The following is a 57,251-nucleotide window of genomic DNA, read 5'->3' as shown; positions in this document are numbered from 1 at the left end:
AACTATTCGGGATGATTCTTAGTAATCATCCCTTTTTTTATGACATCTATTAAATATTTAGTCGGACAATAGTGATATTTTTTATCTTCACACTACTGCCTGAGCCTTCAACTTCTTTTTCAAATAAATACGCTGTAGGTGTTTTAAATACGCTTGGACCTAAGCGCCATTCGTTTAAATATTTGCTATATTAATAACTTTATTTAACAATATCAATATCTACTTGATACCATAGCATGGCAGTAAATTAAAACAGATCTATAATTAAGGGGCAAAATCCAAATATCAACAAATTGAGTATGTTGTTTGTTACAATCATAGAAACAACGTAAAAGAAAGAATATGAAAAAAAGAAAATCATCAATCATTTTCATCCTTACAATCATGACTGGTATGATCTCTTGTTCCCCTAAAATTGTGGGTACATGGACGATCAATAAGTTTGAAAATGGAACGCCTTCAGAGCAAGGATATTCTTTGAGTAATATCGGCACGATCACTTTTCACAAAAACGGCTCCGGTGAAAAGAATATCAATTACAGTGTATTAGGAACTAGTCATGTAGATATGTTTCCTTTTAAGTGGACAGCTGCAGATGCTGCCATCACTATTGCGGGCGACAGTACTGAGTTTTCCAAAACATGGATCATCATTTCGAATAAAAGAAATTACCAGCAATGGAAATCTACGAGTGGCAATAAGGTACAGGCATTGGAGTTGAGAAAAAATTAGACCTAAAAAAAGCGATCAAAATTGATTGCTTTTTTTAGGTCTAATTTTATAATTATCTTAAATCACTTGTATTCACTCTGCTAGGTGTATCCTTCCCACTCACAATACCTTTTGAACTCAAAGCAATGGCACGAATAATGCGTGTCATATTATCAATATCAATCGTACTGAATTCATCACTGGCTTTATGGTAATAGGGATCTACATCAATTTTAGTAGTAGAAATGGTATGTGCCGGAACACCAAGTCTTGCCAATGTAGCATTATCTGAACGATAAAACAGTTGTTGTGTTGGATATGGATCAGGATAAAAAGTAAAGTCCGTTCCTTCCAAATTGCTTTGCAGAATTTTACCCATATCGGTTTTCTCATACCCTGTAATAAAAGCTGAATTCTTACCCCACTTACTTTCAGAACCGATCATTTCAATATTGAACATCGCCATCACTTGCTCCGGATTAAATTGACGTGAAAAATAAGTAGAGCCATACCCACCAACTTCTTCTGCAGTGAATGCAACAAAGATCAAAGTGCGTTCATTGTTATTGATGGCTTTGAAATATTGTGCCAGTACCATCATAGCGGTAGTACCCGCGGCATCGTCATTGGCACCATTAAAAATAGAATCAGTTTGCACATTTCCATTTCTATCCTTACCCATGATCCCTAAATGATCATAGTGCCCTGAGAAAATCACATATTCATTCTTCTTGCTCTTACCGGGTAATACCCCCACAACATTGGCTGCCGGAAGTTCGGTAATCTCATGTTTACTTTCAATGGCATAGGTTTTAGGATCACTGGTAGTAAACAAAAAAATCAGATTATAATCAGTCTTAAAGAGTGCACTCTTCATCCGAGTGAGACCCTGCATTGAACCTTTGTAACTTGTATCCAATAACACAAAATAATTCTTGTTAGCAGACATTAACTTTCTTATTTCCGTGCCCAGATTAGCTCCTTTACCGATGGTCACTTTCTCATATCCAGATTTTTCTGTCACTTTAATTTCCGGCTGACAAGTGAATACAATTACATCTTTGCTATCAACACTTACTCCATCTACACTTGCTGTTACACTTATAAACTTTGGGCGTATCATTAAGAACTGTTGCAAATAAGAACCACTATTATTCCAAGTTTGCAGTCCGGTTTTCTTAAACTCATCAGCAATAAATGCTGCAGCTTTATCAATTCCCTTGGTAAAAGTTCTGCGACCTTCCATTTCATCAGAAGACAGTATCTTTTCAATTCTGGCCATTTCTTTTTCGGTAATCAAATCTTCAATCTTCTGCGCAAAACTGTTCAGTGACAGTATAAGAAACGCAACGAGGAGTAGGTCGTTTTTTTTCATGGGGCTAATAGTAAATAGACCATAGTCCATGGTCCGTGGTTAGAAAGATATATCTAATAATTATTGTGAAAAGCTAAAACACTACCATCCATGGACTATGGGCCATGGACTATCAACCTCTTTACAGACTCATCATCTCCTTAAACTTCACTGTCTGTCTGCGGCTTACTTCGATTTTTTCGCCGCCCTTGAGGTCTACAAGGAGACCACCATTGAAGTAAGGCTCAATTTTTTCGATCCAACGTAGGTTGATGATATGTTTGCGATTGGCACGGAAAAACATCCTGTCATCCAAACGTTCTTCTAATGCATTGAGTGATTTTAAGATCAGCGGTTTATTGGTACCGAAGAATACTTTAGCATAATTGCCTACACTTTCAAATAAACGGATCTCTCCAAGCTTTACAAACCAGCAACGTTCTCCATCTTTTACAAAAACCTGGTCCTGTTCAGTGAGCGGACCTCTGTTGATACCATTTAATCCGGCAGATTCTTTAAAAATTTCTGCTTGTAATTTTTGAATGGCGTCGGCCAAACGTTTGGGTTCAATAGGTTTCAGCAGATAATCCAATGCATTCACTTCAAATGCTTTGATGGCATATTCGTCATAGGCAGTGGTAAAGATCACTTTGGGTGCTTTTTCTACTTCTGCCAACAGATCAAAACCTGTTTTACCGGGCATCTGAATATCTAGGAAAATCAGATCCGGATTGAGGGATTCGATTTTTTCAATTCCATCATCCACATTCGCAGCTTCTTCAATTACCTCTATATCGGAATGATCCTGCAATAACTTTTTTAACTCATTACGTGCAAGTCTTTCATCATCAATAATGATCGCTTTGATAGCCATAGATCGGTTATTATATAGAATTAAGAATAAACAGGTTGAACAGGCATTTTCACCACCGCTTCTACCATATTGTTTCCAATATCCCTGATCTCAAAGTTAGCTTTTCCGCCGAATAATAACTTCAGACGGTTTCGGGTACTGTTGATACCAAATCCATCTGAATTGGTGGTACTATTCAGCTGACCGGTATTTTGAATGATCAGTTCATGATGGTTGTCTCTGTAATCGGAAATCACTTTAATCAATCCACCATCTTTTTGCTTTCCGATACCATGTTTAATGGCATTCTCCACCAATGTCTGTAACATCATAGGAGGTACCGGCTGATCCAAGGTATCTTCATCAATTTCATACTCCACATGCAATCTGTCCTCAAAACGAATATGTTCCAAGGCCAGATAATCTTTTACAATATTCAATTCCTTTTCAAAGGGAACGGTTTCTAATTTTTCCGCCTGCATACTGCTACGCAGAATATTACTCAATTCAGTAATCGCTGTACGGGCACGATTCGGATTCTCATCCACCAAGGCACGAATACTGTTCAATGCATTGAAAATAAAATGGGGATTGATATGCGACTTGATGGTTTTGAGTTCCAGCTCTTTTACCAGACTCTCCAGTTTCACTTTTTGTATTTCACTCTTCGTACCCAATTCCACATAATGCCAAATGTAATAAATTGACACCCAAACCAATATCATGGGTGAATCAAAAATGAGGTTGGACAGGAATCTTTTCGCTACCGAAGCTTTGATAGCCGGATCATAATATCGCAGCCATTCTACCACCGCACTGTTCGATAAACTATATAATACAATAATGCATAAAATGGTAATGGTCAATAACCACCATTTATTGGAATCGATGGGTGGACGAAGCTCCATTCTGATTACCAACTCACGCAATAAATGGGTAAATACCATACCGGTAAGGATGGTCACTACCAAACGATAATAAAATATCTCATTAATAGAGCCCTGACGATCTCTGAAGACGAAGGCAAAGAAAACCATGGTCAATCCATAGAACAACCAACCCCCTAACTGGCACCACCAATACAAAGTAGATTTACTAGTCTTCATGTGAGAACAAATATAGCGGGAAAGCCTTGCCCACTGATCCCCAAATTTGATTAAAGGCAAAAAGCACAGTTGTTTGGCGTAAATTAATGTTCCCCGCCGACGAACCTTCTGTTTTGTCAACTGTTCCTTTATGTATTATTGGCATATTGCTTAACACGAAAAGCCTATTTTTACATTTCAAACCCTTCCGCATGGAGATTAAACCGGGACAGTTACTCAGTAGGATCAATAACCCCGATGACCTCAAAACCCTTACCAGAGAACAATTACATCAGATTTGTGATGAATTGAGACAATATATTATCGATGTGGTAAGCGTACATGGCGGACATTTCGCTGCCAGTTTAGGTGTGGTAGAATTGAGCGTTGCCCTTCATTATGTGTACAATACACCTTACGATCAATTGGTATGGGATGTAGGACATCAGGCTTATGGACATAAGATCCTGACCGGCAGACGTGATCAATTTGTCTCTAACCGTAAATACAAAGGCTTGAGCGGTTTCCCAAAACGCTCTGAAAGTCAATATGATACGTTTGGCGTAGGACACTCTTCCACCTCAATTTCTGCGGCTTTGGGTATGGCCATGGCAGCTAAATACAAAGGGGAGAACCGTAAATCCATCGCTGTTATTGGCGACGGATCCATGACAGCCGGTATGGCTTTCGAGGCTATGAACCATGCAGGGGTTGCTGACAGTGATGTTTTGATCATTTTGAACGATAACTGTATGAGCATCGACCCGAATGTGGGTGCGCTTAAAGAATATTTGACAGATATCAGTACCTCTCCTACCTATAATAAAGTAAGGGATGAGGTTTGGAACTTGCTTGGTAAACTACCCGTTGGTAAAAACCTGAGCCGTGATCTGGCATCGAAGATTGAAGCAGGAGTAAAAGGTGTGGTGAGTAAGAGCAGTAACCTGTTTGAAGCATTGAAGATTCGATATTTTGGTCCGATTGATGGACATAATATCACCAAACTGGTAGATACTTTAAAAGACCTGAGAGAAATCCCCGGTCCGAAATTATTGCACATCATTACCACCAAAGGAAAGGGATATGCGCTGGCTGAAAAAGACCAAACCAAATGGCATGCGCCGGGTTTGTTTGATAAAGTAACCGGTGAGATCTACAAGAAAAAAATCGACGTTCCGCAACCACCTAAATACCAGGATGTATTTGGACATACCATGATTGAACTGGCGGAGATGAATGAAAAAGTGATGGGTGTTACGCCGGCCATGCCGAGTGGATCTTCACTCAAATTCATGATGGAAAAAATGCCACACCGTGCATTCGATGTGGGCATTTGTGAGCAACATGCAGTAACTCTAAGCGCCGGCTTGGCTACACAGGGTATGCGTGTGTTCTGCAATATCTACTCCTCTTTCATGCAAAGAGCTTATGATCAGGTAGTGCATGATGTAGCCATACAAAAATTACCGGTAGTGATGTGTCTGGATAGAGCCGGATTGGTAGGTGAAGATGGTCCAACACACCACGGATGTTATGATATTCCTTACATGCGTTGTATTCCCAATCTGATTGTGAGTGCTCCGATGAATGAACAGGAATTACGCAACTTGATGTATACTGCGCAATTAGAGACGACTGTATATCCTTTTGTGATCCGTTATCCACGTGGAGAAGGTGTGATGCCGGAATGGAGAACTGCTTTTGAAGAAATACATATCGGAAAAGGAAGAAAAATAAAAGATGGAAAAGAAGTTGCCATTTTAAGCTTTGGACATCCGGGTAATTTCGCAACGGCTGCTATCAGAGAATTGAGAACAGAAGGAATAGATCCTGCGCATTATGACCTGCGTTTTGTAAAACCGATTGATGAAGATTTGTTACATGAAGCTTTCAGCAAGTATAGCAAAATTGTAACCGTAGAAGATGGAACTGTAGTAGGAGGTTTCGGTTCAGCAATATTGGAATTCATGAACCAGCATGGCTATAAAGCTGATGTAAAAATATTGGGTATTCCGGACAGACTGGTAGAGCATGGTACGCCAAAAGAACTCCATAGAGAATGTGCGTATGATGCACAAGGCATTGCAGATGCAGTTCGCGAATTGATGCGTGAGACTGTGACTGCTACAGTATTGTTAGGATAATTTAATTTCTTAGGATTGAATCTGTGAATCTGTGGCTAAATAAAAAGCCACAGATTCACAGATTTTTTTTGAGTGCTATGTTATTTAATGAGCATTCAAAACATATTATGCAATAGTAAATCATCCTAGTTTTAATATTCCCAAAACTCCTTTATAACAATACCTCTTTCCTGTGCTACTTTTTCTAATCCTTCACACAACAAATATTTATGGTAGAATCCGGTAAGTACCACTATTCTTTTGCCTTTAAATTCATTACAATAGTTGAGAATATTTTCTATCATTTGCTTGTTTCGAAATATCCAAAACTCACCATTTTGCTTCCAAAATTCCCTATATCTACTTAGTTGATCATTTCTATAACACATGATGAGTGTTTTGTTATAGTTCAGGTCCTGCCGAAGCTTAATGACGGACATAGAGGTTTTATTATTGAGATCATAAAGCGTTTCGTTTGCAAGTACATTCAAAATATTATTGACCTGTAAGAATTCTTGAAAGATAGCGTTCGATATACTGTCCAATAATCCATTACTAAATAAACTATCTCTTACACTAAAAAAAATTTGTTCTTTTTTGAAAGTCTGATTTTAGCTATAAAATTGATTTCTACCTTCAAAATCAAAGGGTCTGACTATTACTGAATACTCTTTTAAATATCGCTTAACTGCTACTTGCTCATTTTCATTGGACTGGATTAAAAAATTCCCTTTTTTGTCCATGTTAGCACTATCATACTCCATTAAAATGATATCAGGTCTAATTTTCTGAAGCTCTTTGTACAACGTATTGCTATTTACGTTGTCTGTTGGATAGTGCTGGGTTCCTATAATGGTTAAATAGGTCTGAGACTGTATCTGGTTGCGAAGGAATAGACCTGTAACCAACACCAGAATGTATAAGTATTTAGACATAAGAGTATCAATTGAAAGCTTCTCAGATATATTGATCTTTCAAATTCACTTTGTTGTAATCAAATGATCATTCACGTGTTATGAAATAATAAATTTAAATATTATTTATTAGACATGTGCAAGTATTTTATTAGATAAAAATAAATACGTCTCGGTTTCTGTAGAGAATAACAAACTGGTTGGAAATACAATCTGTGAATCTGTGGCTTTATTTTTTGCCACAGATTCACAGATTTTTTATTCTGCAGCGGGTGTAGGATCGTCAGTAAATGTGTTGGTGAAATCTTCGTCAGTAAGACCTTCTTCTTTTAATTCCTCTTCTCGCTTATCATTCCACTCAACAATGAAATTATTCTTTCCTTCTGCTACCAGCAGCTTCATGAATTTTTGTTGTGTCAATTCCAGGATAGACAAGAATAGGAAGATGGCATGTATACGATCACTACATACTTCAAACACTTTTTCAAAAGCCACCGTTTTTTCTTTTGCTACGAAGTCGAGCATATAATCACGGCTTCCTTCCATGGTATAGTTGTAGCGCACAACCGTATGTACCGGTTTATTCTGGCGATCATGTACCCGCTGCATCACTTTTTCAAAAGCTTTCATCAGCTTGAACATCGTGATGTTCTGTATCTCGGTTCCTTCAGAAGCATCTTCACCAATTTCAATCAGCTCTTTTTGCAGGTTACCACGCTTCACCATCAACATACGCATCGCTTCCATTTCTGCCATTTGAACAGCAGCTTCTTTGAAGCGTTTGTACTCCAGAATTTTATCGATCAATTCCTGACGCGGATCAATTTCATTTCCTTGCGCATCTATTTCCTTACGTGGTAATAACAATCGTGCTTTGATACGCATCAGCGTAGATACAAATAGAATAAACTCACTACTGAGTTCAATATTCAATTTCTCTCCCTGATGTATAAAATCCAGAAAATCTTGGATGATCTTAGTAATGGGAATATTATAGATATCCAGTTCATCCCGCTCAATAAAAAACAAAAGCAGGTCGAACGGACCTTCAAACTGGTCTAACTTGATTTGATAATTCACTGTATTCACAACTCAATACTTTAGCTGCAAAGAAAACCCCTTCAAGTCTTATTTCGACCGGAAGGGGGTAATATTTATCCACTTAGTTGAGGGCGAATAGGGTATAGCGTATAGGTTATGGCTTATAGTTATGGAAATATATCAACCTTTGTTATTTCCATTTGCTATGATCCATAAGCTATTACCCACTACACTTTCTTCAACGAATCCCTGATCTCTGCCAACAACTTCTCTGATTCTGTTGGACCAGCGGGGGCTGCGGCTTCGGCCGGACCTTTCATTCTATTGATGGCTTTTATGACCAAAAAGACGGCAAATGCTACAATAATGAAATCTAACAGATTGGTAATGAATGCTCCATATTTCACAGACACTTCTGCAGAAGCTTCTGTTACAATAGCACCCGTAGCATCTTTGACCTCGGCTACTGCCTCTTTCAAGACCCATACCTTGTCATTGAAATCTACCCCGCCGGTCAGCATACCAATCAAAGGCATCACGATGCCATCAACAAAAGAGGTAACAATCTTTCCGAATGAAGCGCCCATAACAAAGGCAACGGCAATATCTACCAGATTGCCCCGCATGGCAAAGTCTTTAAATTCTTTCAGCATTCCCATGGTTGTGTTGGTTTGGTGAATAGTGAAAATACCTAAAATGAATGAAAAACGGAAGGGCTATTTCTTCAATCCCGGATACTGCATCTTTAGACTGGTGAGTAAACGATGCAACGCCTCTGCCATGATATATTCTTTGTACCAGTTTTGATCGGCAGGCGTAATGATCCAAGGAATTTTATTACAGTGATTAAAACAGTCTTCATACATCCGCATATATTCTTTCCAGAGTTTGGCCTCTTCAAAATCTTTTTCGTTGTACTTCCATTGTTTTTGCGGATCATGGATTCTTTCAGTAAGTCTTTGCTTTTGCTCTTCAGGTGAAATATGCAGGTAGAATTTCAGGATATGTGTGTGATTATGTTTGTTCAACAACCATTCAAAATCATTGATCGCACGCATTCTCTCTTTGGCTTGCTGATCTGTACACCATTTATGTACGCGAGTAATCAGTATGTCTTCATAATGTGACCGATTGAATATTTGTATCATGCCCTTAGCCGGGGCATGTTGGTGAATACGCCACAAAAAATCATGTGACAACTCCAATGCAGTAGGTGCTTTGAAAGATGTTACCTGCACACCTTGTGGATTCATATTGCCAAATACATTTCTAATGGCCCCATCTTTCCCACTGGCATCCATCCCCTGAATAATGATCAGCACTGAATGTTTTCCTTCTGCAAACAAAAGGTTTTGTAACTCATCCAGTTCTTCCACCAGTTTAGCTGTTTTTGTTTTGACCTTTTCTTTATTCAGGTTCTTGGGGGCTCGGGTATTGATTTTACTTAGCTGGATCATAGAGAAGTTTTATCTCTTAAAGTTAAATTTTTTAACCCGTGAAAGGAAAGAAAAGAATATTCGGCCAGAACATGGTCAATTAATCGGTGCAATCCCTCACCTTTACAAAAACAATACCTTGAGAGAACGGATCATTAACTGGGGCATCTTTTTAGTGCTATCCATTATTTGGGGTAGTTCTTTTATCCTGATGAAAGAAGGGATGCATGTTTTAACACCTTATCAAGTAGCATCTATCCGCATACTCAGTGCAGGACTCATCCTTACACCTTTTGCAGTAAAAGCACTCAAACAAATACCGCAACGAAAATGGTTTCTCGTGATCTTATCCGGATTATTGGGTAATTTTTTTCCGGCATATTTATTCTGTATCGCCGAAACACAAATCGACAGTTCTTTAGCAGGCATTTTGAACGCACTCACCCCTTTGTTTACCATATTGGTAGGTATTTCATTCTTTCAATTAAAAGCAAATAGCACCAAAATTGCCGGTGTCATTATTGGGTTTATTGGATTATGCTTATTGATGTTTGCCGGTAAAGAAGTAAGCTTTCAAAACATCTCTTATGCCGGACTCGTATTATTAGCTACACTTTGTTATGGTATCAATGTAAACATGGTAGGCAGACATATGAAAGAAGTAGGCTCATTGAATATTGCTTCACTGGCCTTTGTTTTTCTGATCATTCCATCTGCCATTATTTTATACTATACCGGATATACAGCAATGCGTTTGTCTGAACCTGCTGTTATCAAAGCCACAGGTGCTTCTTTTATTTTGGGTGTACTGGGAACCGCTTTTGCTTCCATCATTTTCTATATGCTCGTAAAAAGAGCAGGTACATTGTTTGCGTCCATGGTCACCTATGGAATTCCCTTTGTTGCAGTATTCTGGGGATTGTTAGACGGAGAACAAATCACTTTACTTCAAGTTGGATGCTTGGGGATTATTCTTTGTGGGGTGTACCTGGTAAATAAAAAAGAAAAAGCTTGATTATGATCTGTGATTTTTTGATTTTAGAAAAATAAATCAAGAAATCACAGATCAAAAAATCAAAGATTAGACCGCCATCACTTCTTTTTCTTTCGCGGCTAAATGTTTATCTACGAGTGTGATGAATTTATCGGTGATATCCTGAATACTTTTTTCAGCATCTTTTGCAGCGTCTTCACTCAAACCGTCTTTTTGTAATTTCTTCACCTGCTCAATGGCATCGCGACGGATATTTCTGATCGCTACTTTTGAATGTTCACCCTCACCTGCAGCTTTTTTTACCAACTCTCTTCTTCTTTCCTCTGTTAGCGGCGGGAGGTATAAACGTAATTGAACACCATCATTTTGAGGAGTGATGCCAATATTCGCAGCCATGATGGCCCTTTCAATAGCAGCCAGCATGTTCTTTTCCCAAGGCTGAATACTAATGGTACGAACATCCAGCACGCTGATATTTGCTACCTGATTGATAGGCGTTGGTGAGCCATAATAATCTACCATAATACCGTCCAACATGGTTGGATTGGCTTTTCCAGCCCTGATCTTCGTAAGCTCTGTTTCCAGGTGGCCAATCGCCTTGGTCATACTTTCTTCCGCATCGGCCAATATTAAATCCAAATCTTCTGACATATGATGATTTTGTGGGAGCAAATATAGTGAATAGTCCATAGTCCATGGTCCATGGTAAATTGTTTGATTCATACCCTACTTAGTTGACATTTTCTTCCCATGGACTATGGACCATCGACTATTGACTATCTCTATTCCCTATCTTCGCACCCACAAAACAAGCATATGGCAAGTATTCAGGAATTGAAAGCTGCGGCCTCACAGATCAGGCGCGATATCGTTAGAATGGTTCATGGGGTTCAAAGCGGACATCCGGGTGGTTCTCTAGGTTGTACCGACTTCCTAACCGCCCTGTTTTTTCATACCATGAAACATGACCGTCAGTTTAAGATGGATGGTGTGGGTGAAGATCTGTTCTTCCTTTCTAACGGACATATTTCTCCTGTTTACTACTCTGTTCTTTCTCGTTCAGGTTATTTCGACAAAAAAGAACTGGCCAGCTTCCGTAAACTGAATACACGTTTACAAGGTCACCCTACTACACATGAAGATTTACCCGGTGTAAGAATAGCCAGCGGATCATTGGGTCAGGGTATGAGTGTGGCCATTGGTGCAGCACTGACTAAGAAATTCAACAACGACCCCCACCTTATTTTCTCTTTACATGGTGATGGTGAATTACAGGAAGGACAAATATGGGAAGCAGTGATGTTTGCTGCACATAATAAGGTAGATAACCTGATTGCGACTGTAGACTGGAACGGACAACAGATTGATGGTCCAACCAGCAAAGTTTTATCACTCGATAATCTGCACGATAAATTCAAAGCCTTTAACTGGACAGTTCTGGATATGAACGGAAATGATATGGAAGATGTGGTAGCTGTGCTGGATAAAGCAAAGTCTATGACCGGACAAGGTAAACCCATCTCTATTCTAATGAAGACAGAAATGGGCAAAGGTGTTGACTTCATGGAAGGCAGCCATGAATGGCATGGTATTGCTCCTAGTGATGAGCAATTAGCCAAAGCATTGGGACAATTAGAGGAAACTTTGGGGGATTATTAGGAGAAGTCAGAAGTAAAAATTCAAAATACTTTTATTGCAGCCGCTTAGAAAAACTAAGCGGCTCTTTTGTGTCATCCCTCGGTGCAACTCAGTGGTTTTTACCACAGAGGTAAAGGAGTATGGCACAGAGTTATACAGAGGGTTTATTTGAGTGCGAGTTCTTGACGGCTGGCTTTTCGAGAAGGGATCCATGCGGCAAGGAAACCGATGGTGGTTACAGTTAGGAGTACCAAAAGATAATCAGCAGGTATCAGTTTAACAGGATATGCTTTTACAATAAAAGTATCACCTGCCAATTTAATGAGTTCAAATTTAATTTGTATCCAACAGATAATTGTGGCAAGCAACATACCCAACGCAGCTCCAAATCCGGCAAGTAATAATCCTTCTGATAAAAAGATAGCTTGAATGCGTTTTTGTGAGGCACCCATGGCTTGCAATACTGCAATATCTTTTTGTTTTTCCAATACTAACATCGTTAATGCTCCAATCATATTAAATGCAGCCACTACCAGTATCAAAGAAAGAATAGCATAGATCACCCATTTCTCCAATTGCATCACTGCATATAAACTCTTGTTTTGCTCATACCTTGTTTGCACCAAATACCGCTCTCCTAAAATCGATTGTAATTGTTCTTTGATCTTATCTGCATCACCGGCTACTTTTAACTCGGCAGCACTGTATTCATCTGCTTCCATATTGAGCATATAACGGAAGAAAGCGAGATTGGTAAAAGCATATTTGTTATCGAATTCTTGCTGTACTTGAAATGTGCCACTGGCTGTAATATTGTTGACACTGAGTCCATCCAAGGAATTAAAACTGGCTTTCCTGTTAGGTGTATACAACGTGAGTGGATAAATACCTCGCTCCACATCTGCCCCAATCGCATTTTCTATTCCATAGCCTAATACAATAGACGGTGTTTCCAATGTTCCCAATGCAAACTTTCCTCGCTTGATATGATCAGTAATTTTATTGGTAGCTACATATTGTTCATCCACCCCTTTTACCAATACAATAGACTGATAAGGACCATTCACCAACAATGCTTTTTCTTCTGCTACCAAACTAAATACAGCGACTCCGGGTGTTGACTTAATTTTTTGTTGTTGCTGCGTGTTGAGTGTAATGATTTTCCCTTTTGTCGGAGCAATCCGAATATCCGTATAAAAATCTGTGTACAGTCCCTTAACCAATTCTTCAAACCCATTGAATACACTGAGTATGATAATAAGTGCTGCACAACCCACCGTAATAGCCGTTACGCTGATCCATGCAATGACATTGATGGCATTGGTAGATTTTTTCGATCTAAAATAGCGCCAGGCAAAGAGAAGGTTCACGGGATGGGTGTGAATGGTGAATTGTCAATTATGAATTTATATTTGTGAATTGTCAATTGTGAATTGTGAATGATAAATCATCTCTGGTATTCACCATTCACAATTGACGATTCACATTACTCATTTCCCTCCCCCTTCTTCTCCTCATTAATATTCTTAAATATCTCTTCCATTTTGAACACATAATCCAACGTGTCATCGAGATAAAAATGAAGAACGGGTATTCGGCGGAGTTGGTGTTTCATTTTATCAGCCAATTCTTTCTTGATCTCCCATGCACGACCTTCTATCGTCTTCATGGTGGCTTTTGCATCTTTTACCTGGAACAGACTGAGATAAATTCTGGCTTCCAACAGATCGGGAGTAACTTTAACAGAGGAAATAGATACCATTCCTCCATCGAGCATGGAAAGATTCAGTCTCCTGAAAATATCATTCATTTCCTCTTGAATGGCTCCTGCTACCTGACGCTGACGTTTTCCTTCTTCCATGTTGAACTGTTTGATTGGCTGTAAAATTACTTACTTTGCTGTGTTTTACCGATTTTATCCTGATATGAAGCGTTTTTCAAGAATACTTTTTTACCTGAGGAGTCAGAAGCAGAACATCGTACTGTATTTGATTTTTACCCTATTCTCCATCCTTTTTTCATTGGTTTCATTGGCTATGTTGGCCCCTTTTCTACAATTGCTTTTCAATAAATCAGCATTGATCAATGTTGAGCCAGCATTTGCTTTGACTGCCAACGGCGTGTTAAATTATCTAAAATACTTCATCAGCAAGCTCATTACCGAAAACGGGGAAGTGTATGCTTTAGGAGCTATTTGCGGACTTATCATCGTTTCCGTATTCTTTAAGAATGTTTTTACCTATCTCGCATTTAGAGTTTTAGCTCCCATGCGTAACCATGTAATGACCAAGTTGCGCGCCGACCTTTACAGCAAGATATTAGATCTTCCGATCGGATACTTTACAGAACAAAAAAAAGGCGATATCATCAGTCGCATGAGTAATGACGCCAATGAAGTAGAATGGAGTGTAATGGGTACACTCGAAGCATTGATTCGCGACCCACTCAACATCATCATCATTCTTGTTTTTCTAGTGATGTTGAGTCCGGCATTGTCTTTATTCTTATTAGTATTATTACCTCTCACAGGTTTTATCATCGGAAGATTGAGTCGATCATTGAAAAAACAGTCTACCTCCTCTCAGGAAAAATTAGGCACGTTGATGTCAATACTTGATGAAACACTTGGCGGATTACGTGTGATCAAAGCATTCAATGCCGAGAAAATATTACACAACAAATTCATCACCAATAACAATACACTGAATCAGATCCGTAATAAGATGAATTTCCGGAAAGACCTGGCTTCACCTTTGTCTGAGTTTTTGGGTGTGCTGGTATTGTCTTGTATTCTTTGGTTTGGTGGTAAATTGGTATTGGATGGACAATTCGGATTAGAACCGGAAAGTTTCATCACTTATATTGTTTTCTTCACCCAAATCATCAATCCGGCGAAATCATTGTCCGGCTCATTTTACAGTGCCCAGCGTGGTAGTGCTGCCATACAGCGAATTGAGGAAATTTTGAAAGCACCTGTCACCGTTACCGATCAACCCAATGCCAAAACCCTCACTGAATTCAATACCAGTATTGAATTTAAAAATGTTTCTTTCTCTTATGAAGATGTGACCATCTTAAAAAATATCAACCTAAAGATTGAAAAAGGGAAAACCATTGCCTTGGTTGGATCATCCGGTGCGGGTAAAAGTACCCTCGCAGATCTCATTCCTCGTTTTCATGATGTATCAAGTGGTGAGATTTTAATTGATGGCGTAAACATCAAAGCATACACACTACATTCCATTAGAAGTCAGATGGGTATTGTAACACAAGAGCCCATACTATTCAATGATACCATTGCCAATAATATTGCATTGGGTATCGATCATGCTGATCAAAGACAGATTGAGCAGGCTGCAAAAGTTGCCAATGCCTATGATTTTATTCAGCGAAAAGAAGAAGGCTTTGATACCAATATTGGTGATCGTGGTACCAAACTCAGTGGTGGTGAGCGTCAGCGTGTAACCATTGCACGTGCCGTATTAAAAAATCCACCGATTTTGATTTTAGATGAAGCCACTTCATCATTAGATACAGAAAGTGAAAGACTGGTACAAGACGCCATCAATAATATGATGCAACAAAGAACCTCTATAGTCATTGCCCACCGTCTCTCCACCATCCGTAATGCCGATGAGATCATCGTTCTCCAAAAAGGAGAAATAGCAGAAAGAGGTACACATGATGAATTACTGTTGATGGGAGGAATTTATAAGAAATTAGTAGAGATGCAGGAAGTTAGATAACCCCCCGGCCCCCTGAAGAGTGAGTTTTGAAACCTCATAAAAATTAGAGCCGCTTAGAAAACTAAGCGGCTCTAATTTTTTGTACCCATCATAACTCCCCCTTCAGGGGGTCGGGGGGTTGGTTATTCAGCACTAGGCTTCACCAAACCCAGCTTTGCTTCCAGACTTAAGGTTGCATGCGGCACCGCACGTAAGCGGGCTTTATCGATCAACTTACCGGTTACACGGCAGATACCGTAGGTTTTGTTTTCGATACGCATCAATGCTTTCTCTAAATGATCAATATAAGTAATCTGACGGCTAGCCATTTGGCTGAGCTGCTCTCTTTCCATACTCATACTGCCATCTTCCATGGTCATATAACGAGCATCGTCATTATCACCACCCATTTCATCTTTACGGGTAATCAGACCTTGGAGATAAGTCAGCTCTTTTTTAGCTGCCTCCAGTTTTTTATTGATTAAATCTCGGAATTCATTCAGATCCGCATCACTGTATTTAACTAATGTTTCGTTGCTTCTCACAGTTTCTACTCTTTTTTCTAATGGTGTATATCCGGGCTGATAAGGGACGCTGCTTTTGGTACTAGTCTTAGGAACTTTTACCTCTTTCAGCGGCTCTGGTGCTCTACGCACTGGTTTCACAGGCGGAGCTGGTGGCCCTTTTGGTTCTGGTTTCTTCATCGGTGGTAATGGCGTAGATACAGGCTTAGCAGCCGGTGCAGGAGCCGGAGCTTTTGCAACAGGCTTAGCCGGTACAGCAGCTTTCTTAACAGGAACTGGTGCCGGTTTAGGAGCTGGTTTAGCTGCAGGTTTAGCTACTTTCACAGGTGCTTTAGCAGCCGGCTTAGGAGCAGCCTTTTTTGCAGGTGCTGGTTTTACTGCTGCTTTCTTAGCAGGAGCCGCTTTTTTAGCTGCCGGTTTAGGTGCTGGCTTAGCTGCTTTTTTAGGAGCAGGTTTAGCAGCAGCCTTTTTAGGAGCTGGTTTTGAAGCTGTTTTCTTGGCTGGTGCCGCCTTTGCAGCCGGTTTTTTCGCTGCCTTAGGGGCTGGTTTTTTAGTAGCCATACGCTTTTATCCTTTTTTGTTTACTACCACTTTCAACAGGGTATCATTGACTTCGATCTCAGTACCATCCGATAATTCAGGTACCCATTCAATGATATCTGCTAAAATTTCGCGGCAAATATAATCGTTATACTTAACAATAGACTCCTTAAGGCCTTCAGCCTCAAGAACGGTCACGAATATACGGTCTGTGAGTTCAAAACCGCTTTCTTTCCGAATATTTTGTATCCGATTGACGAATTCACGGGCATCTCCCTCCTGTTTTAGCTCCTCAGTGAGGGTAATATCCAGGGCTACGGTCAAACTACCCTTGCCTGCCACACTCCATCCCGGAATATCTTCTGCGGCGATCTCCACCTCAGATAATAAAATGGTAATCGTCTCGCCATCCAAATTCAAGTCTATTTGACCCGCTTTCTCAATCGTAGCGATCTCATGCTGACCGAATCCGGTGATCAATGCACCTGCTGCTTTCATTTTTGCACCTAGTTTAGTACCCAGTGCTTTGAAATTAGGCTTGATCTTTTTCTTGATAATCCCTTCTGTATCGGTGATGTATTCCATCTCCTTAACATTTACCTCGGCCTTGATCAGGTCTTCGATCAATTCCAACTGATGTTTCATATTGGGATCGAGTACCGGTATCAACACTTTCTGTAAAGGCTGTCTAACCTTGATGTTTACTTTTTTACGTAGTGATAATACCAACGAACATACATCCTGCGCCAATTGCATTCGCTCTTCCAATACTTCATCAATCGCTGATTCATTAGCCACAGGGAAATCTGCATGGTGAACAGATCTAACATCAAATCTATTCGTTACAGCATTCAGATTTCTGAACACCGCATCACTAAAGAACGGAGAAATAGGCGCCATCAATCTTACAATCGTCTCCAAACACGCATATAAAGTTTGGTAAGCACTGATTTTATCGGTTTCATAATCACCTTTCCAAAAACGACGACGACACAAACGCACATACCAGTTACTCAAATGCTCATCCACAAATTCTTCAATAGCTCTTCCCGCGATCGTTGGCTCATAATCATCCATTGCTGCGGTTACTTTTTTCACCAAACTATTGAGTGAAGAAAGAATCCAACGATCAATCTCAGGTCTATCTGCCAATGCAATTGGCGTTTCTTTGAATGCAAATCCATCTACATTTGCATATAGCACAAAGAACTGATAGGTATTGTATAAAGTACCAAAGAATTTACGCTGCACTTCCTGAATACCTGCTAAATCGAATTTCAAATTATCCCAAGGTGATGCATTCGTGATCAAATACCACCGTGTTGCATCAGCACCATATTTTTCAATGGTTTCAAACGGATTCACCACATTACCCAAACGCTTACTCATTTTGTTTCCGTTCTTATCCAATACCAATCCATTACTCACAACGGTTTTGTAAGCCACACTATCAAATAGCATCACACCAATGGCATGTAACGTATAGAACCATCCACGCGTTTGGTCAACACCTTCTGCAATAAAGTCTGCAGGGAATGATTGTCCTTTATCTACTAATTCCTTGTTTTCAAAAGGATAATGCCATTGTGCATAGGGCATGGCACCACTATCAAACCACACGTCGATCAGATCGGGTACCCTATGCATAGGTTTTCCTGAAGGACTCACCAATACGATCTCATCCACATAAGGTTTATGCAGATCGAGAATGCCTTCATGCAAATAGTTCTTGTTGACATCACCACCCAATACTTCATTAGCTTTGCGAATACCTTCATTCAGTTCTTCGATGGAACCGATACAAACTTCTTCACTACCATCTTCTGTACGCCAAACAGGCAAAGGCGTTCCCCAATAGCGACTGCGACTCAAGTTCCAGTCTACCATGTTTTCCAGCCAATTACCAAAACGTCCTTCACCGGTACTTTTCGGTTTCCAGTTGATGGTTTTATTCAATTCCACCATTCTGTCTTTCACCGCAGTAGTCTTGATGAACCAAGCATCTAAAGGATAATAAAGAATCGGTTTATCTGTTCTCCAACAATGCGGATAACTGTGTTCGTATTTTTCAACTTTGAAAGCACGATTCTCTTTTTTCAGTTTTACGCAGATGTCTACGTTTACATCTACATAGTCTTTCTCATCTTTATAATTCTTCACATAGCGACCACTAAACTCTCCCAATCCGTCCACAAATTTTCCTTCTCTATCCACCATGGTTAGGATACCGATATTGTATTTCTGTCCAACCTTATAATCATCTGCACCAAATGCAGGAGCCGTGTGCACGATACCGGTACCGTCTTCAGTCGTTACAAAATCACCACACAATACACGGAAAGGTTTTGCACCCGGTGTAATTTCTTCAACTACTGATGTTGAGTTGGCTTCGTAAGGAAGCAATTGTTCATAAGTGGCATCTTCAATAACAGATCCTTTGAACTCAGTGATGATTTTCCAAGGCAATAATTTTACTTCTGCATGGTATCCGGCAAAATCACCATTCTCACCTTCCGGCTTGAAATACTTACCCAGCAAGGCTTTTGCAAGCACCACGAATACAGGCAGGTGTGTATATGGATTGAAAGTTTGTACCAGTACATAATCAATATTCGGTCCAACTGTCAATCCTAAATTTGAAGGCAATGTCCATGGAGTGGTTGTCCATGCCATGAAAAATACTTCATCATTCGAAGTTGAAAATTCATTATTCGATATTGCTTCGAAAAGAAATTCAGTTTTCGAACTACGTATGGCTTTAAACATCGCCACTGCACTTGTATCCTTTACATCCTTATAAGTTCCGGGCTGATTCAACTCATGCGAACTCAATCCGGTTCCAGCCGCCGGTGAGTAAGGTTGAATGGATACACTTTCATACAAGTATCCTTTTTTGTACAACTCACTCAATATCCACCACAGCGATTCAATGTATTTGTTATCGAAAGTGATATAGGGATCATTCAGATCTACCCAGTATCCCATTTTGGTAGTTATATCATCCCAAATGTCTTTGTAACGCATCACTGCCTCACGACATTTCTGATTGTAATCCTCCACAGAAATTTTCTTACCGATATCTTCTTTGGTAATACCCAATTCTTTCTCAACACCCAATTCCACCGGCAATCCATGGGTATCCCATCCGCCTTTACGCTTCACCTGAAAACCTTGCATGGTTTTATAGCGACACACCATATCTTTTAACGTACGGGAAATGACATGGTGAATACCGGGCATACCGTTGGCACTGGGCGGACCCTCATAAAACACAAAAGGTGTTTTGCCTTCTCTCAGCGCAACACTTTGTTCAAAAGCCTGTCCATCCTTCCATTTGGCCAGTATCTCTTTTTCGATAGCAGGCAGGTTCAATCCTGAAAATTCAGCGTATTTAGCACTCATAGTCTTTCGGTCAGCTTGAAAATTACCTGTAATCCTTTAACAGGCAGGTTTTAAAGGCTGCGAAGGTATGAAATGTGGGGGAGGAAAAGGGAGGGGGAAAAGTCAAAAGTCAAAAGTCAAAAGATGATTACTGGCGTAAAAAATACCTAATAAAATGATTATCAATAAGTTAAAAGAATAGATATCGTACGAATTCTTTCCCCTTTCACTTTTGATTTTTCACTTTTGACTTTTGAATTCATTACTCCTCATTCTCTTATACACCCGAATCGCGCTCATGAGCAGCAGTACAAATAAGATCAGCCCAACCAGCCCCCATACAAAACTGAGGCTTTGTTTCACCACGACGAGCATGACTATGGAGATGAGGAAAATAGTGGCTACTTCATTCCAAATACGGAGTTGATTAGAAGAATATCGATAAATGCCTGCAATCTCCTGCTTAAAAATACGATGCAGAGAAAAATGATAGACATACAAAAACAAAACAAAAATGAGTTTCACCAATAGCCATCTTCCGGATACATCAAACACAACTTTATCCCAATTTCCATGAAATAAAACTGACAATCCAAAGATCAAAGTAAGAATAGCCGAAGGCCAAGTGATACCATACCATAAGCGTTTCATCATGATGGAAAACTGCTCACGCAACACTTTACATTCCATTTCATTTTTATTCCCCGCCTCTGTTGCATAAATAAACAGTCTAGGCATATAAAACAACCCCGCAAACCAGGTAACGATGAAGATGATGTGTAGTGATTTGAGGTATTCGTACATGGGGGGTGATGGGTTATAGGTTATGGCAAATAGTAGTAAACTTTATTAATAATCGAAAAGCTACGAAGTAAGGTCGATAGTCCATAGACCATGGTCCATCGACTATGGACTATTACGCCAAAATCATCTCCTCCTTTCCACTCCGAATCTCTTCCATCCATTTTTCAATGGTGCTGATCCAGGCGGGGTGGACGTTGAGACATGGAATTAGTGTAAAAGATTCTCCACCTGCATGCAAGAAGGTTTCTTTTCCTTCCTCTCCTATTTCTTCAATGGTTTCCAGACAGTCACTGATGAATGCCGGACAAGCTACCAATAATTTCTTGATCCCCTCTCCCGGCATGGCTTCCAAACGCTTATCTGTAAAGGGTTGTAGCCAACCACTGCCTAATCTTGATTGGAAGGAAAGACTATATTTCTCTTTAGGGATACCCAATTTCTCTGCTACTAATTTAGTGGTCACTACCAATTGATGGCGATAACATTCTTTATGTGCCGGAGAAGCTACTTCACAGCAGTTCTCTACTTTCAAACAATGACAACCTGTGGTATCACTCTTGCGAATATGTCTTTGTGGTACTCCATGATAGCTGAATAAAATATGGTCATACTCCTTTTCTATATAGGGTTTGATGGATTCAGCCAATGCACTGATATAGGCTTCATCATCATAAAACGGTTTGATGACGCTCAGTTTGAAACGATAACCAAATTCCTGGTGTTGTTCTTTTGCATATTCAACAGCAGTTTCATAACTGCTCATCGCATAATGTGGATACAAAGGCAACAAAACCACTTCTTCCAAAGAAGGATGTTCTTTCAATAAAGCATCATAGGCTTCTTTAGGAGATGGCGTTCCATATCGCATAGCCATCTCAATAGGCTCTTCAATATCCTGTTGTAACGCCTCTTTTAATTGTTTGGTGAGAACGATTAATGGGGAACCTTCATCGGTCCAAATACTTCTGTAAGCTTCTGCAGATTTGGGCGCACGAAACGGAACGATGATACCACGCACCAATAAAGCTCTAACAATGTAGGGGATATCGATTACACGACCATCCATTAAAAACTGATTCAGGTATCTTCTGACATCTTTTACTTCTGTTGAATCAGGTGAGCCCAAATTCATTAATAAGAGTGCACGTTTCGCATTCGTTGCCATAATCACATTTGAGTTTGCAAAGTTAGACTAACAAATCGCTTAGTTAAAAGTTCTAAGGAATTTGTTTGCAGAAAAGAACGAAACAAAAACAGAAAGGGTTTGCTCTCAGCAGCTAAAATGACCGCTTATCAGAAATCTGACAGAGAAATGACAATGTAATGACGTTTGTCATGTTTTAAAAGAAACCATGCGGGATACCTTTGCGTACTTATTTGAGCGAGACCTAAAGGATCGTGGCAGTTTATGGAGACAGGACAATTTTTCATAGCAGGAATCAACTACAAAAAGACCGATGCGGCCGTTCGTGGTAATTATGCCATTAATCCTGAACAATATGCTATCATTTTACAACATGCGAAAGCCAAGGGCGTAAAAGAATTATTTGTACTCAGCACATGTAATCGTACCGAGATTTATAGTATTGCTCCGGATGCTGAAACACTGGTTGATCTTTTATGCAGTGTTACTTTAGGCAGTAAAGCAGATTTTGTTCAACGTTGCTATATCAAACAAGACGAAGAAGCTTTACAACATATTTTTTCGGTAGGTGCCGGATTGGATTCCCAAATTCTGGGTGATTATGAGATCGTGGGTCAGATGAAACTGGCAGTAAAGTTTGCAAAAGAAAAGGGGGTGATCGGTTCTTTTATGGAACGCTTGTTCAATACCGTATTACAATCTTCCAAGCAAATCAAAAACGAAACTGCATTAAGTGGTGGTACCATCTCTGTTTCATTTGCTGCCATACAATTTATCCGCCAGCAGTTAGTAGATAGCAGCGATAAGAAGATAGTACTACTAGGTACCGGAAAAATTGGACGTAATACTTGCAAGAATCTGGTTGATTACTTAGATACTAAAAATATCACCCTCATCAACAGAACCGCGGAGAAAGCGAATGAGCTTGCAGCAAGTATGCAATTACAAAGCGCTGACTGGAATGAGTTGGAACAGGAGATCAATAGTGCTGATATCATTATCGTTGCCACCAATGCTGAACAGCCGGTAGTTACCACCCAAAATTTACAGGTGGGCAATAAAAAAATCCTGATCGATCTTTCTATTCCACATAATATTGATCCATCATTGGCACAACAGGAAAATGTAGTACTGGCCAATGTGGATGATCTGTCAAAGATCAATGACCAAACCTTACAGAAAAGAAAGGCTGAAGTACCCAAGGCCATGAATATCATTCGTCAACACATGAATGAGTTTATGATTTGGAACCACCAGCGCCGCCATGTTCCTATTTTGAAAGCGGTAAAGCAAAAATTACATGATATGCATTCCTGTGGATTGTTTTTAACTTCACGGAGAGCATCAGAAGATATCAATACAGAAGCCATTCAGAAAGTGGTGAACAATGTAGCCGTTAAGATGCGTAACAGACATCAGCCCGGTTGTTATTACATTGAAGCCATCAACGACTTCATGACGAGCAGTCATTAAACCAAGATATGACCAAGGTAGTACGAATAGGAACACGCGACAGTCAGCTCGCCGTGTGGCAAGCCACATGGGTGCAAGAGCTCCTGAAAGAAAAAGGAGTAGCTACTGAGCTCGTGTATATTAAAAGTGAAGGAGATATTGATCTCGTAACACCACTCTATGAAATCGGTGTACAGGGCATCTTCACTAAAACACTGGATGCAGCCTTGCTCAGTAACAAAATTGATATTGCCGTTCACTCCATGAAAGATGTGCCCACGCAACTGGCCAAAGGCATACAAGAAGCAGCAGTATTAAAACGTGCATCATACAAAGATATTCTTGTTTATAAAGAAGATCATATACCAGAAGCTTTGGGTTATGTGAATGGTGAATGGCGAACAGACCATGGACCATGGACCATGGACTATGGTCTATTTGCCACCAGCAGCGTTCGCCGCAAAGCACAATGGCTCAATCGTTATCCCGATCATCAGTTTGATAATCTACGGGGTAATGTGAATACCCGTTTGCGTAAACTGGAAGAAAGCCATTGGCAGGGCGCCATCTTTGCTGCCGCCGGATTGGAAAGGATCGATCTTCGTCCGGAAAAAGCAATTGATCTTGACTGGATGCTACCCGCCCCTGCACAAGGTGCTGTGATGGTAGTGTGCAGAGAAGGAGAGACAGAGATCTTCAATAGTTGTCAACAATTACATCATCATGAAACCGCCATCTGCGCACATGCGGAAAGAAATTTCTTACGTCAACTGATGGGTGGTTGTGCTACTCCTATTTCGGCACTGGCTCAGATAGAGGGAGATACTTTATTCTTTAAGGGCAACGTGGTATCACTGGATGGCAGTCAGAAAGTTGACATAAGTACAACTGTCTCTGTTTCAGTTGGGGCTGCAATTGGCACAGAAGCCGGACAAGAAATTCTGGCCATGGGTGCTGAAGAAATCATCCAAGAAATTAGAAATGCAGGAAAGTAAAAAGAAAATATTATCTACCAGACCTGTAAAAGAAACACTGATACAGGAAGCCGCTGAACAAAACATTCAGTTGGATATCATTCCCTTGATCGATACTGAACCGGTACTGGACATTGATACGCAACAGGAGATTGCACAGATTGCTTTACAATATGCTACGGTTGTTTTTACGAGCATGAACGCTGTGGAAAGTGTGATCACCATGCTCGATCAACAAGTGCCTGAATGGAATATTTACTGCATGGGCAATACCACACAAGAACTGATTCGTAACCATTTTGGAGAACAGGCTATTCGTGGTACCGGCAATAACGCATCAGAATTAGCTGAAAATATTTTAACGGACAATGATGAATTGGATGAAGTGTTTTTCTTCTGCGGAGACCAGCGAAGAGATGAATTACCGGCAAAACTTACAGAAGCCGGTGTTCAGGTAGAAGAAATAGTGGTGTATAAGACCATTCCATTGTATCAAAAAATAGACACTGTTTACGACGGTATTCTGTTCTTTAGTCCAAGTGCTGTCCAAAGTTTTTTTCATACAAACAAAGCCGCTACTGCAACTGTATTCTTTGCTATAGGAAGTACGACGGAAGCAGCGATCAAAAAATATACAAACAATTCAATCATCACAGCTCACTCACCGGGGAAAGAAGAACTGGTGAGGAAAGCAATTCATTACTTCGCGAATGGTGAATTGTCAATTGTGAATTCATAAAAATTGATCATTCCCCATTCACCATTCACAAAAAAATTATGCTAAAAAACGACCTACTCCTCCGAACCCTTCGCGGTGAGCCAACTGAAAGAACACCTGTATGGATGATGCGTCAGGCCGGACGATACCTTCCTGAGTATATGGTATTGCGTGAGAAATACGGCTTCTTTGAGCGTTGTCAAACCCCTGAACTGGCTTGTGAGATCACATTACAGCCAATAGATATTGTGGGTGTAGATGCTGCTATTTTATTTTCAGATATTCTGGTAGTACCACAAGCCATGGGACTGGAAGTGCAATTGATCGAAAGCAAAGGTCCTGTTCTGCCTGATCCTATCAAAACCCATAAAGACATGTCGCGCGTTCGTGTACCGGATGTTCATGAAACATTGGGATATGTGATGGATGCCATCAAACTCATCAAACAAGAACTGAATGGAAGAGTACCATTGATTGGTTTTGCAGGTGCTCCTTGGACTTTACTCTGCTATATGGTACAAGGTAAAGGATCTAAAACCTTTGATGAAGCAAAGGCTTTCTGTTATACACAACCTGAACTGGCACATCAGTTATTACAAATGATCACAGATACCACCATTGCCTACTTGAAAGCACAAGTAAAAGCAGGTGCCGACACCGTTCAAATCTTCGATAGCTGGGGTGGATTATTGAGTCCTCATGATTTTGAGAACCTGTCATTACAATACATGCGTCAGATCGTGGCTGCATTAAAAGATGAAGTACCCACCATTGTTTTTGCAAAAGGTGCGTGGCATAGTTTGGATAGTATGGCTGCCACAGGTGCACATGGTTTGGGAATCGATTGGTGCATCAAGCCGGAACTGGCTCGTCAGTTTGCAGGTAACAATGTAACACTCCAGGGAAACTTTGATCCCGCTAAATTGTTATCACCTATTCCTGTGATCCAAAAAGAAGTGAAAGAAATGTTGCGTGCATTTGGTCCGGGCAGACATATCGCCAATCTCGGACATGGTATCTTACCTAATGTTCCGGTTGATCATGCAAGAGCATTTGTGGATGCTGTGAAAGAATTTCGTCACTCGTGAATTGTGAATAGTGAATTGTCAATTGGAGAAACGTATTCACAATTGACAATTCACCATTCACGTAATATAAAACAACCTCATGATAAAAGACCAATGGATCTCCTTTATTCATCAGTTGCAAGATGATATTTGTGCTGCACTGGAGAAGGCAGATGGAAAAGCTACCTTTCAGGAAGACAAATGGGATCGCGCTGAGGGTGGTGGTGGTCGTACGCGTGTAATTAGTAATGGTGCTGTATTAGAGAAGGGTGGCGTGAATACTTCTGTGGTATTTGGTCCGGTTACGGATATGATGCGCTCACAATTAAAGATCAATGGACATAGTTGGTTTGCATGTGGATTGAGTTTGGTGATCCATCCTGATAATCCATTTGTACCTACTGTACATTGCAACTATCGCATGTTTGAATTATATGACGAGCAAGGAGAAGTGATGGACAGGTGGTTTGGTGGAGGCACCGATCTTACACCTTATTATTTGTTTGAAGAAGATGCCATTCACTTTCATCAGACGTATAAAAATGCCTGCGATCAATTTGACTCTTCATTTTATCCTAGATTCAAAACAGAATGTGACGAGTATTTTGTGAACTGGCATCGTAATAAAGAAAGAAGAGGCATTGGTGGCATTTTTTATGATTACCAGCGCCCGGATGAAACTAAAGATGTACAATTCTGGATGGCATTTGCAAAATCTTGTGGTTATGCATTCATAGATAGTTATATTCCTATTGTAGAGAAAAGAAAAGAAAATGAGTTTACACCGGAAAACAAATATTGGCAGGAAATACGCAGAGGAAGATATACTGAATTTAATCTGGTACACGATCGTGGAACTATCTTTGGACTCAAAACAAATGGCAGAATTGAAAGCATTTTGATGAGTCTACCGCCAACGGTAAGATTTGATTATAATCATCAACCGGCTGAAGGCTCAAAGGAATGGGAATTGTGGCAGGCTTGCTTGCATCCGAAGGAATGGATATAAGTGTGATTCTTTGATCTTTGATTTTTTGATTTGTTTCATAACAAACGCTCCGTATCGTTCGTGGTGACCTTGCATAACTTTGCAAGATGAACCGGAAAACTTTACAAGACAGAACAAAACAGTTCAATATTAATATTGTATTATTTTGTAAATGTCTGCCAAAAACACCTGCTGGTTTTGAGATTGCGAAACAATTGATCCGTTCTTCAGGATCGGTAGGAGCAAATTATCGTGCAACCAGTAGATCAAAATCACAAGCTGATTTTGCACATAAACTAAAAATTGTTCTGGAAGAAATCGACGAGTCACATTATTGGTTAGAAATTATTAAAGCAACAAAACTTAGTACCAATAGTATCATAGATCAATTAATAGCAGTCATTTTCACTGCCGCGAATAAACCGTTTGATTTAAAAATCAAGCAGACCAAACAATAAATCAAGAAATCAAAGATCCAAAAATCAAAGATTCATGTACCTCCAAAGACGCAACCGCATTCTCCGCCAATCACCTGCTATTCGTGCAATGGTGGCTGAGACCATATTAAAACCTGCTGATTTTATTGCTCCTTTATTTATTGATGAGGGAGAAAATGTGAAGACTGAAATTGCTTCTATGCCTGGGTATTACAGGATGTCCTTAGATCTTACGGTGAAAGAGGTGAAAGTATTGTGGGAGATGGATATTCGCTGTGTACTACTTTTTATTAAGTGTAAAGACGAATTAAAAGACAATACCGGTAAAGAAGCATGGAATAAAAATGGATTGATGCAGCGAAGCATTAAAGCCATCAAAGATGCAGTACCAGAAATGGTGGTAATGACAGATGTTGCCTTAGATCCCTTTTCATCTTACGGACATGATGGTATCGTGAAAGATGATGAGATTATAAATGATGAGACAGTTGAAGCATTGGTAAAAATGAGTGTTAGTCACGCAGAAGCAGGTTGCGATTTTGTGGCACCCAGTGATATGATGGATGGAAGAATTGGCGCCATCAGAAATGGTTTGGAAGAAAGTGGATTCACGAAAGTGGGTATTATGAGTTACAGTGCGAAATATGCATCCTGTTTTTATGGTCCATTCAGAGACGCCCTAGATAGTGCTCCTGGATTTGGTGATAAAAAAACCTATCAGATGGATTTCGCTAACCGAACCGAAGCCATTAGAGAAACGTTGATGGATGTGGAAGAGGGTGCAGATATTGTGATGGTAAAACCTGCTATGGCATATTTAGATATCATTCGCGAAGTGAAGAATGCAGTGGAGATTCCGGTGAGTGCTTATCAGGTAAGCGGCGAATATGCAATGATCAAAGCGGCTTCTAAAATGGGTTGGTTGAATGAAGAAAAAGCGATCATTGAGAGCCTGACTTCAATCAAACGTGCAGGTGCTGATATGATAGCCACCTATTTTGCGAAAGATGCAATCAGACTGATTAATCAATGATTAGTTGCCACTGAACACACAGAGAAGCACTGAAAGATTCTGTGCATTTCTGTGCATTCAGTGGCAATATATTAACAATAAATATAACTATGTACAATAAAAGTATCTCCCTCTTCCAACGCGCACAACAATCGATCCCAGGTGGTGTAAACTCTCCGGTAAGAGCATTTAAAAGTGTTGGCGGAACACCCATCTTTATTGAAAAAGCAAAAGGAGCATATCTCTATGATGCCGATGGTAATCGTTACATCGATTATATCGCTTCATGGGGTCCTATGATTTTAGGACATGCTTACGAGCCTGTAGTGAAAGCCATTCAGGAAAAAGCTGTCTTATCAACTTCTTATGGCGCACCTACAGAACTGGAAATTGAAATGGCTGAGCTCATTAAAAGTATGGCCCCCAATGTCGACCTGATCAGAATGGTGAGCAGTGGAACAGAAGCTTGTATGAGTGCTTTACGATTGGCAAGAGGATATACCGGTAGAAATAAATTCATCAAATTTGAAGGATGCTATCATGGACATGCTGATGCTTTTCTTGTAAAAGCAGGTAGCGGATTGGCCACTTTTGATATTCAGACTGTCCCGGGAATCACCGGTGGAGTATCTACTGATACGCTCACTTGTGCTTATAATGATCTTACTGCGGTCAAAAGTTTAGTCTCTATTCATAAAAATGAAATAGCCGCTATCATTGTTGAACCTGTTGCCGGAAACATGGGTTGTATCTTACCTGCACCGGGATTTCTTGAAGGTATCAGAACCATTTGTGATGAAGAAGGCATTGTATTCATTTTTGATGAAGTCATGACAGGATTTCGTTTAGGACAAGGGGGGGCACAGCAAGTATTGAATGTAGACGCAGACCTCATCACTTATGGAAAAGTGATCGGCGCCGGAATGCCGGTAGGTGCTTTTGGTGGTAAACGTGTCATCATGGAAAAAATCGCACCACTAGGAAATGTGTACCAAGCAGGCACGCTAAGTGGTAATCCAATTGCGATGATCGCGGGTTATACTTTATTGAGTGAGCTAAAAAATAATCCTTCTCTCTATCAAGAACTGAATGACAAGACAGCTTATCTACATGAGGGTCTGAACAAAGTGCTTACTGAAAGCGGAACACCTTTTGTCATCAACAGATTTGGATCAATGATCAGTGTGCATTTTAGCGAAAAGCCCGTTACTGATTTTGCCACTGCATCCGCTGCCAATAATGCATTATTCAATAAATACTTTCATGCCATGCTGAAAAAAGGCATCTACTTACCTCCTTCTGCATTTGAAAGTTGGTTCCTCAATAACGCACTTACTTACGCAGACCTAGACGCCACTATTCAAGCAACTAAAGAAAGTCTCTCCGAAATATTATAAAATAAAAAGGGTTCCGATTTCGTCGGAACCCTTTTCAGTGTATCTCTGTGCCTTCAGTGGCAATCTATCTATCTAAACAACTCCGACTGATTACCCATCGAAGGCCGATCTTTTCCCAGATGTTGGTATGCTTTTAATGTTACTTCTCTTCCGCGTGGCGTACGCTGTAAAAAACCCTCCTGTATCAAAAAGGGTTCATACACTTCTTCCAGTGTACCTGCTTCTTCGCCCACAGCAGTTGCAATGGTAGTAAGTCCAACAGGCCCACCTTTAAACTTATCAATGATGGCTGACAGGATACGATTATCCATTTCATCCAATCCATGTTCATCCACATTCAATGCCTTTAATGCATGTTGTGTGATGCCCAAATCAATTTTACTATCATTTAATACTTGTGCAAAATCTCGTACGCGACGTAATAACCCATTAGCGATACGAGGTGTACCCCTACTTCTCCGTGCAATTTCAAAAGCAGCCTCCGGAAGAATGCCTGTATTCAAAATCGCAGCACTTCTTTCAATGATCTTCTTTAGAGTGTCAGCATGGTAATACTCTAATCTTGATTTGATCCCGAAACGTGACAACAATGGTGCGGTCAATAAACCACTTCGGGTAGTAGCCCCCACCAATGTAAACGGATTCAAATTTATTTGCACACTCCTAGCATTAGGACCGGAATCAATCATAATATCAATTCTGAAATCCTCCATTGCTGCATACAAATATTCTTCCACCACTGTACTCAAACGATGGATCTCATCAATAAATAATACATCATTGGGTTGCAGGTTGGTGAGCAATCCTGCCAGATCACCCGGTTTCTCGATCACCGGTCCCGAAGTTTCTTTGATATTTACCCCTAATTCATTCGCAACAATTCTGCTGAGTGTGGTTTTGCCCAATCCCGGCGGACCATGAAACAAAATATGATCTAATGCTTCGCCCCTCAGCTTAGCGGCTTTAATAAAAATGACGAGATTTTCAATCAATTGTGGCTGTCCGGAAAAATCATTGATCTCAGCCGGACGAATGGCATTCTCAAACTCCTTCTCAGCAGCACTCAGGTTCATCGGGTCTCTGTTCAAGTTTGGGTTGGACATGGGGTAAAGGTAGTAAATTGTGAGATAGTCAAAGGTGAATGGTCAATTGTCAATATAGTTCGTAACTTTTTTACATTACGCTTAACGTATTATTCACCATTCACAATTGACAATTGACCACTCACCGCTTTTCTTAGCTTAAATAAACACCTATGCAACCAAAAACAGCACTCATCCTCGGCGCTAGTGGATTAACCGGACAACACTTATTGGATTTGTTATTGAATGATCCATTGTATGTTCAAATAACCATCTACGTTCGCAAGCCTGTGCATATCAGTCATCCTAGATTGGTACAGCAAATTGTTGATTTTGAGCAACTGGATAGTTCGGTAGATGCTACTGATGTTTTTTGTTGTTTAGGTACTACCATTAAAAAAGCCGGATCACAAGATGCATTCAAACGCGTGGATCTGATCTATCCACAAAAAATTGCTGCACTACAATTGGCTGCAGGCTCGCAAAAGTTTTTAGTGATCAGCGCTGTGGGTGCTGATGCAAATTCTTCTATTTTTTATAGCAGAACCAAAGGACAGCTAGAAAAAGCTTTGACATTATTAAGATATCCATGCCTTTGCATTTTCAGACCTTCTTTTATCATGGGTGATAGAGCGGAAAGAAGGGTAGGAGAAAAGATTGGTATTTTCATAGCACAATTGATAAGTCCTCTTTTGATTGGACCGCTCAAAAAATACAAACCCGTTTCCGCATTGGCATTAGCAAAGTCTATGCAAGATTCAGCCCATCATTCTCTTAATGGAACTCATATTATCTCCTCAGATAAAATAAAATCATTTGAGTAATATTTCTGTGTTCGTCTGTGTTCTCTGTGGCATTTTATTGCCACTGTCCACAGGACTCCTTTGGAGAAGGCACTGAAATACACAGAAAATATTATTTGTAGAAAGTACTCTTTAAAATGATGTCCGGATCAGGACAGTTGGATAAATATTGTTGACGTTCACTGTACTTACAAACACCAGGATAATCTCCGATTTTCCCTTCCATATCTTTGATCAGTTGAAAATGCAGATGTGGTGGCCAATGGCCGTTTTCATGAGGTTCCCCGAAATGAGCAAACGCTTCTCCTTTATGGATTGCTTTTCCTTCATACAATTCATCCAAATCATGAAAAGATAGATGTCCATATAAAGTATGTAACACCTCTCCTTCCCATTCATGTTGTAAAATGATCACTGCACCGTAATCACCATAAGTTTCATGAAAACCAAAACTGTGTACTACACCATTTAACGGTGCAAATACCGGTGTTCCTGCATGTCCCCAGATATCTGTTCCCAAATGCAAACGACGTGGTTCTTCTGCATCATCAAATACTCGGCTCCTGCTGTACACTGTTCTATGTTCATCATATCCTCCAATTGCATAACGTGCACCGGAATCCATTAAACACTGGTCAATATAAGCAGAGAACAGATCAATATCATTAACCAAAGCTTCTGTAACGGCTTCATTATTGGCAGTCAAATCCAATGGCAGTAATTGATCTACTCCTATTTCAAATGGAACTATGGGATGAAACATGAATGAATGTGTTTTTACAAAGTTTCATGGAATTACTTGTAAAAAAAAATCTGTGAATCTGTGGCAAAAAATTAAGCCGCAGATTCACAGATTAGAGAAAATTAATGATTTAATTCTTCAACTTCTTCAAAATCTCCTCAATAGCACGATCCAATTGTGGGTCACGACCATTGATGCGATCTTCGAAATTCATAGGGATCTTGATATCAGGCTCCACACCTGTGATCTCTAAATCTTTTCCGTCTAAACTATAACATCCCCAGCTTGGTAAACGAACAAAAGAGCCATCGACCAATCCTGTTCCACTGGTGAAGATGATCCAACGATAGGTCGGCATCCCAATAATGGTTCCCAACTTCAATGCTTTAAAACCTTGTGCGGTCATTTCCGCATCACTCAGCGATTGCTCATTGATCAATAATACTATGGGTTTATCAGCCGGAGCAAAATTCGATTGTGGAGTGAGTTTTCCTTCGCGGTATTTCCACTGTAAATAAGCACGCTGACTTAAAAATTTCAACACTTCATCGTGTACATTGCCTCCGGTATTATAACGTAGATCCAATATCAAGGCATCTTTCTGATAAAAATCCTGAGTCATATCGATCAGGAATTTTTCCAGTTCTCCACCTCCCATATCTTTCATATTGTGATAAGCAATACGTTTCTTACTCTTTTCATCTACCCTTTTCTGATTGTTATCACTCCACTCTTCCGATAAATTTGAAAATAAGGATGCTTGTGGATGTATTTTCGTTGTTACCATCTGACCATTCCTATTGAATGTCAAACTGATCTCACCATCTAAAGACGGCTTACTAAAATAGTAGCTCCTATCCATCGAAGGATCAATCGTTTCATCATTTACTTTTACCAATTCATCACCGGGTAATACATCTATCGTTGCTTTATCAGCATTACTTCTTGAAGCGACGTATTTTACTTTATAAGGGTTATTGTTTTCAAAGATGATCCCCGTTTCCATTGTTCGGTTGGATAGTTGAACATTTTCTTCATCACCAAAAGAGTTAAATCCTAAGTGAGATGAATTCAGTTCTCCCAACATATCTGCCAATAAAGTGCGCAGATCACCCCTTGTATTCACATGTGAAATAAAAGTTTCATAGCGTTTACGTGTAGCCAGCCAGTCTATTCCATGAAATTTTTCGTCATAAAAATTCTCCTGTAAATGAGCCCAAGCTTCTTTGAACATTTGCGTAAACTCACCTGAGAGGTTTCGTCTAAACGTGTAGACAATATTAACAGGATCCACTTTATTGCCATCCAGGTTCAACTTATAAATCGTTCCATTGATCAACACCATAGCTTTATCACCTCCCTCAGCATAATCAACACTAAATGCATCCGCACCATTGATCTTTTCAGTCTTAGGAGCTTCAAAAGGCTCTAACACTGTTTTCCATAGAGCCGCTCTTCCTTCATCGTGATTGCTCACATAAAGAATAGTGGTCTTGTCACCTTTTTGTAGCACATTTAACAGAAACTGCGATCCGAAATTAGGTGCAACCTGTTCCAATCTTTCCATTATATCGATCATATCGATCTTAATAGGCGCCGGTTCTTTTTTGGAAGTATCTTTCTTTTCTGTTTTGAACAATGCTTCATATTTATCACTGCGATAGGGTGCATCGATCTTTTCCAATGGCATTCGATAGATGCGCGGATTTTGCATTCCGAATGGATAAGATGGTTTTGTTCTGGCAGAAATAAAATAAATATGCTTCCCATCAGGGCCCCATACCGGACCTGCTTCCGTTACGCCGGTATTGGTAAGATTCATTGTTTTATTTTCTTTGATATTGTGAACAAACACATCCTGTTCAAAATTCCTTACCGCTGTAAATAAAACATATTCATCATTGGGTGAAAATCCGGGATCTGAATTTTGGAAAGCCCAGATTTCATCCTTCACGATGGTTTTATTTCCCCATGACTTCAAATCCAATAATCTCACTTCATCACGACCACTGAGATATACCATTTTCGTTCTGGCTTTATTTAAAACACCTGAACGATTGTTTCTCGTTTCATTAGTAATAGGCTTTACCGAAGCACTACCATCAGCAGCAACCGTAAACCAATTCAACCATCCGTCTACTGTTTGATTGAAGAGCAATGTTTTATTATCACTCATCCATTTTACTTCTTTTGCTCTTTCTGTATTTCCTTTACTGATTTGCTGAACAAATTTTCCATCTACATCGCTCACAAAAATTTCTCCTCGAGAAGTGAATGCAATTTTTTTACCATCCGGAGATACATCCAAATTGGTAATACTTCCACGAACATTGTAATCTTTATCAGCGGGTAATACATAATTACGAACCAGGTTGATGTTCAACTTCTCAGTTTTTTTAGCACTAACATCATACATCCATAACTGATAGTCTTTTTCAAATACAATCTTGTTACCGTTGGCATTTACAATAGGTGTTTTAATGGAGGTATTGAATCTTGTCAACGCTGTCTTCTTTCCGCTCTCTATACTGTATAAATTGTATTCGCCATTTGCCTCATCAGAAACAAAATATATTTTTCCTGTACGATCAATGGTGGTACCAAAATCCTTCCCTTCCCAATCGGTATGTTTCTTATACTGCTTCGTAGCTGGGTTATATGACTGAATATCAGGATTGAATGGACCTTTATAACGCTTCCGTGTTAATTGATTAGAACTTTCCCAGGTATCATTAAAATAAATATCACCCGATGGATGTTCTGCAATACCATGATCCAACAAATAAAAATGATCCCCAAACAAACGTTCCGCTGTTCCTCCGGTTAGAGCAACTGTAAAAGCAGATTGTTGCCCCATACGATTGGAAGTGAAATAGATCTTTTTACTATCCCAACTCCAATTGTTTACTTCATCGGTGGCACTGTGATAAGTTAGTCTTTTAATTTCACCACCTGATAATGGCATCACATACACATCTGCATTACCCAATTGTCGGCTGCTGAATGCCACCCATTTACCATCCGGAGAAATGCGTGGACTGGTTTCATACCCTTGCATGGCCGTTAAACGTGTGGCTTGCCCGTCTTTAACAGAGGCTTTCCATAGATCGCCCTCAAAAGCAAATACCACGGTCTCGCCATCCGGACTTAAGGCCGGATTCGATAAAAAATATGCTTGTCCGCCCTGAGCTATTACTGTAAGCGACAAACATGTCATGAAAAATGAAAGAATGAATTTCATTGGAAAATAATTTTGGATAGGTAAGATAAACATAAGAACACCTATTTTGGTAAGAGTTGGGAAGAATGGTTGTATTTAATGAGGACCTATTTTAATACATGAAATCATTAGCTTATTTTCATATATAATCAAATAAATACAATATGCGGCATTTCTATGCATTGATAATCCTATTAATCACACACCTAAGTGTAAATGCACAATGTGATAGTTCACTGAATGGTTCTTGGAAAATAGTAGCATTCTCGACTGGTGATGTCAATTTTAATTATATATCCGGCTTGACATTTATTTCCCGGGATTTTGGTGCATCCTACCCTGACAGCGCTTTCAAAAACAAACTGATAGCATCATTGAAAGATGCTTTCAAAGAACATAGCTACAAATTTGATAGTAATGGACAATTTCAGTCACAGCTAGCAAAAGATCAAATCGAAACGGGTATATATTGTTATATAAAAGAAACGGGAGAATTAAAGCTAACTTATAAAAATGCTCTTGGAAATAGCATTACTACAGATGCAAAAGCAGTTTTTAATAAAGGATTACTTGTCATCCGTGTACCCAAGGCGAATAAGCAGGGAGTATATGAGTATTCTTATGAAAGAAAAGTAGAGTAAAAGTGTAACCCAATGATCCAATCTAATACTTCTCATACCAATCAAACTGCTCATGCACAATCTTCGACTTCTCTTTTTTAATATATTTTAATAATTCCGCAGCTACGGGTGCATGTTTTTTCCCTTTTAACCAGATCAAACTCCAAGTGGTCTTAATGGGCAAACCGGGTATTGGTATGATCTGTAGTTCCTGATTACGTAATTCATTTCGAATACCAATCAAAGGCATGATCGAGAACCCTAAACCTGCCAACACCGCCTGCTTTACTGCTTCATTGGAAGTCAATTCCATTTTTTTGGCAACTTTGATTCTTTTCCGTTGAATAAAACCTTCCATGGTTTGTCGCGTACCCGATCCTTGTTCCCTGAAGATTAAGGGCAATTGGTTGAAGATATCTTTTGCTTGTACATTTTTAATTTTTTGTCCGGTCTTTCCAATGAGGAAAAGTTTGTTTTGTAACAGATCTATTTTTTCTACCGATAGTTTTTCGGGAAGAATAGAGACCAGTGCAAAGTCTACTTCATTGTTCTGTAAACTTTGTACAACAGTGCTTTTATTGGTTACATCCATTTCTAGTGTTACTCCTTGATTTTCGCGCATAAAGGAAGAAAGGAAATAAGGCATTACATATTTACCTGTGGATACTACGGATATTTTAAGTCGACCTGTGAGTTGGCCTTGATAAGCGTGCATTTTACTTTGAATAGCCATCACCTGATCCATGATCTCCTGCGCAGAAACAGCAATTTCTTTACCAAAATCTGTGATATACAGGGTTCGACCGATCATTTCTGTCAATGGTAAATCAAATTGTCGTTGAAAATTTTTTAATTGAATAGATACTGCAGGTTGTGTAAGAAATAATTCTTCCGCAGCTTTTGAAACACTTTTGTTTTTAACGACTGATAGAAATATTTCCAGTTGATTCAAAGTATAGTTCATAAATTTTATTTATGATTTACATAATAAAGATATATAAATACTTATGATTTCTTTCATTCAACTTTGCGGTCAAATTAAATGTATGGAAACGAACACTCTAACAACAGCACAAACTTCCAGATCACAACATCCTATTCGTAGTATTAATCTGATTGATGGCATATTCACACCAGAAGAAGCCAAAGAGGTACTAACCAACTTGTACAATAGCAAGATCAACTTCCATAATATGAAGAATTTCAGCCATCAGGAGCGTTATGGTAGCCCGCACAATGCTTCTATGGCTCGTATTCAATCGCTTCGCATCAGCCTACAAAAAGTATTGGACGCAATCAGAGAAGCCGAAAAGAGTAATCAGATGATCAAGATCAATTCTGCCGTTGAGTTGGGTTTTATAGGTGAGTTACAATAAGTGATCGCGGTTACCTGTATCTCTTTTTATTCATCTATCCCTGAAACTATTCATGAACTTTAATCTTTTACTGGAAAACCTCACAAACCCTGCTCTTTTATTTTTTGTGCTTGGCATTGTAGCAGTACTGCTGAAAAGCGATCTGGAAATTCCACCAAATTCTTCCAAATTCATTTCACTGTACTTGCTCTTTGCCATTGGGTTCAGAGGTGGACAAGAACTCTCACATGAAGTGCTCACCCAAGAGATACTTTGGTTGATGTTATCGGGGATAGTTATTTCACTCATCATTCCATTGTATACCTTCTTTATCCTAAAAAAGAAGTTCAACGTATTAGACGCCGGTGCTATTGCGGCAGCTTATGGTTCAGTAAGTGCGGTCACTTTTGTAACAGCTACTTCTTATTTGGAACAACAACAGCTGCATTTACACGGATACATGGTTGCCGTTATGGCTTTAATGGAATCACCGGCTATTATCGTCGGACTTTTACTGATTTCGTTTTTCTCTGCCACCGAATCAAGTGAGTTCTCTAAAAGATCTGTTGCTAAACATGCTATCACCAATGGCAGTGTATTACTGATTTTAGGAAGTCTGGTCATCGGTTATCTCGCCAACAATAAACAGGCAGAAGATATCAAACCCTTTACCAATGATTTGTTCAAAGGTTTTCTTGCCATCTTTTTATTGGACATGGGTATTACGAGCGGAAGAAAACTAAAATCACTATTCGGATTTGGCTGGTTTCCTTTTGCTTTTGCGATCTGTGTCCCCTTATTCAATGGAATTGCAGTGGCATGGTTGAGTCAGTTTGTGACGGCTGATGTATCGAACCGATTTGTATTGGCCATTCTTGCAGCCAGTGCTTCCTATATTGCAGTACCTGCTGCCATGAAGATAGCAGTACCACAAGCCAATCCCGGACTCTTCCTACCCATGACGCTAGCCGTTACCTTCCCGATCAATATTACAGTGGGAATGCCTTTGTATTACTGTGTGATCGTATAAAAAATTCTGTGTCTTTCTGTGCCCTCAGTGGCAATAAATAATGCCACTGAGGACACAGAAAAGCACAGAAATTATATAACTACATTGATCATTTTACCTTTTACGAAGATGAGTTTCTTCAAAGGTTTTCCTTCCATCCATTTTTGTACCAGCTCATTTGCGAGTACGATTTCTTTTACCTGCTCTTCAGTAGCATCTAATGCAATGGAAATATTGGTACGTGTTTTACCATTGATACTGATGGGATATTCTTTGCTTGTCTCTGTAACATATGATGCATTAAATACCGGGAAAGATGCATCTAACACTGAACCTTCATTACCCAATTGCTTCCAAAGCTCCGCAGCAATATGTGGTGCATAGGGAGTTAACAGAATCAATACATCCTGAAGGATTTGTTTTTTATGACAGTTCAGATCACTCAATTCATTCACACAGATCATAAAGCTACTCACAGCGGTATTAAAACTATAACGCTCCGTATCATCATCGATTTTTTTGATGGTGCGATGTAATACTTTTAACTCTCCAGCAGTCGGTTGTTCATCTGTCCATATCTTCCCTTTATTCTCATCAAAAAATAAACGCCACAATTTTTTCAGGAACCGATGCACACCTTCAATCCCTTTGGTATCCCAGGGTTTACTTTGATCTACCGGACCTAAGAACATTTCATACATGCGGAAAGTATCTGCTCCAAATTTCTCCACCAAGGTATCAGGGTTCACGGTGTTGAATTTGGATTTGGACATTTTTTCTACTTCAACTCCGCAGATGTATTTACCCTCTTCCAAAATAAATTCGGCATTGGCATATTCGCCATTGCGCCATTTCTTGAAAGCTTCAATATCCAATTCTACTCCATCCACAATGTTCACATCTACATGTAACTCATCTACCTCTACTCCTTGCTTTAGACTTGAGGAAATAAATGTCTGTGTCCCCTTTTTTCTATACACAAATCGACTACTCCCCTGTATCATACCCTGATTCAACAATTTCCTAAACGGTTCATCAAAACCAATATAACCTAAGTCATATAAGGCTTTGGTCCACATACGACTGTATAATAAATGTCCTACTGCATGTTCTGTACCGCCGATATATAGATCTACCTGATTCCAATAATCACTTACTTTCTTCTCACAAAATGTTTGTTCATTATTGGGATCCATATAACGCAAGAAATACCAACTACTGCCAGCATAACCGGGCATGGTATTGGTTTCGCGTACCGCAGGCTTTCCTTTATACGTTGTGTTTTTCCAATCATTCAAATTGGCCAGTGGGCCTTCTCCATCCGGACCGGGACCATAACTTTCTACATCAGGCAATAAGAGTGGCAATTCTTTTTCATCCAAAGGATAGGCAATACCATCCTGCCATACAATTGGGAATGGCTCACCCCAATAACGCTGGCGACTAAAGGCAGCATCACGCATTTTATAATTCACTTTGCGTTTGCCGATACCCATTTCTTCCAGTTTGGTAATCACTACTTCAATGGCATCACGCATTTTCGTACCATTCAAGAATCCGCTATTACTCAGTACGGCATCTTTGGTAGCGTTAGCATCTGTTCCATCAAATGCATCCCCAATAATATTGGTAATAGGAATATTGAAATGCTTGGCGAATTTGAAATCTCTTTCATCACCACAAGGAACGGCCATGATGGCTCCGGTTCCATAACCTGCAAGCACATATTCTGAGATCCATACCGGAATTTCTCTTCCATCAAATGGGTTGATGGCATAAGCTCCCGTAAAACATCCCGTAATTTTTTTCTCCGCCTGACGCTCTCGATCACTCCTACTTTTTACATACGTGATATAAGCATCCACTGCTTCTTTCTGCTCAGCCGTCGTAATTTTTTCAATCAACTCATGCTCCGGTGCAACTACCATAAAATCTACGCCGAAAATGGTATCAGGGCGGGTAGTGTAAACAAGAAGCTCCAAGCTGCTAGCTTCAGGCTGCAAGCTTGATTGTTCTTGCTTGTAGCCTGCAGCCTGCAGCTTGAAGCTGATCTCAGCTCCCGAAGATTTACCGATCCAATTCGTTTGCATTTCTTTCATGGCTTCGCTGAACTCGATGGTATCGAGTCCGCTGAGCAAACGATCTGCATATTCTGTGATACGCAAATACCATTGACGTAGTTTCTTTTTGACAACAGGATGTCCACCACGCTCACTCACGCCATTCACTACTTCATCATTAGCCAATACGGTTCCCAAAGCTTCACACCAGTTCACTTCACCATAACCACAGAAAGCAAGACGATAATCCATCAAAATATCTTGCTGTTCTTTTTCAGAAAAAGCTTTCCATGCTGCTGCAGTGAATTGAAGAGTGGGATTACCCGGACAAACATGTTTGATATTTCCTTCCTGTTCAAAAGATTTAATGAGTTCCTGAATCGATACTGCTTTTTGCTGATTACGATCGTAGAAGCTATTAAACAATTGAAGGAAAATCCATTGGGTCCATTGATAGTAATCAGCATCACAAGTACGCACTTCACGATCCCAGTCATAGCTGAATCCGATATTGTCGAGTTGTTTTCTGAAATTATCAATATTCTGAGCAGTACTTTTTGCCGGATGTACACCATGCTCCAAAGCGTATTGCTCAGCCGGTAATCCAAACGCATCATAACCCATGGGATGCAATACATTAAATCCCTTTAATCTTTTGAAACGACTCACAATATCAGAAGCGATATAACCCAATGGGTGGCCAACGTGTAAGCCTGCTCCACTTGGATACGGGAACATATCCAGCACATAATATTTAGGCTTGGTGCTGTTATTGCTTACCTGATAGGCTTTGGTATCCGTCCATTCTTTCTGCCATTTCTTTTCAATATCCCTGAAATTGTATTCCATAAGTTATGCGTGTACTTATAATTTTTATGCTGTTTGATCGTTATTGAAGTGTCAGCAAAGCATGTGTAGGACCGGAGATTCGGGCACATGCAACGGCTGCCGGCAATCCTAACATATATTTAACCCAAATACGTTGAGATTGCTCTATTTTCAATGGCAAATTGATCGTTAGAGTGGTTGCAAATGTAAGTCTTTAGGCGTCAAAACCCTACATTTGTGACCTCTTCCCTGCCCGTCTCCTGTGAGGAGAAGGGGGTAAAAAATGTAAAGTATGGTAGATAGTGCAAAATCTTCTTTAAAGCGTAGTAAACCGAATTATATCTACACCATTGTGGGTGTGGCTTTGGTATTGTTAATCATGGGTATTATGGGCTGGTTTTTCCTAAATATCAATTCGGTAGGTAGTGCTTTTAAGGAAGATATTCGTATCAGTGCCTATTTACGGACATTGAATAAGGATACCATTGGGCAGATTCAGCAGCATATTGCTTCGCGCCCTTATACCAAAACGGTGACTTATGTAGATAAGAAAATGGCACAAGAGATCTGGAATCGTGAGAACAATGAAGATTGGGCGAAGATCTTGGATGTAAATCCATTACCCGAGAGCATCGATTTTTATGCAAAAGCAGACTATGTCAATAAAGATAGCCTGAATAAAATATCGACAGAACTATTGGGCAAGTACGGAGATCAGATCACGGATATTCAGTACCCCCAAACATTGGTAGGTAATTTGAATGAGCGTGCAGCGAAGATTGGTTTGATATTTTTAGTGATAGCGATCATTCTCTGTATCATCGTAATCATCAGTATTGATAATACCATCCGTTTGGCGATGTTCAGTAACCGATTCCTGATCAAGACCATGCAGATGGTAGGTGCTACCAGAGGATTCATTGCTCGTCCTTTGAATATCAGGGCGGTAGTGAACGGACTGATCAGTTCCGGTATTGCCATTATTTTATTATTTAGCATCATCAGTTGGGCAGAGAGTCAGTTCCCACAGTTGAAAGCCATCCGTGATTGGAAATTGACTTTTATACTCTTTGGAGGCTTGATTATATTGGGTGTCGGCATTTCAGTTTATTCAACCCATCGAAGTGTATTGAAATATTTAAAAATGAAATTGGATGATCTTTATTAGTGAATTGTGAATGGTGAATTGTCAATTATAACTATATTGACAATTCACCATTCACAATTGAGAACCTACTATCACAACTCACAAAAACCTCTCCCATGACCGAAACAAAAAATACTATGAGTCCGCTTTTTACGAAAGAGAATTATAAGTGGATGATTATTGGCGCTATTATTATTGCGTTGGGCTTCTTTTTAATGAGTGGCGGCAAAAGCAGTGATCCGAATGTATTTGATTATAAAGAAGTATACGGCACCACCCGCATCACCATTGCACCCATCCTGATCGTGATCGGTTTGGCGATTGAGATCTTTGCGATTTTTAAGAAGAAGTGATTACAGTCCATGGTCCATAGTCCATGGTCAATAGAATCTATAACCCATGGACTATGGACCATGGACTACCAACTCTAGCCCCATGAGTATTTTCGACGCTATCATCATTGCCATTGTGGAAGGACTGACTGAATTTTTACCGGTATCTTCTACCGGACATATGATCATTGCCAGTTCTTTTTTGGGTATTGCCAAAGACGATTTTACTAAATTATTTGAAGTGGCTATTCAGTTAGGGGCTATACTTTCTGTGGTGGTATTGTATCGCAAAAAATTCTTCCCTCTGAACCGATTGAATTTTTATCTCAAGTTATTGGTAGCAGTAATCCCCGCACTCGGATTGGGTGCTATCTTTTCCGATAAAATTGATGCATTACTGGAAAGTCCACTTACAGTAGCCATCACCATGTTGGCAGGTGGAATTGTTCTTTTGTTTATCGACAAATTATTTCAGCAGCCTATAATTGAAAAAGAAGAAGAGGTAAGTTTTTTTCGCGCTCTACTGATTGGCTTCTGGCAATGTGTAGCGATGATTCCGGGTGTAAGCAGAAGTGCGGCTAGTATTATTGGCGGTATGCAACAAAAGCTGACCAGAAATCTGGCTGCAGAATTTTCTTTTTTCCTTGCCGTACCAACGATGGCTGCCGCAACCGGTTACAAACTACTCAAAGCATGGAAAGAAACCCCCGAAATGCTAACCAATACCGATAATGTAATTGCCCTAGCTGTAGGTAATGTGGTCGCGTTTATTGTTGCCATGTTAGCCATCAAATTTTTTATCGGCTTTCTGCAAAAACATGGCTTCCGTTTATTTGGCTGGTACCGTGTTATTGGAGGAACAATTTTGCTGGTACTGGTATTGACTGGATACTTGAAGTAATTTCGGATGTCGGATTTGATCTTAAATCTGTGATCAAAAGTCGAAAATCGAATATTCTACATCAGAAATCAGACATTCGACATCAGACATCTAAAATTTTCTCTTCACTCTCTCCGGATTTTTATTCAAGAAATCTTCCCAGCCTTTTAAGGGCTTTCCTGATTTGATAAGGGGTGATGCTGATTGATAGTGGTGACAAAGTGCTACGGCGAGGGCATCCGTTGCATCAAAGTATTGCGGTTTGTCTTCGATCTGTAAAATCCGTTGTAACATTTTCCATACCTGATCTTTATCAGCGTTACCATTACCGGTGATGGATTGTTTTACTTTTTTAGGTGAATATTCTGTTACAGTCAATCCCGCCTGCATAGCAGCAGCTATGGCTACACCCTGAGCCCTTCCTAGTTTGAGCATACTTTGTACATTCTTTCCGAAAAAAGGGGCTTCTATGGCAAAAGTGGAAGGTTTATATAGCTTCACCAGTTCACATACCCGAGTATGTATCATTTCAAGACGGGCATAGATATCTTTTTCCTTGGTGAGTTTGAGCACATCCATCAACAGTACCTGGGGTTGCCCTTTATGGATACGCAATAAAGCATATCCCATTAATTGCGTACCCGGATCAATACCGAGGATGATCTCGTCTTTGGCCATGGGATGAAAATAGTTAAAAGTGTCCATTGGACTCCTTTGGACAAAGGTAAAAGGTCAAAGTCAGGAACAAATATAGGGGTGAATCAGTTTCTACTGTTTTATGTACCGCTTTTCACCTTTCACTTTTCACCTTTCACTTCTTTCCCTTTCTTTGTAATGAGCAAACAATCAGCACTGAATAAGCAACTAAAGATATTTCTCAATTATTTCCTTGGACCGATATTGTTTATCTGGTTAAGCTTTTCTATTTATCAACAGGTTAGTGATCAAAAAAACCTAGAAGAATCATGGATGATGATTCAATCTTCTTTTTCAGGTCCACGCTCGCTAAAACTTTTGACCGTTTTTATCCTGGTATTCATCAACTATGCCCTTGAAGCAGCTAAGTGGAGAATGATACAAGCATCGATACAGAAAGTATCATTCTGGAAAGCTTTCAAAGCGGTATTATCAGGTCATGCCGTTGCCTTTAATTCTATTAATCGAATAGGTGATACAGCAGGACGAGTATTATTTCTTGATGAAGGGAATCGACTAAAAGGTATTGCACTTTCTTTTGTCGGAAGTATGAGCCTAATCATTGTTCATTTAGTCTTTGGGCTGTTAGGCATGATATACATGCGTTTTAATATTCTAGATGCAACACATCATGTAGAAGGATTGTCGAAATTCTGGATGAACGGATTGATGAGTTTGATGACCGTAGGATTATCCATATTTGTTTTGTTATTCTTCCGGTTATCATGGCTCATTCGATTACTCGAGAAAATGCCCTTTGTTGCGAAGTATCGTTTTGTAGTGGAGAATATGGAATCGTTACAATGGCAATTCTTAACAAAAGTTTTATTCTTTTCTGCGGTTAGATACGTTTTAATTGTGTTGCAATATGTATTATTATTTGAAGTGTTTGATGTGAAACTAGATTTTTTCGACTCGGCTGCCTTAGTAATGGTTATGTTTTTGGTATTAACAATTGTTCCAAGCATTACGCTGGCAGAACTGGGGCTAAGGGGAAATATCAGTATTCAATTATTTGGAATGCTTAGTATGAATACATTAGGCATCGTTGCAACGGCAGCAGGTATCTGGATAATGAATCTGATCATTCCAGCTATCATTGGAGGTTTTTTCTTACTGGGTGTAAGATTTTTTAATCGTACAATTAAAGAGTAGATATGAAGAAGTTTTTATTGATGGCTAGCTGGTTATTTGCATTTCAGCCAATTTCAGCTGGTGATGAATTTTGCGGCATTAGAAACAGGGCATTTGAAGAAGGAGAAAGTATTTCTTATAATGTATTCTATTCTGTGATCGGATTGTATGTAAATGCAGGAACTGCTAATTTCTCAGTATCGTTGAATAGGATGAATAACCGAACAGCCTATCATATCGTAGGCAAAGGAAGCTCCAATCCGAGTTATGATTGGATCTTTAAAGTTCGTGATAGGTATGAAAGCTATATTGATACTGCGAATCTTCAACCTTTGAAATTCATTCGGAATATAGAAGAGGGTGATTTTAAAAAATTTGAGAACATCACTTTTAACCAAGAGAATAACACAGCAGTAACCACTGATGGTGTTTTCAAAGTTCCGGGTTGTATACAGGATGTCTTGAGTTCCATCTATTATGCCAGAAATATTGATTTTAGTAAATACAAACCGGAAGAGAAAATACCTTTCTCTATGTTTCTGGATAATGAAGTATATAATCTATACATCAAATACCTAGGTAAGGAAACCATCAAAACCAAATACGGAAAATTCAGGGCTATTAAATTCAAACCACTATTGGTAAAAGGAACATTGTTTGAAGGAGGAGAAAAAATGACAGTGTGGGTAAGTGATGACCCCAATCATATTCCTTTAAGAATTGAAAGTCCGATTGTAGTGGGAAGTGTGAAAGTAGATATGATGCAATACAGAAATCTACGATATCCTTTGAGCTCTATGATTAGCTTCAACCGTTAATCGCAATAGAGTTTTCTGTAGCACGATAGTGCATCGGACGCGTATTCACATTTTGATGCAACTGCGATCTTTTGTAGAGTATGCGACAAATCACAACCACAAATAAGGTTGCTAGTCCGATACCGGCTGCCAGTCCCCATCCAAAAGAATTGTAATTCTGCTTGCCAATGTAAGCCCCAAAAACAATAGTGGCTGCAGAGATAACTCCAGAAACAGCTGCGATAACTGCATTGCCATCACGATTGGATATCTCGACTCTGGCATGGCAGGTATCGCAGTTGATAGCGGAAAAATTGTTGAGCAAAATAAATTGCCTGAAAGATATCCGACTCCCGCAGCTCGGACATCCTACTACTTGGTTTTTGGACATTGGATTTTAAAATTGCTTGTTAAAGCTAGGATTCAAGTGTAAACTTAATATGAAACAATTAGAATAAGTGTCTGGAAAACACCGATTTTATGCCGTTTTTTCACGGGGATTTTTTGTCGAAAAAATCAGGCGTTTTACTACAAACCATAAAAATTACAAGGTACTGAGGGAAAAGGTTTCAGCTACACGAACCCCTTTTTCTGTAAGCTGTAAAGTGCAGCATTCATTCTGATAATCGTGTTCGAAATATAATATGTAGTTGTTTTCCACTGCCTCCTGTAGAAAATTCTTTTTCTCGTGTAGTGTTGTTAAAGGGAACATGTCATACGCCATCACATAAGGAATGGGCAAATGAGCTGCTGAAGGCAAGAGATCAGCCATATATACAAGGGTATGTCCTTTGTATTGGATCTGCGGTAACATCATTTTTTCCGTATGACCGTTCACAAATCGTACCGAAAAATGATTAAAAAGATCGACACTGTGCAAACGACCATCTTCTTGAAAACCGGTGACCGGACTTTCCACCAAGCGTAATTGTCCGCTTTCTTGTATGGGTAAAATATTCTCTTTAAGAAAAGAAGCTTTTTCTCGATCATTGGGTTTTACTGCCCAGTTCCAATGGCGTTCATTACTCCAATAAACGGCATTTTTAAATGCCGGAACCAGCCGATCTCCCTCTCGAACAATACTACCACCGCAATGATCAAAGTGAAGATGGGTAAGAAAAACATCGGTGATATCATCTCTATGAAAACCGTAATGTGCCAGTGATTTGTCTAATGTATCATCACCATGTAGGTAATAATGACCAAAGAATTTGGCATCTTGTTTATCACCCATTCCATTATCGATCAATATCAGTTTATTGCCATCTTCAACCAATAAACATCGCATCGCCCAGGAACACATATTATTTTCGTCTGCTGGATTCAATTTATTCCACATGCTTTTAGGCACAACACCAAACATCGCACCTCCATCCAATTTAAAATTGCCGCTATTGATCGAATACAATTCCATAGATCAGTTTACTTTTCCTTGTTTATGTTTTGTAGCTGAGGCAAAGGTGAGTAATATCAATCCAATCACAAAGAAAACAACCAACGCCAATACCGAATTACGTTGTGAACCGGTGTATTCATTGATATATCCGAAACTAAACATACCAATCACAATAGCTATCTTCTCTGTTACATCATAAAAACTAAAGAAAGAAGTTGTGTCTTTTGTCTCAGGCATCAGTTTCGCATACGTACTTCTGCTGAGCGATTGAATACCCCCCATTACAAAACCTACCAACACAGCTAAAGCATAGAACTCATTCACGCCGTCACGAGGTAGTAAATAGCCGATGATACAAAGTATGATCCACAAAGAAACTGTTACCATCAGTGCACGGAAATTCCCCAATTTATCTGAAAGTTTAGCAATGGTATAAGCCCCGGGTATCGCTACTAACTGAATAATTAATATCGCAATAATGAGATTCTGCGTAGGAATATTCAATTCACTTTTACCATATAAAGTTGCAGCAAGCATCACCGTTTGAACACCCATATTGTAAAAGAAAAATGCTGCGAGATAACGCTTCAAGACCGGAAGATGTGTCAGTTGCTTCCATACTTTATTGAGTTCTTTATAACCATGCGTAAAAACACTTCCTTTTGCAGAGGGTTGTCCGGCAGGCGAACTTTGGGGTAGACGGCTCAATGCCAATTGTCCAAATCCCCACCACCAAATACCTACAAGTAAAAAAGAGATTTGTGAAGCTTTGCCCGTAGTAATACCAAATGTATCGGGCATCAATACAAATACAAAGCAGATGATCTGCAAAATCACACTACCCGTATATCCCATTGCAAAACCTTTCGCACTCACTTTATCCTGGTCTGCAGGTGCTGCGATCTCGGGAAGAAATGAATTATAAAAAACCAAACTACTCCAATAACCGATACAGGCAATAATCATACATATCAATCCATAGGCAAGATTGCTGCTGTCATAAAAGAATAATGCACTACAAGCAATACTTCCCAGTGTACAGAAAAAGAACAAAAACTTTTTCTTGTTCCCTTTGAAGTCAGCAATCGATGACAACATGGGCGACATTATGGCTACAATGATAAAGGCAACGCCTAATGCATAATTGTACAGCGAGGTATTGACAAACTCTCTGCCAAATAAGCGAACGGTATCATTAGAAGTAGCATCATTGCCGTCGCCGGTAACAGCTTCAAAATAAGCAGGAAAAATAGTTGAAGTGATCACCAGATTATATACACTATTTGCCCAGTCATACATGGCCCAGCCATTAATGACTCTTTTGGATGCAGTTGTTTGCATGTGGAGGGTTTTGGTTCTTAAAGATAAGGGGAAAGTGATAGAGAAAGTTCTCTGCCATGGGCTATGGACTATCGACCATGGACCATAGCTAATAGTCCATAGTCCATGGTAGGAAATATGCTTTTCACCTTTGAACTTTCTCCAAAGGAGCCCTATGGACACTTTTCACTTGTTTTACAAAGCAGCAAGTATCTTCTCCTGCACTCGTTTGAGCTGTTCGGGTGATAATTTTAATTTTTCGCGTGTGAAATTGAGATCATCTGCGGTATTGATGGGAATGAGATGTACATGTGCATGTGGCACTTCCAGGCCTACCACACTCATGCCACAACGATTACATGGGAATGCTTTTTCAATAGCTTTCGCAATGGGTTTTGCAAAGAGTAATATTTCAGATAAATAATGTTCATCTAAATCAAAGAAACGATCGGTTTCCTGTTTAGGAACAACGAGTACATGACCTTCTGCTAATGGAAAAATATCCAGAAAGGCAAAAAAGTGTTCGTTTTCAGCAATTTTGTATGAAGGAATCTCTCCTGCAATGATCTTTGAGAAAATAGTCATAGAAAAGAGGTTACTTGAAAAGCATGTTGAAATGAAAAAGATGCATCATTTCAACATGCTTACATGTGATTAGACGGTAATGTCTTCAATTTTGAATTTGATAATCCCGGTGGGTGCTTGTACTTCTGCCACTTCACCCCTTGCTTTACCCATCAACCCTTTACCAATGGGTGAGCCTGCTGAGATCTTTCCTGCTTTCAGATCTGCTTCTTTTTCACCAACAATTTGATAAGTCACTGTTTTTTTTGTGGCCAAATTGGTGATGGTTACCTTGGTTAGGATGGTTACTTTGCTCGTATCAATATCACTGGTATCAATAATCTTGGCATTGGCAATCGCACCTTCTAACTGTTTGATTTTGGCTTCCAGCATACCTTGTGCTTCCTTGGCAGCATCATATTCTGCATTCTCCTTTAAATCACCTTTCTCACGGGCTTCTGCAATGGCTCTCGAGGCAGCAGGACGATCCACTGATTTCATTTTCTGCAGCTCTTCACGCATTTTGTCAAATGTCTCCTTGGTAACATACATAGTACTCTCGCTCATACACTTTCGTTTAAAAAGGGTAAAAAAATACAACGCCACATTTGATTGCAGCGTTGCACAGATATTCAAAAGTAAAAAATTCTTCAGAATCAACGATTCTTTTATGTGTTTTTATTAAAGATCAAAAAAGAAGGCATTTTCCTCAAAGTACACCCCTAACTATCTGTATATCAAAATGATATATAATTTCTAGGGCCATAAAAGCATACGAGACAATTTAATTACCTATACCTAATTTATCCAATACCACTTTTGCCATCCGGTAAAACGCTTCATGACTATATCCGGCAATATGGGGAGTAACAATCACATTAGTCTGTGATAGCAACCAATCCAAATCAGCTTTTTCTACTGGTGTAAACGTTTCGAGTTTTTCATTTTCTAACACATCTAGTCCTGCAGCTTTTATATGATTACTTTGTAATGCTTTGATTAGCGCTTTTGTGTCAGTCACTTTTCCTCTGCAGGTAGTTAAAAAGTAGGGTTGTTTTTGAAAATTGCTAAAGAATGATTCGTTTGCATAGTGAAAAGTTTCCTCTGTTAATGGCAGATGAAGACTCACTACATCAGCATATCGTTGTATCTGCTCAAGAGAAGCTTCTTTGATATAACCGTTACCGAAACCAGATTTATACTTATCCAATGCCAAAATGGTAACATCAAAAGCCGAAAGTAGTTTTGCAAATGCTTGTCCGGTATTACCAAACCCGATAATACCAACGGTTTTACCTGTTAGCTCATCACCTCTATTCGCATCACGTATCCATTGCCCGCCTGCTACCTCACGACTACTGCTATTGATCTTATTCATAAGATTCAATAACATCCCTAATGCATGTTCAGCGACTGCATTACGGTTTCCTTCCGGACTACTTTCACAACGAATACCTTTTTTAGTAGCATAAGCAACATCTATTAATTCCATCCCACTTCCTAATCTGCCAATCCATTGAAGAGAAGTTGCAGCATCAATGATTTGTTTGTCTATTTTCAATCTAGTGGTTACTATTAATCCAGCCGCATCTACTATCGTTTCTTTGAGTTCATCATAACTGATCAAAGGTTCATATACACAGTAATAGCCTGCCTTTTCAAGTCTTTCTAACAGGTAAGGATGTGCTCCTGCAGTAATAATAACTTTTGAACCCGACATATATTTGTTCTATTTATGACTATTACTTCATTTTATAAGTGAGCGCTGCAAAATCTGCCACAGATAGTTGTTCTGCACGTTTTGTGAAAATTGCTTCTTGTAAGGTTTCCGTATCGAACATGCCTTTTAAAGGGTTTCTCAACATTTTTCTTCTTTGATTGAATGCCGCTTTGACCAATACAAAAAAACTACGCTCAGATTTCATCGGTTCAAAAGCAGTTCTTCTTTTCAGTTTAATCACACCACTCATGACCTTGGGTGGGGGATTGAATGATTCAGGAGGTACATCAAACAAGTATTCAACCTCATAAAATGCTTGTATCAATACACTCAAAATACCATAGTCTTTAGTTCCTGACGCTGAAACTACTCTCTCTGCCACTTCTTTCTGAAACATACCGATCATGACCGGAACTTTTTCTTTCCATTCCAGTATACGAAACAATATCTGCGAGGAAATATTGTAAGGAAAATTTCCCACCACTGTAAACTGATCCGTAAAAGGCACTGAAATATCCAGAATACTCTGATGAATGATTTTTCCTTGAATAGCCGGGAATGTTTTTTCGAGGTATACTACTTTTTCGTCATCCAACTCTACCGCTTTAAAATCAATATCCGGAATCTTCAATAAGTACTTAGTAAGTGCACCACCACCCGGTCCTACTTCTACTAATTGAGAAAAAGTATCCTGCTGCAAGGAAGCAACAATACGCTCACACACAGACTCATCTTTCAGAAAATGCTGTCCAAGTGATTTTTTGAGGGTGTATTCCATTAGAGCAAAGGTAGGCAGTATCTTGGCTGATAGTCCATAGTTCATGGCACATAGTTGATCATCTATACACTATGGTCCATGGACTATGGACTAAAGTCGTATTTTTATACCCTAAAGCTATACTGATGAGTAATGAAATGCAAAAGCCGGTGATTGGTTTCTCATGTGGGGATTTGAATGGGATTGGAATTGAATTGATACTGAAGACACTGGGAGACCATCGTCTATTGGATTTCTGCACCCCGGTGGTATTTGCCAGTAATAAAAGCATCAACTTCTATCGAAAAAGCTTACCGGAAATTAATTTCAACTATGCCAGTGGAAGAGATTTTAGCAGACTCAATCCTAAACAAGTCAATATTTATAATTGCTGGGAAGAGGAAGTGGCTATAACACCGGGTCAGTTAAACGATACCGGCGGGAAATATGGTCTTCTGTCGTTGAAAGAAGCTGCACAAGCTTTAAAGGACGGTCATATTCATGGGTTGGTTACCGCCCCTATCCATAAAAAAAATATTCAATCGGCTGATTTTCATCATACAGGTCATACGCCTTTTTTGAAAGAATTATTCGGTGTGAATGATGTACTGATGTTTATGGTAGCTGATAATATGCGTATCGGTTTATTGACAGAACATGTTACCGTATCTGATGTCGCTAAACATATTACCAAGGAGAATATTATCAGTAAATTGAAAATCATGCACGCCAGTCTGCAAAAGGATTTTGGTATTGATAAACCCAAGATTGCTGTGTTAGGATTGAATCCACATGCAGGTGACGAAGGATTGATTGGCAGTGAAGAAGAAAATATCATTAAACCCGCGATCAAAGAAGCCAAGCACCAGATGATGGTTTTTGGTCCTTACAGTGCTGATGCTTTCTTTGCACGAGGTCAGCATGAAAGATTTGACGCGGTTCTTGCCATGTACCACGACCAAGGATTGATTCCATTCAAATCACTGGCCATTGGGGAAGGCGTTAACTATACTGCCGGATTGAATGCCGTTAGAACCAGCCCGGATCATGGAACTGCATTTGATATTGCCGGAAAAGGAAAAGCAGATCACAGTTCATTTTTGGCTGCTACATTTACTTGTATTGAGATCATTCGTATGAGACTTGGTTTTACTGAAATGAGACAAAATCCGCTTCGAAAAATGAGCGCAAGAATGTTTGCCAATGCGGTGGATGAGCGTATCGAAGAAACCGAATAATACATGTACGAATTATCCAATGACCATGTAAGTATTGTGATCAGCTCCAAGGGAGCAGAATTACAAAGTATTTATAGAAAAGATACAGGTATCGAATACCTGTGGTCTGGAAATCCTGCATTTTGGGGGAAGAAAAGTCCGGTACTATTTCCCATTGTTGGCGGACTAAAAAACAATCGCTATACATTTAAAGGAAAAGAGTATGCAATGGGTAGACATGGTTTTGCCAGAGACCGGGTTTTTACCATGAGTAAACAAACTGATGATGCGATAACTTTTTCATTGAAATCAGATGATGAGACAAAAGCTATCTATCCTTTCGATTTTATTTTCTCGATCAACTATCAATTGATCGCCCATCAGGTGAAAGTAAGTTATCAGATAGAAAATATTGGAGATGAAGAACTGTATTGCTCGGTGGGTGCTCATCCTGCGTTTGCTGTTCCATTGCTTGCTGATACTTCTTTTGAGGATTACTACTTACAATTTGAACAGAAAGAGACGGCGCCTATTTGGCCATTGTCTGATGAAGGTCTATTACTAAGTACCCCAACCGATTTTTTTCTACAAGAAGACACCATTGCACTGCGTAAGTCTTTATTTTATGGCGATGCATTGGTTTTTAAATCACTACAATCCAATAGCATTTCAATTCTTTCAGATAAACACCCACATGGAATTAAAGTTTCCTACGCAAATTTTCCTTTCATGGGTATCTGGAGTACTAAGGATGCAGATTTTGTTTGTATTGAACCCTGGTGTGGTATAGCGGATGCAGTTACGACCAATGGTGATCTTACAACAAAAGAAGGTATTCATCCAATCGCTCCCAAAACAATGATGAATAGAAGTTGGGCGATCGAGGTATTTTAATTATTTAAAAATAGTATCCGCAATTCCTTTATTGATGATATAGTTGGTATACACAATCTCAACCCTTCCTTTTTTATTTTTTAATTTTTGTTCCTCTGTGAGTGGTTTTTCATTGTCGTCGAATTCCAATGTGAGTCCTTTAGGCAGTTTATAATTTTTAGTATTGAAGCTAAAAGTCACTTTATCCGGCAACCCAAAATTTGAAAATTTACCATAGGTCATTTCAATTTCATAAGTGCCATTTTCTTTGGTAGTGGTTACTGCCTTTCTGACCAAGAGATTGGCTTCATCAATGTACATAGTTGTTAATACAACATCACTATTTTCATTTACGGGAAGCATCTTTACAACTTTTGTTTTGGTCCCCGCTACCACGGCTTCTCCGGCTGCTAGCGCAACAAATTCATCAGTCGTAACAATTGAACTCATATTTACAGAGACTCCTCCTTTAGGTAACAGTGAAATACCCCCGTCTTTTCGCAAACGAAACTTATTAGGTTTTTTAAAATAAATTTTCACTTTCCCTACCGGTGCTTTGATAAAAGCCACATCTGTTTTCATTTTGCCATCTGCTTCATAATCATTTACCTGATCAAGCTTTGCTTTTACTTTCATCACAAGTGGGGTCATATCCTGAGCAGAGGAAGTGAAGGTTGAAAAATGAAAAGTGAAAAGGAGTATGATAAAAGTTCGCATAGACTTATTTTTAACTTAAAACATCTTTTTTCTTGAATACGACAATGGCTGCAGCTACAAATAAAATGATGTGAATCAATAGTACAATTGAGGAGTTAATGATTCTTTCCGGATATTGGATACTACCTACAATGGCTTCATTGGCATCTGTTACTTGAATATCAAAAAATTCTTTCCAGCCGATCATATGTGTGGTGAACAGATATGGTTTCACCAGATTAAATATCGGAATATTCATGGTACTAAGTATGGTAAAAAAGATGATCACACTCATAGTAGCCACAATAGGACCAATCGAATTTTCGGCAAATACGGATAAGAAAAAACCCAGTGCTGCTACTGTTGTCATAGCCAATGCTGCAAATCCGAATGCACCGATATAACGCCAGAATACATCATTCTCTTTTAATAATACCACATAACTGCTCTTCATTAAAAACATATCATCCGTTCCAAATACCCACATGCTTACAAATAAAGCTAGGAATGCCAGCCATACCAATAAAAGAAGTGTGTAAATAGTAGATGCAATAAATTTAGCCAGCATGAATTGGGTTCTACTATATGGCTTGGATAACAAAACACGCAAAGTTCCCATATTGGCTTCACCTGATATCATATCGGCAGCGATCAATGCAATCAACAGAGGCACATGCACTAATAATAATTGCAACATCACATAACATACCAAGTATCCATTCAATATGTTGCCTTCAATTTGAAGTGTAGATCCAAGATCATTGAGCATGAAGTCCACATAAGTCTTTCCATCTACTTTCAGTCCAAACTGAATCATCACAATCAATGCAGTAATAGCTGCAAATGCAATATATGTGCGTGGTCTTTTAAAAATTTTATAAAGCTCTATATTAATGAGTGTTCGCATATTGACCGGAAGTTACCTGTAAGAAAAAGTCTTCTAATGAATGTCTGGGTTGTAAGGATAAAACGGGAATATCTAGCGCTACCAAATCTCGATGCAAATTCGGGATATGATCACGATGAAGCTTAATTAAAATTGTACTTGCCCTTCTTGGCTGAAGTGCTTGTTTCCAATTGCTTTGTACTAGTTTATTAAATGCTGATTCGTTATCTAATGTTTCCAATTCGATCAAGGTTTGAGCAGGATCAAATAATTCTGCAGCAGAACCTTCTACGAGTTTTTTCCCTTTATCAATAATCAATACCCTTGTAGCAATTTGTTCTATTTCATTCAATAGGTGTGATGAAACAAGAATGGTTTTATTCAAATCTTTACTCAAGTGTCTGATCAGATTTCTGATATCAGCAATCCCTTGTGGGTCTAGTCCATTTGTAGGTTCATCAAGAATGATCAATTTAGGGTTATGTATCAATGCTACTGCAATTCCCAATCTTTGTTTCATCCCCTGAGAGAAGGTCTTCACGATATCTTTTGCCCTGGATGCCAGACCTACCATTTCTAGCTGTTGCATCAACTGTAGATGTGTAGGTTTCAACCCACTTAATCGGGCAAACAGTTGAAGGTTATCAATGGCACTGAGGTATTTATAAACATCCGGCTTCTCGATCACTGCCCCTACTTGTCGAAGAATTTCGGTTCGATATGAATTCAAAGAGAGACCAAATAAATCGATAGATCCGGCGGTAGGTTCTATCAGTGTTAGCAACATTCGGATGGTTGTACTTTT

General features: G+C 39.4%; 55 protein-coding genes (1 of these 55 only partly in view). 24 read left to right on the top strand and 31 right to left on the bottom strand.

The annotated features are described in order from the left end of the window. Window positions 1-342 precede the first annotated feature (342 nt). Window positions 343-732: a hypothetical protein gene (locus ACTIEV_RS06160; RefSeq protein ID WP_322197238.1), complete on the top strand. Its 390-nt coding sequence runs from the start codon at window positions 343-345 to the stop codon at window positions 730-732. Between the two features lie 52 nt (window positions 733-784). Here the strand turns inward: ACTIEV_RS06160 and ACTIEV_RS06155 are convergent, their stop codons facing one another. From ACTIEV_RS06155 to ACTIEV_RS06145, 3 genes are all read right to left on the bottom strand, one after another. Continuing rightward, a complete protein-coding gene (locus ACTIEV_RS06155) occupies window positions 785-2,116 on the bottom strand; it encodes a M28 family metallopeptidase (protein WP_322197237.1) in 1,332 nt (443 codons plus the stop codon). A gap of 91 nt (window positions 2,117-2,207) precedes the next feature. Beyond that, on the bottom strand, window positions 2,208-2,939 hold the full coding sequence (locus ACTIEV_RS06150; RefSeq protein WP_250687441.1) for a LytR/AlgR family response regulator transcription factor: 732 nt from the start codon (window positions 2,937-2,939) through the stop codon (window positions 2,208-2,210). Window positions 2,940-2,959: 20 nt separating this feature from the next. Next, the gene (locus ACTIEV_RS06145; protein ID WP_250687440.1) at window positions 2,960-4,024 is read right to left on the bottom strand and encodes a sensor histidine kinase; all 1,065 of its coding nucleotides are present in this window, start codon (window positions 4,022-4,024) and stop codon (window positions 2,960-2,962) included. Between the two features lie 191 nt (window positions 4,025-4,215). Between ACTIEV_RS06145 and dxs the strand changes: the two genes are divergently transcribed. Then, the gene (dxs, locus tag ACTIEV_RS06140; protein WP_322197236.1) at window positions 4,216-6,147 is read left to right on the top strand and encodes a 1-deoxy-D-xylulose-5-phosphate synthase; all 1,932 of its coding nucleotides are present in this window, start codon (window positions 4,216-4,218) and stop codon (window positions 6,145-6,147) included. 131 nt (window positions 6,148-6,278) lie between these two features. Here dxs and ACTIEV_RS06135 read toward each other — a convergent pair whose 3' ends face one another. The 5 genes from ACTIEV_RS06135 to ACTIEV_RS06115 form a co-directional block, all read right to left on the bottom strand. Beyond that, a complete protein-coding gene (locus ACTIEV_RS06135; protein ID WP_322197235.1) occupies window positions 6,279-6,566 on the bottom strand; it encodes a hypothetical protein in 288 nt (95 codons plus the stop codon). 171 nt (window positions 6,567-6,737) lie between these two features. Then, window positions 6,738-7,061 (bottom strand): hypothetical protein, encoded by a 324-nt coding sequence (locus ACTIEV_RS06130; RefSeq protein WP_322197234.1) that lies wholly within the window; start codon window positions 7,059-7,061, stop codon window positions 6,738-6,740. A gap of 237 nt (window positions 7,062-7,298) precedes the next feature. Further along, window positions 7,299-8,129, bottom strand: coding sequence for a segregation and condensation protein A (locus ACTIEV_RS06125; protein ID WP_250687438.1), 831 nt, complete (start codon window positions 8,127-8,129; stop codon window positions 7,299-7,301). A 179-nt stretch (window positions 8,130-8,308) separates the two neighbouring features. Then, window positions 8,309-8,740: a large-conductance mechanosensitive channel protein MscL gene (mscL, locus tag ACTIEV_RS06120; protein WP_250687437.1), complete on the bottom strand. Its 432-nt coding sequence runs from the start codon at window positions 8,738-8,740 to the stop codon at window positions 8,309-8,311. 57 nt (window positions 8,741-8,797) lie between these two features. Beyond that, the gene (locus ACTIEV_RS06115; RefSeq protein WP_322197233.1) at window positions 8,798-9,538 is read right to left on the bottom strand and encodes a PPK2 family polyphosphate kinase; all 741 of its coding nucleotides are present in this window, start codon (window positions 9,536-9,538) and stop codon (window positions 8,798-8,800) included. Window positions 9,539-9,656: 118 nt separating this feature from the next. Between ACTIEV_RS06115 and ACTIEV_RS06110 the strand changes: the two genes are divergently transcribed. Continuing rightward, a complete protein-coding gene (locus ACTIEV_RS06110) occupies window positions 9,657-10,532 on the top strand; it encodes a DMT family transporter (protein ID WP_322197232.1) in 876 nt (291 codons plus the stop codon). Window positions 10,533-10,598: 66 nt separating this feature from the next. Here ACTIEV_RS06110 and frr read toward each other — a convergent pair whose 3' ends face one another. Continuing rightward, a complete protein-coding gene (frr, locus tag ACTIEV_RS06105; protein ID WP_322197231.1) occupies window positions 10,599-11,162 on the bottom strand; it encodes a ribosome recycling factor in 564 nt (187 codons plus the stop codon). 99 nt (window positions 11,163-11,261) lie between these two features. Here frr and ACTIEV_RS06100 point away from each other — a divergent pair, with 99 nt between their 5' ends. Then, complete coding sequence (locus ACTIEV_RS06100) at window positions 11,262-12,170, top strand: transketolase (protein WP_322197230.1); 909 nt, start codon at window positions 11,262-11,264, stop codon at window positions 12,168-12,170. A gap of 143 nt (window positions 12,171-12,313) precedes the next feature. On the opposite strand, the gene ACTIEV_RS06095 is transcribed toward ACTIEV_RS06100, so the two are convergent. Then, on the bottom strand, window positions 12,314-13,519 hold the full coding sequence (locus ACTIEV_RS06095; protein ID WP_322197229.1) for an ABC transporter permease: 1,206 nt from the start codon (window positions 13,517-13,519) through the stop codon (window positions 12,314-12,316). A 116-nt stretch (window positions 13,520-13,635) separates the two neighbouring features. After that, window positions 13,636-14,010 carry a 30S ribosome-binding factor RbfA gene (gene rbfA, locus ACTIEV_RS06090; RefSeq protein WP_322197228.1) on the bottom strand — a complete coding sequence of 125 codons (375 nt, stop codon included), beginning with the start codon at window positions 14,008-14,010 and terminating at the stop codon, window positions 13,636-13,638. A 64-nt stretch (window positions 14,011-14,074) separates the two neighbouring features. Between rbfA and ACTIEV_RS06085 the strand changes: the two genes are divergently transcribed. Next, window positions 14,075-15,895, top strand: coding sequence for an ABC transporter ATP-binding protein (locus tag ACTIEV_RS06085; protein ID WP_322197227.1), 1,821 nt, complete (start codon window positions 14,075-14,077; stop codon window positions 15,893-15,895). Window positions 15,896-16,017: 122 nt separating this feature from the next. Here ACTIEV_RS06085 and ACTIEV_RS06080 read toward each other — a convergent pair whose 3' ends face one another. The 4 genes from ACTIEV_RS06080 to hemH all read right to left on the bottom strand — a co-directional run bounded on the left by ACTIEV_RS06080 (window position 16,018) and on the right by hemH (window position 22,288). Further along, a complete protein-coding gene (locus ACTIEV_RS06080) occupies window positions 16,018-16,959 on the bottom strand; it encodes a TraR/DksA family transcriptional regulator (RefSeq protein ID WP_322197226.1) in 942 nt (313 codons plus the stop codon). Window positions 16,960-16,965: 6 nt separating this feature from the next. Beyond that, complete coding sequence (ileS, locus tag ACTIEV_RS06075; RefSeq protein ID WP_322197225.1) at window positions 16,966-20,340, bottom strand: isoleucine--tRNA ligase; 3,375 nt, start codon at window positions 20,338-20,340, stop codon at window positions 16,966-16,968. A 219-nt stretch (window positions 20,341-20,559) separates the two neighbouring features. Then, window positions 20,560-21,123 carry a CopD family protein gene (locus ACTIEV_RS06070; RefSeq protein ID WP_322197224.1) on the bottom strand — a complete coding sequence of 188 codons (564 nt, stop codon included), beginning with the start codon at window positions 21,121-21,123 and terminating at the stop codon, window positions 20,560-20,562. A gap of 112 nt (window positions 21,124-21,235) precedes the next feature. Beyond that, window positions 21,236-22,288 carry a ferrochelatase gene (hemH, locus tag ACTIEV_RS06065; RefSeq protein ID WP_322197223.1) on the bottom strand — a complete coding sequence of 351 codons (1,053 nt, stop codon included), beginning with the start codon at window positions 22,286-22,288 and terminating at the stop codon, window positions 21,236-21,238. 243 nt (window positions 22,289-22,531) lie between these two features. Between hemH and hemA the strand changes: the two genes are divergently transcribed. The 8 genes from hemA (at window position 22,532) to hemL (ending at window position 30,312) form a co-directional block, all read left to right on the top strand. Next, on the top strand, window positions 22,532-23,740 hold the full coding sequence (hemA, locus tag ACTIEV_RS06060) for a glutamyl-tRNA reductase (protein WP_322197222.1): 1,209 nt from the start codon (window positions 22,532-22,534) through the stop codon (window positions 23,738-23,740). Between the two features lie 8 nt (window positions 23,741-23,748). Continuing rightward, window positions 23,749-24,714, top strand: coding sequence for a hydroxymethylbilane synthase (locus ACTIEV_RS06055; RefSeq protein ID WP_322197221.1), 966 nt, complete (start codon window positions 23,749-23,751; stop codon window positions 24,712-24,714). Next, window positions 24,701-25,432: a uroporphyrinogen-III synthase gene (locus tag ACTIEV_RS06050; RefSeq protein ID WP_322197220.1), complete on the top strand. Its 732-nt coding sequence runs from the start codon at window positions 24,701-24,703 to the stop codon at window positions 25,430-25,432. The genes ACTIEV_RS06055 and ACTIEV_RS06050 overlap by 14 nt, the downstream gene beginning before the upstream one ends. Before the next feature lie 38 nt (window positions 25,433-25,470). Continuing rightward, complete coding sequence (gene hemE / locus ACTIEV_RS06045; protein WP_322197219.1) at window positions 25,471-26,499, top strand: uroporphyrinogen decarboxylase; 1,029 nt, start codon at window positions 25,471-25,473, stop codon at window positions 26,497-26,499. A gap of 79 nt (window positions 26,500-26,578) precedes the next feature. After that, window positions 26,579-27,487 (top strand): oxygen-dependent coproporphyrinogen oxidase, encoded by a 909-nt coding sequence (gene hemF / locus ACTIEV_RS06040; protein WP_322197218.1) that lies wholly within the window; start codon window positions 26,579-26,581, stop codon window positions 27,485-27,487. 86 nt (window positions 27,488-27,573) lie between these two features. Further along, the gene (locus ACTIEV_RS06035) at window positions 27,574-27,924 is read left to right on the top strand and encodes a four helix bundle protein (RefSeq protein ID WP_322197217.1); all 351 of its coding nucleotides are present in this window, start codon (window positions 27,574-27,576) and stop codon (window positions 27,922-27,924) included. A gap of 34 nt (window positions 27,925-27,958) precedes the next feature. Beyond that, the gene (gene hemB / locus ACTIEV_RS06030; protein WP_322197216.1) at window positions 27,959-28,936 is read left to right on the top strand and encodes a porphobilinogen synthase; all 978 of its coding nucleotides are present in this window, start codon (window positions 27,959-27,961) and stop codon (window positions 28,934-28,936) included. Window positions 28,937-29,025: 89 nt separating this feature from the next. Next, a complete protein-coding gene (gene hemL / locus ACTIEV_RS06025; protein WP_439516247.1) occupies window positions 29,026-30,312 on the top strand; it encodes a glutamate-1-semialdehyde 2,1-aminomutase in 1,287 nt (428 codons plus the stop codon). Window positions 30,313-30,380: 68 nt separating this feature from the next. Here the strand turns inward: hemL and ruvB are convergent, their stop codons facing one another. Beyond that, window positions 30,381-31,415, bottom strand: coding sequence for a Holliday junction branch migration DNA helicase RuvB (gene ruvB / locus ACTIEV_RS06020; RefSeq protein WP_439516246.1), 1,035 nt, complete (start codon window positions 31,413-31,415; stop codon window positions 30,381-30,383). Window positions 31,416-31,567: 152 nt separating this feature from the next. Here ruvB and ACTIEV_RS06015 point away from each other — a divergent pair, with 152 nt between their 5' ends. Continuing rightward, on the top strand, window positions 31,568-32,218 hold the full coding sequence (locus ACTIEV_RS06015; RefSeq protein ID WP_439516245.1) for an NAD(P)H-binding protein: 651 nt from the start codon (window positions 31,568-31,570) through the stop codon (window positions 32,216-32,218). 91 nt (window positions 32,219-32,309) lie between these two features. Here ACTIEV_RS06015 and ACTIEV_RS06010 read toward each other — a convergent pair whose 3' ends face one another. Then, window positions 32,310-32,960 (bottom strand): peptidoglycan DD-metalloendopeptidase family protein, encoded by a 651-nt coding sequence (locus ACTIEV_RS06010; RefSeq protein ID WP_322196228.1) that lies wholly within the window; start codon window positions 32,958-32,960, stop codon window positions 32,310-32,312. Between the two features lie 109 nt (window positions 32,961-33,069). Further along, a complete protein-coding gene (locus tag ACTIEV_RS06005; protein WP_322196229.1) occupies window positions 33,070-36,180 on the bottom strand; it encodes a S41 family peptidase in 3,111 nt (1,036 codons plus the stop codon). 281 nt (window positions 36,181-36,461) lie between these two features. On the opposite strand from ACTIEV_RS06005, the gene ACTIEV_RS06000 reads away from it, so the two are divergent. Further along, the gene (locus ACTIEV_RS06000; protein WP_322196230.1) at window positions 36,462-36,800 is read left to right on the top strand and encodes a hypothetical protein; all 339 of its coding nucleotides are present in this window, start codon (window positions 36,462-36,464) and stop codon (window positions 36,798-36,800) included. A 22-nt stretch (window positions 36,801-36,822) separates the two neighbouring features. Here ACTIEV_RS06000 and ACTIEV_RS05995 read toward each other — a convergent pair whose 3' ends face one another. Beyond that, window positions 36,823-37,743 carry a LysR family transcriptional regulator gene (locus ACTIEV_RS05995; RefSeq protein WP_322196231.1) on the bottom strand — a complete coding sequence of 307 codons (921 nt, stop codon included), beginning with the start codon at window positions 37,741-37,743 and terminating at the stop codon, window positions 36,823-36,825. A gap of 82 nt (window positions 37,744-37,825) precedes the next feature. Here ACTIEV_RS05995 and ACTIEV_RS05990 point away from each other — a divergent pair, with 82 nt between their 5' ends. Next, window positions 37,826-38,155 carry a hypothetical protein gene (locus tag ACTIEV_RS05990; RefSeq protein WP_439516244.1) on the top strand — a complete coding sequence of 110 codons (330 nt, stop codon included), beginning with the start codon at window positions 37,826-37,828 and terminating at the stop codon, window positions 38,153-38,155. A gap of 52 nt (window positions 38,156-38,207) precedes the next feature. Further along, entirely contained in the window at window positions 38,208-39,164 is a 957-nt protein-coding gene (locus ACTIEV_RS05985; protein WP_322196233.1) for a sodium-dependent bicarbonate transport family permease, read from the top strand. A 71-nt stretch (window positions 39,165-39,235) separates the two neighbouring features. Here ACTIEV_RS05985 and leuS read toward each other — a convergent pair whose 3' ends face one another. Next, window positions 39,236-42,052 carry a leucine--tRNA ligase gene (gene leuS, locus ACTIEV_RS05980; RefSeq protein WP_322196234.1) on the bottom strand — a complete coding sequence of 939 codons (2,817 nt, stop codon included), beginning with the start codon at window positions 42,050-42,052 and terminating at the stop codon, window positions 39,236-39,238. Window positions 42,053-42,323: 271 nt separating this feature from the next. On the opposite strand from leuS, the gene ACTIEV_RS05975 reads away from it, so the two are divergent. The 3 genes from ACTIEV_RS05975 (at window position 42,324) to ACTIEV_RS05965 (ending at window position 44,411) form a co-directional block, all read left to right on the top strand. Then, complete coding sequence (locus tag ACTIEV_RS05975; protein WP_322196235.1) at window positions 42,324-43,199, top strand: cell division protein FtsX; 876 nt, start codon at window positions 42,324-42,326, stop codon at window positions 43,197-43,199. A gap of 95 nt (window positions 43,200-43,294) precedes the next feature. Next, window positions 43,295-43,531 carry a DUF3098 domain-containing protein gene (locus ACTIEV_RS05970; protein ID WP_322196237.1) on the top strand — a complete coding sequence of 79 codons (237 nt, stop codon included), beginning with the start codon at window positions 43,295-43,297 and terminating at the stop codon, window positions 43,529-43,531. Window positions 43,532-43,577: 46 nt separating this feature from the next. After that, window positions 43,578-44,411, top strand: a complete 834-nt coding sequence (locus ACTIEV_RS05965; RefSeq protein ID WP_322196238.1) for an undecaprenyl-diphosphate phosphatase — start codon at window positions 43,578-43,580, stop codon at window positions 44,409-44,411. A 90-nt stretch (window positions 44,412-44,501) separates the two neighbouring features. On the opposite strand, the gene ruvC is transcribed toward ACTIEV_RS05965, so the two are convergent. After that, window positions 44,502-45,095, bottom strand: coding sequence for a crossover junction endodeoxyribonuclease RuvC (gene ruvC, locus ACTIEV_RS05960; protein WP_322196239.1), 594 nt, complete (start codon window positions 45,093-45,095; stop codon window positions 44,502-44,504). A 129-nt stretch (window positions 45,096-45,224) separates the two neighbouring features. Between ruvC and ACTIEV_RS05955 the strand changes: the two genes are divergently transcribed. Together ACTIEV_RS05955 and ACTIEV_RS05950 are read left to right on the top strand one after the other, a co-directional pair. Then, window positions 45,225-46,241, top strand: a complete 1,017-nt coding sequence (locus tag ACTIEV_RS05955) for a lysylphosphatidylglycerol synthase domain-containing protein (protein WP_322196240.1) — start codon at window positions 45,225-45,227, stop codon at window positions 46,239-46,241. A 2-nt stretch (window positions 46,242-46,243) separates the two neighbouring features. Then, window positions 46,244-47,038: a DUF3108 domain-containing protein gene (locus ACTIEV_RS05950; RefSeq protein WP_322196241.1), complete on the top strand. Its 795-nt coding sequence runs from the start codon at window positions 46,244-46,246 to the stop codon at window positions 47,036-47,038. On the opposite strand, the gene ACTIEV_RS05945 is transcribed toward ACTIEV_RS05950, so the two are convergent. The 7 genes from ACTIEV_RS05945 to rsmA all read right to left on the bottom strand — a co-directional run bounded on the left by ACTIEV_RS05945 (window position 47,028) and on the right by rsmA (window position 52,840). After that, window positions 47,028-47,408 carry a hypothetical protein gene (locus ACTIEV_RS05945; RefSeq protein ID WP_178886925.1) on the bottom strand — a complete coding sequence of 127 codons (381 nt, stop codon included), beginning with the start codon at window positions 47,406-47,408 and terminating at the stop codon, window positions 47,028-47,030. The genes ACTIEV_RS05950 and ACTIEV_RS05945 overlap by 11 nt on opposite strands. Window positions 47,409-47,561: 153 nt before the next feature. Next, window positions 47,562-48,431: an MBL fold metallo-hydrolase gene (locus ACTIEV_RS05940; protein ID WP_322196243.1), complete on the bottom strand. Its 870-nt coding sequence runs from the start codon at window positions 48,429-48,431 to the stop codon at window positions 47,562-47,564. A gap of 3 nt (window positions 48,432-48,434) precedes the next feature. Further along, window positions 48,435-49,754 carry an MFS transporter gene (locus tag ACTIEV_RS05935; RefSeq protein ID WP_439516243.1) on the bottom strand — a complete coding sequence of 440 codons (1,320 nt, stop codon included), beginning with the start codon at window positions 49,752-49,754 and terminating at the stop codon, window positions 48,435-48,437. A gap of 174 nt (window positions 49,755-49,928) precedes the next feature. Then, window positions 49,929-50,318, bottom strand: coding sequence for an HIT family protein (locus ACTIEV_RS05930; protein ID WP_322195549.1), 390 nt, complete (start codon window positions 50,316-50,318; stop codon window positions 49,929-49,931). Between the two features lie 69 nt (window positions 50,319-50,387). Next, window positions 50,388-50,864: a transcription elongation factor GreA gene (greA, locus tag ACTIEV_RS05925; RefSeq protein WP_250687400.1), complete on the bottom strand. Its 477-nt coding sequence runs from the start codon at window positions 50,862-50,864 to the stop codon at window positions 50,388-50,390. A 217-nt stretch (window positions 50,865-51,081) separates the two neighbouring features. Then, window positions 51,082-52,017, bottom strand: coding sequence for an NAD(P)-dependent oxidoreductase (locus ACTIEV_RS05920; RefSeq protein ID WP_322195551.1), 936 nt, complete (start codon window positions 52,015-52,017; stop codon window positions 51,082-51,084). A 22-nt stretch (window positions 52,018-52,039) separates the two neighbouring features. Further along, window positions 52,040-52,840 carry a 16S rRNA (adenine(1518)-N(6)/adenine(1519)-N(6))-dimethyltransferase RsmA gene (rsmA, locus tag ACTIEV_RS05915; protein ID WP_322195552.1) on the bottom strand — a complete coding sequence of 267 codons (801 nt, stop codon included), beginning with the start codon at window positions 52,838-52,840 and terminating at the stop codon, window positions 52,040-52,042. A gap of 80 nt (window positions 52,841-52,920) precedes the next feature. Between rsmA and pdxA the strand changes: the two genes are divergently transcribed. Both pdxA and ACTIEV_RS05905 read left to right on the top strand, forming a co-directional pair. Next, window positions 52,921-54,012, top strand: a complete 1,092-nt coding sequence (pdxA, locus tag ACTIEV_RS05910) for a 4-hydroxythreonine-4-phosphate dehydrogenase PdxA (protein WP_439516242.1) — start codon at window positions 52,921-52,923, stop codon at window positions 54,010-54,012. Between the two features lie 3 nt (window positions 54,013-54,015). Beyond that, window positions 54,016-54,885 (top strand): aldose 1-epimerase family protein, encoded by an 870-nt coding sequence (locus ACTIEV_RS05905; protein WP_322195554.1) that lies wholly within the window; start codon window positions 54,016-54,018, stop codon window positions 54,883-54,885. Here the strand turns inward: ACTIEV_RS05905 and ACTIEV_RS05900 are convergent, their stop codons facing one another. The 3 genes in view from ACTIEV_RS05900 to ACTIEV_RS05890 are tightly spaced (at most 10 nt apart) and all read right to left on the bottom strand, a layout consistent with a single transcriptional unit that may run on beyond the window. Further along, a complete protein-coding gene (locus tag ACTIEV_RS05900) occupies window positions 54,886-55,581 on the bottom strand; it encodes a LolA family protein (protein ID WP_322195555.1) in 696 nt (231 codons plus the stop codon). It abuts the gene before it with no gap. A 10-nt stretch (window positions 55,582-55,591) separates the two neighbouring features. Next, window positions 55,592-56,467, bottom strand: coding sequence for an ABC transporter permease (locus ACTIEV_RS05895; protein ID WP_322195556.1), 876 nt, complete (start codon window positions 56,465-56,467; stop codon window positions 55,592-55,594). Beyond that, on the bottom strand, window positions 56,451-57,251 hold the 3' portion of the coding sequence (locus ACTIEV_RS05890; RefSeq protein ID WP_439516241.1) for an ABC transporter ATP-binding protein. Its footprint extends 132 nt past the window's final position; only the last 801 of its 933 coding nucleotides appear in the window; its start codon lies off the right edge, out of view; it ends in the stop codon at window positions 56,451-56,453. The genes ACTIEV_RS05895 and ACTIEV_RS05890 overlap by 17 nt, the downstream gene beginning before the upstream one ends.

Source organism: Sediminibacterium sp. (genome assembly GCF_051861365.1).
Lineage (GTDB): Bacteria > Bacteroidota > Bacteroidia > Chitinophagales > Chitinophagaceae > Sediminibacterium.
This window is presented reverse-complemented; position numbering and strand designations above follow the sequence as displayed.

Bases quoted from the DNA above. Each gene is read 5' to 3' on its own strand.
- ACTIEV_RS06160 (WP_322197238.1), top strand. From the start codon at position 343: ATGAAAAAAAGAAAATCATCAATCATTTTCATCCTTACAATCATGACT.
- ACTIEV_RS06155 (WP_322197237.1), bottom strand. From the start codon at position 2,116: ATGGACTATGGTCTATTTACTATTAGCCCCATGAAAAAAAACGACCTA.
- ACTIEV_RS06150 (WP_250687441.1), bottom strand. From the start codon at position 2,939: ATGGCTATCAAAGCGATCATTATTGATGATGAAAGACTTGCACGTAAT.
- ACTIEV_RS06145 (WP_250687440.1), bottom strand. From the start codon at position 4,024: ATGAAGACTAGTAAATCTACTTTGTATTGGTGGTGCCAGTTAGGGGGT.
- dxs (WP_322197236.1), top strand. From the start codon at position 4,216: ATGGAGATTAAACCGGGACAGTTACTCAGTAGGATCAATAACCCCGAT.
- ACTIEV_RS06135 (WP_322197235.1), bottom strand. From the start codon at position 6,566: ATGTCCGTCATTAAGCTTCGGCAGGACCTGAACTATAACAAAACACTC.
- ACTIEV_RS06130 (WP_322197234.1), bottom strand. From the start codon at position 7,061: ATGTCTAAATACTTATACATTCTGGTGTTGGTTACAGGTCTATTCCTT.
- mscL (WP_250687437.1), bottom strand. From the start codon at position 8,740: ATGGGAATGCTGAAAGAATTTAAAGACTTTGCCATGCGGGGCAATCTG.
- ACTIEV_RS06115 (WP_322197233.1), bottom strand. From the start codon at position 9,538: ATGATCCAGCTAAGTAAAATCAATACCCGAGCCCCCAAGAACCTGAAT.
- frr (WP_322197231.1), bottom strand. From the start codon at position 11,162: ATGTCAGAAGATTTGGATTTAATATTGGCCGATGCGGAAGAAAGTATG.
- ACTIEV_RS06100 (WP_322197230.1), top strand. From the start codon at position 11,262: ATGGACTATGGACCATCGACTATTGACTATCTCTATTCCCTATCTTCG.
- rbfA (WP_322197228.1), bottom strand. From the start codon at position 14,010: ATGGAAGAAGGAAAACGTCAGCGTCAGGTAGCAGGAGCCATTCAAGAG.
- ACTIEV_RS06085 (WP_322197227.1), top strand. From the start codon at position 14,075: ATGAAGCGTTTTTCAAGAATACTTTTTTACCTGAGGAGTCAGAAGCAG.
- ACTIEV_RS06080 (WP_322197226.1), bottom strand. From the start codon at position 16,959: ATGGCTACTAAAAAACCAGCCCCTAAGGCAGCGAAAAAACCGGCTGCA.
- ileS (WP_322197225.1), bottom strand. From the start codon at position 20,340: ATGAGTGCTAAATACGCTGAATTTTCAGGATTGAACCTGCCTGCTATC.
- ACTIEV_RS06070 (WP_322197224.1), bottom strand. From the start codon at position 21,123: ATGTACGAATACCTCAAATCACTACACATCATCTTCATCGTTACCTGG.
- hemH (WP_322197223.1), bottom strand. From the start codon at position 22,288: ATGGCAACGAATGCGAAACGTGCACTCTTATTAATGAATTTGGGCTCA.
- hemA (WP_322197222.1), top strand. From the start codon at position 22,532: ATGGAGACAGGACAATTTTTCATAGCAGGAATCAACTACAAAAAGACC.
- ACTIEV_RS06055 (WP_322197221.1), top strand. From the start codon at position 23,749: ATGACCAAGGTAGTACGAATAGGAACACGCGACAGTCAGCTCGCCGTG.
- ACTIEV_RS06050 (WP_322197220.1), top strand. From the start codon at position 24,701: ATGCAGGAAAGTAAAAAGAAAATATTATCTACCAGACCTGTAAAAGAA.
- hemE (WP_322197219.1), top strand. From the start codon at position 25,471: ATGCTAAAAAACGACCTACTCCTCCGAACCCTTCGCGGTGAGCCAACT.
- hemF (WP_322197218.1), top strand. From the start codon at position 26,579: ATGATAAAAGACCAATGGATCTCCTTTATTCATCAGTTGCAAGATGAT.
- ACTIEV_RS06035 (WP_322197217.1), top strand. From the start codon at position 27,574: ATGAACCGGAAAACTTTACAAGACAGAACAAAACAGTTCAATATTAAT.
- hemB (WP_322197216.1), top strand. From the start codon at position 27,959: ATGTACCTCCAAAGACGCAACCGCATTCTCCGCCAATCACCTGCTATT.
- hemL (WP_439516247.1), top strand. From the start codon at position 29,026: ATGTACAATAAAAGTATCTCCCTCTTCCAACGCGCACAACAATCGATC.
- ruvB (WP_439516246.1), bottom strand. From the start codon at position 31,415: ATGTCCAACCCAAACTTGAACAGAGACCCGATGAACCTGAGTGCTGCT.
- ACTIEV_RS06015 (WP_439516245.1), top strand. From the start codon at position 31,568: ATGCAACCAAAAACAGCACTCATCCTCGGCGCTAGTGGATTAACCGGA.
- ACTIEV_RS06010 (WP_322196228.1), bottom strand. From the start codon at position 32,960: ATGTTTCATCCCATAGTTCCATTTGAAATAGGAGTAGATCAATTACTG.
- ACTIEV_RS06005 (WP_322196229.1), bottom strand. From the start codon at position 36,180: ATGAAATTCATTCTTTCATTTTTCATGACATGTTTGTCGCTTACAGTA.
- ACTIEV_RS05995 (WP_322196231.1), bottom strand. From the start codon at position 37,743: ATGAACTATACTTTGAATCAACTGGAAATATTTCTATCAGTCGTTAAA.
- ACTIEV_RS05990 (WP_439516244.1), top strand. From the start codon at position 37,826: ATGGAAACGAACACTCTAACAACAGCACAAACTTCCAGATCACAACAT.
- ACTIEV_RS05985 (WP_322196233.1), top strand. From the start codon at position 38,208: ATGAACTTTAATCTTTTACTGGAAAACCTCACAAACCCTGCTCTTTTA.
- leuS (WP_322196234.1), bottom strand. From the start codon at position 42,052: ATGGAATACAATTTCAGGGATATTGAAAAGAAATGGCAGAAAGAATGG.
- ACTIEV_RS05975 (WP_322196235.1), top strand. From the start codon at position 42,324: ATGGTAGATAGTGCAAAATCTTCTTTAAAGCGTAGTAAACCGAATTAT.
- ACTIEV_RS05970 (WP_322196237.1), top strand. From the start codon at position 43,295: ATGACCGAAACAAAAAATACTATGAGTCCGCTTTTTACGAAAGAGAAT.
- ACTIEV_RS05965 (WP_322196238.1), top strand. From the start codon at position 43,578: ATGGACTATGGACCATGGACTACCAACTCTAGCCCCATGAGTATTTTC.
- ruvC (WP_322196239.1), bottom strand. From the start codon at position 45,095: ATGGACACTTTTAACTATTTTCATCCCATGGCCAAAGACGAGATCATC.
- ACTIEV_RS05955 (WP_322196240.1), top strand. From the start codon at position 45,225: ATGAGCAAACAATCAGCACTGAATAAGCAACTAAAGATATTTCTCAAT.
- ACTIEV_RS05950 (WP_322196241.1), top strand. From the start codon at position 46,244: ATGAAGAAGTTTTTATTGATGGCTAGCTGGTTATTTGCATTTCAGCCA.
- ACTIEV_RS05945 (WP_178886925.1), bottom strand. From the start codon at position 47,408: ATGTCCAAAAACCAAGTAGTAGGATGTCCGAGCTGCGGGAGTCGGATA.
- ACTIEV_RS05940 (WP_322196243.1), bottom strand. From the start codon at position 48,431: ATGGAATTGTATTCGATCAATAGCGGCAATTTTAAATTGGATGGAGGT.
- ACTIEV_RS05935 (WP_439516243.1), bottom strand. From the start codon at position 49,754: ATGCAAACAACTGCATCCAAAAGAGTCATTAATGGCTGGGCCATGTAT.
- ACTIEV_RS05930 (WP_322195549.1), bottom strand. From the start codon at position 50,318: ATGACTATTTTCTCAAAGATCATTGCAGGAGAGATTCCTTCATACAAA.
- greA (WP_250687400.1), bottom strand. From the start codon at position 50,864: ATGAGCGAGAGTACTATGTATGTTACCAAGGAGACATTTGACAAAATG.
- ACTIEV_RS05920 (WP_322195551.1), bottom strand. From the start codon at position 52,017: ATGTCGGGTTCAAAAGTTATTATTACTGCAGGAGCACATCCTTACCTG.
- rsmA (WP_322195552.1), bottom strand. From the start codon at position 52,840: ATGAACTATGGACTATCAGCCAAGATACTGCCTACCTTTGCTCTAATG.
- pdxA (WP_439516242.1), top strand. From the start codon at position 52,921: ATGAGTAATGAAATGCAAAAGCCGGTGATTGGTTTCTCATGTGGGGAT.
- ACTIEV_RS05905 (WP_322195554.1), top strand. From the start codon at position 54,016: ATGTACGAATTATCCAATGACCATGTAAGTATTGTGATCAGCTCCAAG.
- ACTIEV_RS05900 (WP_322195555.1), bottom strand. From the start codon at position 55,581: ATGCGAACTTTTATCATACTCCTTTTCACTTTTCATTTTTCAACCTTC.
- ACTIEV_RS05895 (WP_322195556.1), bottom strand. From the start codon at position 56,467: ATGCGAACACTCATTAATATAGAGCTTTATAAAATTTTTAAAAGACCA.